We start from the raw sequence: 57393 nt of genomic DNA, 5'->3' as shown, positions 1-57393 counted from the left end.
GGTCGGCGAGATAACGTCCGTGCGGATGGTGACGCGAAAGCCGGTCCGCGGCCTTGCCGGTGCTCCCTATATCGTCGAGAACAATATCGATATCGAGAAAATCACGGAACCGCTCCGGATATTCGAAGGAACGGCGCGAGAAGCCGCCAAGGGATTTCCAGCCAACCTGAATGTCGCGGTGGCGCTGTCGCTGGCCGGAATTGGCCCAGACCGGACCCGGCTGGAAATCTGGGCCGATCCTGCCCTGACGCGCAATATGCATCGGGTTGAGGTGGAGTCGGATTCCGCGCGGTTCTCGATGTCGATCGAGAACATCCCTTCCGAAAATCCCAAGACCGGTCGTATCACCGCGCTCTCGGTGATTGCGTGGCTGCGCAAGCAGCGCGCCGCGCTTCGCGTCGGGACTTGAGCGTCGGCGCTGCAGCGTTTTCGAGCTTACCCCGTCATTCTTTTACGGCCTTCATTCTGCCGACGAGGAGATCTGCCACCAGGCGGCAGGATGGTGACATGTTACGGGTCGCCAATTGAACGAGGGTGACCTGCGTTGCTTCCAGGCGCGTGTCCCGCAGCGGAACGGCTACCAGCAATCCCGCTTCCAGCGACGGCATGGCGGTATCGCGGGGAAGAAAGGTGGCGAGATCGGTACGCGCGGCAAGCGTTTGCGCGAAGGTGAGTGAGTTCGTTTCGTTGCAGATTTCGAGCCGTATCTTGTTGTTGGCGCAGGCCCGGTCGATTTCCTGCCGGATGCCAAAGGACGGATCCGGCACCACCACGCGCAGACCCGCGAGATCCTTCACTGAGCAATGGTTTCTGCCCGCCAGCGGATGACGGGGCGAAACGATCAGGCACAGTGATTGCTGCATGCGCGCCAGCTCGATCAGGTCGCGCCGCGGCGAACGGCCGAACACCAGACCGAGATCGACGTCGTTGTGACCCACCATCTCGGCGACGGCGCGCGAGCCCAGGACCGTGATGGACACCGAAATGCCGGGATAATCGCCGGCCAGATCGACGACAAAATTCGACAGGAAATTTGCCAGCATGCCCTCGACGGTTGCGATTTTGACCTGACCGCGGCGCAAGGTGTCGAATTCCTGCACCCTGACCCGGATGCCGTCGAGCTGATTGCGGTTCTCGACGGCATAGCGATAGAGCAGGTGGCCTGCGTCAGTCAGGACCATGCCGCGGGCGCCCCGATCGAAAAGCTTGACCGACAATTCCTCTTCGATCGCCTGCACCTGCCGGCTGATGGCGCTGGGTGCGATCCGCAGTGAGGCTGCGGCCTGCTTGATCGAGCCGCTCTCGGTCACGGATCGAAAGTATCTGATGGCGGTCGATTCAATCATTTGGCCCCCGGGGTTCGGTCCTTGCCCAAGATCGCAGCAGGCATTGGCTAGCGTTCGAATTATTCGACCTGAAATCTCTAATTTCAATGCTTTTATTCGAATGTTCTATTTGCCATGCTTTACGGTGGTCGCACTGACGATTCAGAGGGATGCAGATGTTTGGTTCGATATTGGTCCGTTGCTCGGTGGTCCTGAGCACCGTCGTCATGGCGGTCGCGTCCTTGAGCGCCGCGACGTCTCAGGCCAGGGCGGAAGACGTCATTCGCTTCGGCGCCCCGCTGCCGTTGACGGGTCCCTTGGCGCCTGAAGGCATCAAGCAGCAGCAGGGATACGATCTCTGGGCGGAACAGGCCAACAAGGCCGGCGGCATTTCGGTGGGCGGCAAGAAATACAAGGTCGAGATCGTCTACGCCGACTATCAATCCAACACGCCGCGGGCGGTTCAGACCACCGAGCAGATGATCACGCAGGACAACGTCAACTTCCTGTTCGGCGCGTTCGGCTCCGGCGCCGCCAAGGCGGCGAGCACGGTATCGGAAAAATACAAGGTGCCGACGATCGCCGCGGCCGCCTCGTCATCCCAGGTCTACGATCAGGGATACAAATATCTCTTCGGCACGTTCACGCCGAACGATACACTCACCACGCCGTTGACGCAGATCATCAAGGCGAAGGCGCCCGACGTGAAGAAAGTCGCCATTCTGGCGCGCAACGATCTGTTTCCGCTGGCGATCGCGCAGGAAATGGAGAAATCAGCCAAGGCGAACGGGCTCGATGTCGTCTATTTCGAGAAATACGCGATCGGCACGCTCGACCACTCGGCGTCTCTGTCGCAGATCAAATCGCTGTCGCCGCAATGGATCTTCGTCACCGGCTACATCAACGATCTCTTGCTGGTCCGCAAGCAGATGGTCGATCAGCAGATGAAAGCGCCCGTGGTGACGATGATCGCGGGTCCCGCCTACCAGGATTTCATTGAATCCGCGGGCCAGACCGCCGAAAACATTACCAGCGCCTCATGGTGGCATCCCGCCGAGCAATACAACGGCAAGGATATCTTCGGCACCACCAGCAATTTCGTGAAGCTGTTCCGCGACAAATACAAGAGCGAGCCGGATTACGGCCAGGCATCGGCCGCGGTTTGCGGCGCGTTGTTTCAGTTGGCGATCGAGAAGGCCGGTTCACTCGATCGCGACAAGGTTCGCGACGCGCTTGCCAGCCTCGACGTCGTGACGTTCTGGGGCCCGGTCAAGTTCGGACCCAACGGCCAGATCAATTCGCTCGAGCCGCCGGTGTTCCAGATTCAGGGCGCCAAGCCCGTGGTGCTGTTCCCGGAAGCAATCAAGCAGGGCGACCTCAAGCTCGGCGTCAACTGACGCGATTGTTGCGGCCGGCGAGGATCTGACATGTGGGTAGCCCAGGTGCTCATCAACGCCCTGGTGCTGGGCTGCCTCTATGCCTGCATTGCGATCGGATTCTCGCTGGTATGGGGCGTCCTCAACGTCATCAACCTGATCCATGGGTCGTTCATCGTTCTTGGATCCTATCTCGCCTTGGCTCTTTATCAGTCGCTGTCGATCTCGCCATGGTATGCGCTGATCGTCGCCGCACCGCTGTTTTTCGTTTTCGGCTACCTGCTGCAGCGGCTGTTGCTCAACCGCGTCATCAACGCGCCGGTGCTGGTGACGCTGACGCTGACATTCGGGCTCGACCTGATCCTGAACAATGCGATGATCTATTTCTTCAAGGCGGATTACCGCAAGCTGACCCTGAATCCTCCGATGGGCTCGGTCTCGCTGTTTGACGTGGTGGTGCCGGTTGACCGCTTGATCGCCACTGCCGCCGCGTTGGCGCTGACGGGATTGCTTTATCTTGTATTGCGGCGCTCGCGGGTCGGGCGCGCCATCGTTGCGGTCAGGCTGGATCGCGATGCGGCCGTGCTGATGGGCGTCGATGTCAAATCGATCTACGCCATAGCGTTCGGTCTTGGTGCGGCGCTGGCGGGATGCGCAGGCGTGCTGATGGCGTTGATCTATCCGATTTCGCCGCTGACTTCCTCGACCTTTCTCGGCAAGGCCTTCGTCGTTTGTGTGCTCGGCGGTCTCGGCAGCGTATCGGGTGCGCTCGCCGGCGGCCTGTTGCTGGCGCTGGTCGAAGGCGTGGGAACGACGTTCCTCGGACCGGAGCATGCGACCACGCTTTCCTTTGTGCTGCTGATCATATTCCTGATTGTCAGGCCACAGGGGCTGCTCGGCCGAAAGGGTTTCGAATGAGCAGGGCCAATCTGGCGCTTCTGGTGTTGCTCTTCTGTCTGGCGTCATTGCCGCTGTTCGGCGGGGCCTATGCGCTGCGGCTCGGCACCATGGCCTGCATGTATTCCATCCTCGCTCTGTCGTGGAATGTCGTCGGTGGATTTGCCGGATATCCGTCGTTCGCAACGGCGGCGTTTTTCGGCTTCGGCGCCTACGCGACCGGCGTGCTGCTCAACATGGGCCTGCCATTGCTCCCGTCCATTTTGCTGACGTTCGTGGCTTCGTTCCTGCTGGCGGCCGTGCTTGGCGCCGTGCTGCTGCGCTTGCGCGGCCATTACTTCGCAATCGCGAGCCTGTCGCTGGTCGAGGTGTTGCGCGAACTCGTCAACAACGCCACCGATCTGACCGGCGGCGGCATGGGTTTGAACATCCCGCTGGCGTCCGGCTCCGGCATTCTGGCGGACGCCATGTTCTTCTTCTACGCGATGTGGGGATTATTGCTGGCAACCGCGCTGATGGTGATTGCGGTTTCGATGTCGAAGCTTGGCTTCGGGCTTTCCTGTATCCGGCAGAACGAGACCGCTTCCGGCATGGTCGGCCTCAATGCTACGCTCTACAAAAGCATCGCATTCGGATTGTCGGCCTGCTTCGTCGGCGCCGCCGGCGGCATCTATGCGGCGTGGGTGCACTACATCGATCCGTCCGACGTGTTCGACGTGCTCTATTCCGTCCAACCCATTGTGATGGCGTTGATGGGGGGGCTCGGCTCGCCGCTTGGCGTGGTCGGGGGCGCGTTCCTTTATCTTGGGTTGGAAGAGGTGGTCTGGCGCAATTACATCCAGATCCACAGCGGCGTGCTCGGCGTTCTCATCGTCCTGCTCCTGCTGTTCCTGCCGCACGGCCTGATCTCGTTGCGTCCGGGCATGTTCACGCGAAAGGCGAAGCATGTCTGAGGGCTCATCTGAGATTTTGCGCCTTGATGCCGTGTCCCGGCGCTTCAGCGGACTTCAGGCGCTGCGCGGCGTCACGCTTGGCATCAAGCAGGGTGAAGTGCTGGGATTGATCGGCCCGAATGGCGCCGGCAAGACCACGCTCGTCAACACGATTTGCGGCGTGACGCCGGCAAGCGGCGGCACCATTAGCTTTCTTGGAAAAGACATCACGCGTATCAGGACCTATCAGGCCGCGCGGCTCGGGCTGTCACGCACCTTCCAGATCGTGCAGCCGTTCGCCGAATTCTCCGCGCTCGACAATGTCGCCGCGGCGGCACTGTTCTCCCAGCCGGGCGAAAGCCTGAAGTCCGCGCGCGAGGAAGCCCGTGCCCATCTCGCGTTCGTTGGATTGGAGACGCAGGCGACCCAGCCTGCGGCAACGCTGACGCTGGCAATGCGCAAGCGGCTTGAATTGGCCAAAGCGCTGGCCATGAAACCGAAGCTGTTATTCCTCGACGAAGTCAACGCCGGCCTGAACAGCGCCGAGGTGGCGCGGGCGACCAGGCTCATTCATGAACTCGCCGCAGGCGGCATCACCATCGTCATGATCGAACATTTGATGAAGGTCGTGCTCAATGTTTGCACCCGCATTGCGGTGCTTCACAACGGACAATTGATCGCCGACGGGCTGCCGCGCGACGTCATCAAGAATCCGGCCGTGGTCGACGCCTATCTCGGGCAGCAATACGCGCAACGGAATGCGACCGGTGGCTGATTCCGCGATCATCGAACTACAGGGGCTATGCGCCGGCTACGGCGAGGTGCAGGTGCTGTGGGGCGTCGACATGAACGTGCGGCGCGGCGAGATCACCGCCCTGATAGGCTCGAACGGTGCGGGCAAGACCACGTTGATGCGCGTGCTATCCGGATTGATCCCGATGCAGGGCGGCACCTATTTTGCCGATGGCAGGGATGTTGCCGGAGACACGGCCGCCCAGCTTCTCGCGCACGGCATTGTCCATGTCCCGGAAGGCCGGCGGCTGTTCGGCGCCATGAGCATCGAAGACAATCTCTTGATGGGCGCCTATTCACGGAAGGTGAGCCGCGCCGAACTCGGCCGTAATCTCGATGCCGTCTATGGCACTTTCCCGAAATTGCGCGAGCGCCGCAACCAGGCGGCGGCGACACTCTCTGGCGGAGAACAGCAGATGTGCGCGATCGGCCGCGGCCTGATGAGCGCGCCGCGGCTCTTGATGATCGACGAGTTGTCACTCGGTCTTTCGCCGTTGCTGGTCGAGCAGTTGGTCGCGGCGCTGCGATCGCTGAATGCCGAGGGCATGTCGATCCTTCTGGTTGAACAGGATGTCACGACCGCGCTCGATATTTGTCATTCCGCCTACGTCATGGACATGGGCCGCATCGTGCGGACGGGCCAGGGTGCAGAATTGCTGGCCGATCCGATTATTCGCGATGCCTATCTTGGCGTGCTCGAGGATTGACCTCGGCAAATCCTACCCGCGCTTTCACACCATCAAGGAGATATTCATGATCGAGACCATCGAGGCGGCGAACGGCGGCTACCGGTTCATGCCAGGCGTAAGCCAGTATTCATGCGGCATCGGTGCGCTCCCGGGCTTCGCCATCGAGCGCGTGCGTTTTTCCAGGGTGGTTCCCTTGAAACAGGGCTTTGAGAGGATCGCAGAGATCATCAAGGCGGCCGGCCGGCCGCTGACGGCGTTCGGCGCCTGCGAATTGCGTTCGCCCGCGCCCTTCACCGAGGAAGGTTTTAAGGCCTTCAACCAAGTCTACATCAAGACGTTGATCGAATGGGGCCTGATGAAGGATGGCGTCAATCCGGTCGCGCGTAGCAATGTCTGTCCGAAGATCGATCCGCCTGCCGAGCCGGGCTTCCATGCCTTCTCGTTCACAACTGTTGCCCCCAATGCGCCGGCGTCGTTTGTCATCGCCGGCAGCGGTGAATCGGTCGAGGGTAAAGCCAATTATCGCGACCATACGGTTCGGCTTGGCGACACCAGCCCAGCAGGAATGCTGGAGAAGGCAAAATGGGTGCTGGACGAAATGGAGCGGCGCATGAGTGCGTTCTCCGGTGGCTGGGGCCAGACCACGGCGGCGCAGCTCTATACTGTCCGCGATGTCTTCCCGTTTCTGGAGAGTGAACTTGGCCGTCGCGGTGTGCTGCGCTCCGGTCTGACCTGGCACTTCAACCGGCCACCCGTGGTCGATCTGGAATACGAGATGGATTGCCGCAGGGTTCACATCGAACGCGTGGTCGAGGTTTGACGCAGCGTCTCTCTTGAAAAACGGGGCGCTCGGCGTCGGCACTGCCGCTGTCCGGCGGTTCGGCCGAACCGATGCTAGTCTCTGCATCGGGCGGAGACGGCAACGGCGCGCCGGGCCGGCGCCCGGATTGCGGCTCCGATTATGATTATTATGCCGCTTTCCTCGGTGATCCCGACGGTTACCGCCTGGAAGCCCATTTTCGCGTCGTTCCGAGAGAACGCGGCCACGCCAGTAATCGCGTAGTCGCCACAATCACGTAGTCGTAATTTGCTGGAGCCGCGCGCCGGCTGAAAATGCCACGCGCCTCGTTCGGCTATCCCAGGGGACAGCCGAATGGTGGAAACCCCAGGGGGTATCAAATGTCGCAAACGGTAGCGGAAGTCCTCGTCGATGTGCTCGAGCGGATCGGCGTCAAGCAGGTCTTTGGCCTGATCGGCGACTCGCTCAACCCGCTTGGGGACGCCGTCCGCAAAAGCAACATCGAATGGATAGGCGTGCGGCACGAGGAAGGCGCTGCTCTGGCGGCGTCGGGCCAGGCGAAGCTCACAGGCAGACTGGCTGTCTGCGCCGGCACGACCGGCCCAGGCAGCAATCATTTGGTGGCGGGGCTGTACGAGGCAAGCCGTGACCACGCGCCGGTACTGGCGCTTTCGGGCGAGATGCCACGGAAGATGAAGGGGATGGATTTCTTTCAGTCGACCGAGCCTGATCTGCTGTTTCGCGACCTGTCGCTCTACACACAGACCATTATTTCCGCCGCACAGGCGCCGGGCGTGATCCATCAGGCGATCGCCGCGGCCTACGCCGGACCGGGCGTTGCCCACCTGACCCTGCCGCAGGACGTATTGTCGGCAAAGGCGGAAGGCGCGATGTCCAGCGTCGCGACGCTTCGGCCGCGTGCTGAAGTCATTCCGAACGATGTTGATATCGACGACGCAGCCAAGCGCATCGACGCCGCATCCAGCGTCGTCATCATGTGTGGTGCGGGCTGCCGTGGCGTTGCAGATTTATTGCGTGCGCTATCGGACAGGTTGAAGGCCCCGCTCGTTCACACGGTGCGAGGCAAGGAGATCATGAACTACGAAGACCCGCGCTGGATGGGCGGGCTCGGCATGATCGGCACCAAGCCGGTGTATCATGCTGTGCAGCGCTGCGAACTGCTGGTGATGATCGGGACGGACTACCCGTACTCGAACTTTCTGCCGGCGCACGGCACGGTGATCCAGATCGACGAACGGCCGCTTGCGCTCGGCCGCCGCACGCCGACGGTTCTCGGTATCACGGGATCGGCGCGTCCAGCGATCGAAAGGCTTCTCGAAAAGACCAAAGCCAAGGCCGACACGAGATTCTTTAACAACGTAACCCACGAGCGCCATCAATGGGACGAGATGCTCGACAAGCAGGCTGATTTGACCCGCAGCCGCGACAAGCTTCACCCGCAGGCGGTGGCTCGGGCGGTCAGCGACCTCGCTGCGCCAGACGCGACCTTCGTATTCGATACCGGCCTTAATACACTGTGGTCGGGAAACTGGATTCGCCAGAACGGGACGCAGCGGATCATCGGCTCCTTCAACAACGCCGCTGTCGGCACCTCGCTTGGCCAGGCCAATGGCGTCCAGGCGCTCGATCGGACCAGGCAGGTGATTGCGCTGACCGGTGACGGTGGTTTCAACATGCTGATGGGCGAGTTCATGACAGCGGTGCATCACAAGCTGCCGATCAAGGTCGTGATCTTCAACAACTCGGCGCTCGGGCTGATTACGCTGGAAGCAGAGAGCGTCGGCATCCTGCCGTTCCGCAGCGCCATCGAGTTTCCCAATCCGGACTTCGCGGCGCTTGCCCGTGCCTGTGGTGCCCATGGCTTCACCGTCAAGCAGCCGGGCGTGCTGACCGCTGCATTGCGTGAAGCGTTCGCGTGCGACGGACCTGCGATCGTGGATTGCGTGGTCGCTCCGGACGAGATGCCGAACATGCCTCATATCGAGCTTGAACAGGTAGGCAACTATGCCTTGGCCAAGATCAAGGAAGCGGTTCACGCGGTAACAGGCGGGTAATCGGAGCAGATTGCGGCGATAGCGACCGCGGCCCTATCGAGTGCCGAGAATTCGCTACACGAAAGAGATCGCCTCGGCGGCTTCGAGAATCTGCCGGAGTTCCAACAGCGCATTTTCGAGGATGTCGTCTGTCGCGGGATGACCGAGGCAGAGGCGAGTTCCGAGCGTCCCGCGATCGACCTGTTGCAAGGCACCCGGTGGGGCGATCGTGATTCCGGCCTGGGCCGCTTGCGTCACCAAGGCGATCAGCGTGCGTCCGGCGGGAATCGGAAGCCAGCGGTGAAATCCCGGTGTATCCGACATCGGTGTAAGCCAGGTGCCGAGCACGCGATCGGCAATCGCATTGCGTCGCGCCGCGGCAGCGCGTTTCGCATGGACTTGCCGCAGCAGATCGCCACTGTGAATCAGGCGGGCGACGACTTCCGCCATGATCGGCGAGGCCATCCATCCCGTTGCCCGCACCGCATTGATGGAACGGTCGCGAAATTGCTCCGGCACGATCATCGCCGCGATTCGCAAACCAGGCGCAAGGCACTTGGCGAAGCTCGTGACGTAAAAGCTGCGGTCGGGAATCAGCGTCGAGATCGGGGTGGGCGGTGAGGCGAACAAGAACGCATAGACGTCGTCTTCGAGAAAATAGGCGCGATGCTTTTGAACGACGTCGGCGATTTGCTGGCGACGTTCCAGCATCATCACCGTGCCCGTCGGCGTTTGCAGGCTGGGGGTCGCGAACAGCACGCGTGCGCCGGTTTCGGTAAATGCGCGGTCGAGCGCCTCGGGCAGCAATCCCTGCGCGTCGCCATCGACACCGTGGAGCCGGTATTCATTTTGCGCCGACAGCGCCACCATTCCGGAATAGGTGAAGCGTTCCGTCAGTACCGTCTCTTTCGGTGCCGCCACCATATTGAGCGCGATCGACAGCGCGTGCTGTCCACCATGGGTGATGAAGAGGTTCGCGGTCTCCGCCTTCATGCCGAATGCGGCAAGCCATCCTGCCATGATCTCGCGATGCGAGGGCAGGCCCTGGTGCGGCAGATAGCCGAGCAAGGGGCTTAGTGCGCCATCCACCAGGATTTCCGACAGCACCGATGCGATCAACTCGGCCTCGCCGGTCGAGGGAGGGACGTTGAGCGCGAGGTTGATCGTTGTCTGTGCGGTCGCTTTTGTATTCGCAGGCAGCCGGCGACGCTGAACGAATGTGCCGCGGCCGACCTCGCCCGAAATCAGGCCGCGTGCTTCGGCTTCCGCGTAGGCCCGTGAAACCGTCCCGACGCTGAGACCAAGCTGGTTTGCCATATCGCGTTGGGGCAGCAGACGGGTGCCAGGCTTCAGGATGCCGGTTTGAACGTCATTTTCGAGCGCCTGGACAAACGCAAGGTATCGAGGCCCGTCCATATCGGACAGAACGGGCAGCCAATCGCCTGAAGTAGAAGTAGAAGTTTGAGACACAATTGCCCCTCTGCACTAGGTCATATCGATTAGTGCAATCACATGATTGATGCAATACACGGCGGTAATGAGTGCACCTTATCCGCCGGACTATCGGATTTCGGATGAGGATATAGCAATTTTCATCGAATTGCGTGTCGAAAAAGCCAAATTGTTGCAGTGCATTCCAACAAATATGCCAAATTGAACTATTGTAAGTTTGACATTTGCCATCCCTTGGCTTTTATCGTCGCCGCAAGGGAGTGAACAGTGATCTACGAAATCCGAGTGTATGAAGCCTCCGATGGCCAAGCCGACGCCATGAAGGCGCGTTTCAAGAACGAGGTCGTCAAACGATTTCCGGGGCACGGCATCGAACTGCTGGGCGTGTTCGAATCGGCGACCGAAGCTTCGCGGCTGACCTATCTGACGCGATTCAAATCCGAAGATGATCGCACCAAGGCGTGGGCGGCTTTCGGCGCCGATCCGGAATGGCGCGCCATCAAGGCCGCCACCGAAGTGAACGGTCCGCTTCTCAAAAATCAGACGGTCTCGGTACTGTCGCCGGCGGTGGCCGGTTTGCTGCTGGCTTGAGCTGCCGATCGCGCCGGAAGGACGAACATGAAACCAGCGCCGTTTGAATATCTCCGGCCCGACTCGCTGGCTGAGACCTGCGCGATACTGGCTGCTGACGAAGACGCGCGCATCATCGCCGGCGGCCAGACGCTTATCCCGATGCTGGCGATGCGGCTCGCCCGCCCGACAAAGCTCGTCGACATCCTGCGTCTGAAAGAATTGCGGGGCATCCGCTTCGAAGATGATGCGATCGTGATTGGCGCCGTCACCCGCCAGGTCGAGGTCGAGCGAAACGAACTTGTTCATCGCAAGCTGCCATTGCTGATGAAAGCGCTGCCGTGGGTCGGTCATCCGCCGACCCGCAACCGCGGCACGGTCGGCGGTTCGATCGCCAATGCCGATCCTTCCGCCGAAATTCCGCTGATCGCGGTCACGCTCAGTGCCGAGATCGAAATCGCAAATCCGTCCGATCGAACCAGGATGCCGGCCGACGAATTCTTCATCGGGCCGATGCTGACGTCGGTGATGCCAGGTGATTGCGTCTGCGCGGTGCGCTTTCCGGTCTGGTCGCATCCGCAAGTCGGCACGGGATTCCATGAAGTCAGTGCGCGCCAGTCGGATTTTGCGTTCGTTGCTGCGGCCGCGCAGGTGGCGCTGGACGAATCCGGCCGTTGTCTCGATGCGGCGCTGGGCCTCGGTGGTGTCGGTGATCGCGCAATACGGATCGATGTTTCGCCGCTGATCGGCGAGAACATCGCGCACGTTTCGATCTCGGACATCGTTCGGGCTGCCACGGCCGATCTCGAAACAAGCTCCGATCTGCATGCGAGCGCAGCCTATCGCCAGCGCGTCGCCGCTGTACTTGGAACGCGGGCGCTTGAAGACGCTATCGCTGACGCACGTGCGGGCGGCGCTCAATCTGCCGAAGCGGTGATCCAATGAAAGTCAGCCTCAAGGTCAACGGCCGGCAACGTGAGGTCGATGTGGAGCCGCGCAAAACGCTGCTCGACACGTTGCGTGAGGATCTTCTGCTGGTCGGCAGCCACGCCGGTTGCGAGCACGGCGTTTGCGGCGCTTGCACCGTGCTGATCGACGGCGAGCCGTCGCGGGCGTGTCTGATGTTTGCGGTTCAGGCCGACGGCTACGACATCACGACCATCGAGGGGCTGGCGCCGGCACCGGGAGAACTGAGCGTCGTTCAGGACGCGTTCTGCGAGACCCATGGTCTGCAATGCGGCTATTGCACGCCGGGCATGATTCTCACGGCACAGGCGCTGCTCAATCACAACGACACGCCGTCGCGCGAAGATATCGTGGAGGCGATCTCAGGTAATATTTGCCGCTGCACCGGCTATGGACAGATCGTCGAAGCCGTCGAGTTCGCTGCCGATCGTTTGCGCAAGGCAAATGCGCCGCGCAGTGCCGGGGGGGCGCATCCCAACGAGGCGGTGGTCGATCCTGCGGCAAAATCCGATGCGCCGCGGGAGGGCATTCTCGAAGCGGCCCAAGCCGATACACCGCATGGAGGCCGCTCGTGAGCTCGCCGACGCTGCCCCTCAAATTTGTTTCTTCAAATCGCCGCGTTCGTGAGGACCGCCGCTTCGTCGCCGGTCAGGGCCATTACGTCGCCGATATCGCGCTGGAGGGCCTTCTGCACGTCGCGCTGGTGCCCTCGCAATATCCGGCGGCGCGCATTGTATCGATCAACGCGACCGAGGCGATGAAAATGCCCGGCGTGCATTATGCGCTGACAGGCGAGGAGCTCGTCAAGGCGACCGAACCGCTGATGAACGGATTGGATACGCCGAATGTGCGGCGCTTTCCGCTCGCCGTCGGGCAGGTGCGCTATGCCGGCGAATGGGTGGTGGCGGTGGTCGCCGAAACCCGTGCCCAGGCCGAAGATGCCGCGGAAAAAGTGCGGGTCGAATATGAGCCGCTGCCTTACGTGATCGATTCGGAAGAGGCGTTCGATCCGTCCAGCCCGCCCGTTCACGCGGCGCATGGAAGCAATGTGCTCTTGGATAAAACTTTTGTCTGGGGCGAGGTCGACAAGCATTTTGCCGAGAGCCCGCGTCATCTCTCGTTTCGGGTGGTCTGGGGCCGCAGTTCGACGGTGCCGATCGAAACCTTCGGCGTCGCGGCCAAATGGGATCCGTGGCGCGAAATGCTCGATGTCTGGGCCTCGATCCAGATGCCGAAATATCCCGATCAGATCGCCCGCTCGCTTCGCATCCCCGCTAACAATGTCAGGGTTCATCAGGACGTCGATGTCGGCGGCAGCTATGGCGTCAAGCGCGGCATCAAACAGACGGTAATCGCCTCGCATCTGGCGCGGGTGCTCGGACGTCCGGTTCGCCTGATCGAAGACCGCCTCGACAACATGCGGGCCGGCGACGCCCATGGGCCGGACCGGATTTTCGACGTCGATATCGCCTTCAATGACGATGGCATCGTTAAGTCGATGAAGATGCGCGCGCTCGACAATGTCGGCGCCTATGCGGGACGATCGCCGTTCCAGCTCGGCAAGCCGATCGGGGCGATCGTCGGGCCCTACAAGATTCAGAGCGTGCAATATCGCGCGGTCTCGGTCACCTCGAACAAGGCGGCGCAAGAGGCGGTGCGCGGTTTCGGACAGGCGCCGACCAACTATGCGATCGAAACCGCGATCGACAAGGTTGCTGCCGCTGTTGGGCTCGACCGGATCGAGGTCCGGCGTCGCAATTTCATCCGCAGCGACGAGTTTCCCTATCTCATCCCAAGCGGCACGCATTACGACAGCGGCGACTATCATACCGTGGTCGCCAAGGTGCTGGCGCATGCCGATTACGAGGGGCTGAAGCGCGAGCGCGATGCGCTGCGAGCGGCCGGACAATGCGCCGGGATCGGGGTTGCCGCATGTCTCGAGCCAAGCGGCGGCAATTCGTCCTTTGAACCGTTGCTGAACGAAAAGAATACGACCACCACCTGGATGGATTCTTGCCGCATCAATGTCGACGGCATGGGGTTTATCACCGCGACGATCCATACGACGTCGGCAGGGCAGGGCCATGAGACCCTGGCGGCGACCGTGATTGGCGAAGTCCTGGAGATTGATCCGGATTTGATCCGGATCGTGCGTCCGGATTCGCTCAACTGCCTGCCGTCGAACACGCCGGTTGGAAGCCGCATGGCGATCATGCTGGGCGGGGCAGCGTTCCATGCCGCGCACAAGCTCAAGGCCAAGATCGTGCGTCTTGCCGCGCACCAATTCGGATGCGTCGAAAAGGACGTCGTCTATGAGGGCGGCACAGTATCCAATGCGGCCTCGAAGAAGAAGCTGGCCTGGGCCGAGCACGTCAATATCGCGCATCGCAATTTCCATTTGCTGCCCGAGGGCATGGAGCCCGGCCTTGAAGTCACGCATGTGATGCAGGTGCCGACCGGCACCAAGCTGCCGGAAAACGGCCGGGTGCAGATGTACCCCTGCCATTCCTTTGAATTCCATCTGGTGCTGATCGCGTTCGATCCGCAGATCGGCAAGCCCACCATTCGTCGCTATGTGATCGGTCACGACTGCGGAACGGTCATCAACCCGCATATCGTCAAGGGGATGACGCTGGGCGGAATCGCGCATGGCATCGGCGCCGCGCTGCTCGAAGAATTCGTCTACGACAGCGAAGGCCAGATGCTGACGCAGAGCTTCATGGATTATCTGCTGCCGTCTTCACACGAGGTGCCGAAGGTCGAAATCGTGCATCACTGCACGCCGTCGCCGTTCACGGTCTTCGGTCAGAAGGGGTCCGGCGAAAGCGGCTATCTGGGATCGCCGGCAGCGATCTCCGGCGCCATCAATGATGCGGTCGCCTCGCTCGGAATTTCGTTCTCCAAGCTCCCCATCCGGATTGCGGCCATCAGCGATGCCATCGCAGCCGCGCAAGATTCGAAACCAAAGGTCCTGAAATGATCATCGATTGTCACGCTCATCTCGTTCCGCCGGCGCTGCTGGATGCCATTCGCGCCGACAAGGCCAGTTTCCCCTCCATCAAGCTGATCGAGGAAGGCGGCAGCCTCGGTTTTGCGTTTGCCGGCAACAAGCCGACCCGGCCGGTGTCGAAGCCGCTCAGCGACATCGCCGCGCGGCTGCAATGGCTCGACACCAACAAGATCGAGCGTCAGGTCGTCGGTGGCTGGCTCGACATGTTCGGCTATGAGGTTCCGGCTGAAGAGGGCGTTCGCTGGTCTCGCCTGATCAATACGCATCTGGCGAAGACGGCAAAGGAGCAGCCGCGATTCGTTCCGTTGGCGACCGTTCCGTTGCAGGACGGTGCGCTTGCCGCTGAAGTGCTGAAGGAAGCCCATACGCAAGGTTTCAAGGGCGCGATGATCGGCACTCAGCCGAAGGGCAAGGGCGGCGTGCTCGACGATCCCAGCCTGTTGCCGTTCTGGCAGGCGGCGAACGAGCTTGGCTCGATCATCTTTATCCATCCGGTATTCGAGAGCGGCGACGATCGCGTCCACGACTACGGAATGGCCAATGCGGTCGGGCGCATTACCGATACGCTGATCGCGATGTCGCGGCTGATTTACGCCGGCCATGTCACGCGCTTCAGCAACATCAAGATCGTTGCCGGCATCGGCGGTGCGGCATTGCCCTATGTGGTCGGCCGTTTGCGCCGGAACTACTCGCTCGACAAGGACAAGCTCGGTGATCCCGACGCCGCCCTGGCTGCGATGTACTACGACACCATCGTTCAGGACACCCGCGCGCTGCGATACCTCGCCGACGTGGTCGGCGCCGACCGCATCATGATGGGTTCGGACATGCCATTCCCGATCGGTGATCTCGCGCCGCTGAAGATCGTGCAGGAAACCTCGTTCACGGACAGCGAACGGGCGAGCATCAACGGCGGTCTTGTGCAAAAATTGTTCGGATTGTGAGGCAGGATCGTGAAGCTCGATATCGGTGGAAATGAAGCGATCCCGGCCTCGGTTGACGCGCTGTGGGTTGCGCTGAACGACCCCAAAGTGCTGATGCGCTGCGTTCCCGGCTGTAAGAGCATGACAGAGATCGGGTCTGATGCCTACAAGGTCGATATGCAGCTCCGCGTCGCCGCGGTAGGAGGTTCGTTCGAGGGCGAGATATCGCTGTCGGACAAGGATGCGCCCAAGACGTGCAGCATCAAAGTATCAGGCGCGGGAACGCTGGGTCACGGCAACGGCATCGCCCGTTTTGAAATCGAGCCAGATGGCGAGAACGGTTCTCGCCTGATCTACAAGGGTAACGGCGAAATCGGCGGCCTGGTGGCAGGCGTCGGGCAACGCATCCTCTCCAGCGTTTCGAAGCATCTGATCGGGCGTTTCTTCGTAGCCTTGAAAAAGGAATTCGAGGCGCCGATCAGCGGAGCCGCGGGATGAAATGACGCATCGCGTTGCTGAGCGCGGCGAGGAATAAGACAGGAGCCGCGCCTGAGGCGCGGCGCCTCGAAAGGCTGGGAGGGGAAGTGCAATGAAGCGAGTTAGCGTAGGTCTTGGTCTGCTGTTGCTGGCCGCGATGGGATCTTCATCGTCCGCTGAGGAATTGCAAAAACTCTCCATTGTCGTATTTGGAGCGCCGTCCCTCGGAGCCTTTTTGCCGCCGGTTATCAAGGCTCAAAAGCTCGATGAAAAGAACGGATTGTCGATTTCGTTCGAGGAGCGCACGCCGGACGCTTACACGGCGCAGTTCAATTCGGGAGAGTTCCAGATCGGCGGCAGCGCCTCGCTGCTGACGGTCGGTCTTGCCGATATCAGAGGCGTCAAAGTCACCTATCTTTTCAATTTGTTCGATTTCTGGGGCACCGTGGTCACCTCGCACCCCGAGATCAAATCGATCAAGGATCTGGAAGGCAAAGACCTCGCGGCAGCAAAGGGCACGACCAACTATGTGATGTTCGACTGGTTTGCCCGGCAATTGGGCGCGGATACCAGTAAATTCTCGGTCGTGAACACGGCCACTCCTGGCCTTGTCGGCTATGCGATCGCCGACCGCGCCACGGCGGTACAGCTTTGGGAGCCGGCCTACACGACGCTGCATGCCAAGAAGCCCGATATCAGGATGCTCGACCTCAAGATCGAGGAAAACTGGAAGAAGGCGACCGGCAGCAGCAACATCCCTTATCTCGGAGTTGCGGCCCATACCGACTGGGCGGAGAAGAACAAAAGCCTGATCCCGAAGCTCTATGCCGCTTACAAGGAAGCCGGCGAGTGGACGGTCGCTCACCCCGATGACGCGGCCAAACTGATCTCGCCAAAGGGAAGCGATGATGACCGCAAGGCGATCTCGGAACTGATCCGCGCCAACGACCGGCTCGGAATGAATATCCGAACGGCCGCCGAAGTCAGCAAGGAGATCAAATCGGTCTATGACGCCGGCAAGTCGATCGCCTTCCTGCCGTCGGATCCTTCGGCGTCGACGATTTACGACGGACCGATGAAATGACGATGCCGCAGGCCCAATCTTCATCGTCCTCGTCTGGGACGGCAAGCCGGAGCGCGGCCGTTGGCCGACGCGTGTTCTCCTATATTTTGCCGTTCGTCGTCGTGGCCGGGATCTGGCAGATTGCGTCGCTGTTTTTTCCACCATTTCTGTTTCCGTCACTGGTCGACGTCTTCAAGCGCTGTATCGGGATTTTCTCCGATTGGAGCGAATTCAGCGACGTGCTGGCGACCGTCGGCCGTATCCTGGCGGGCCTGGCCGGAGCCTTTATCGTCGGCGCCGCGCTCGCGGTCATGATGGCGCGCTCGCGCGCGGCGAATGAATTTCTCTCCCCGATCCTGACGCTGTTTCAGGGCATTCCGGCGCTGTCCTGGGTGGTGTTTGCGATCATCTGGTTTCACGGCATCGAGCCGCGGATCTTCTTCATTATGGTGATGACGACGCTGCCGGCGTTCACCTTTCAGGTGCTGAGCGCGCTGCAGGCCATGTCGCGCGATCTCATGGAGATGGTGATGAGCTTCCGCCCGACGCGCGCCAAGCTGTTCCGCACCATGATCATTCCCGCGATCCTGCCGGACATTCTCACGGCGTGGAAAGTCAATCTGGGAAATGCGTCGCGCGTCGTCGTCGTGGCGGAACTGGTCGGTGCGACCGGCGGGGTGGGATATGAATTGCTGCAGCAACAACAGGTGTTCGATATGGCCGGCGCGCTGGCCTGGACGCTGCAACTCGTCTTCTTCGTGCTGATCGCGCAGGGTGTGCTCACATTGATCGAGAACATCGCCTTCCGCTATCGTGCTGTATCGGAGCGAACGCTGTGACTTCCTCCGAACCGATTATCAGCCTGAAGCAGGTCTCGAAGAGTTTTGGCAAAGCCGGCGCGGCATCGTCCTATGTCGCCGTCGATGGGCTCGATCTACAGATCGGGCAGGGGCAGATGCTTGCCCTTCTCGGCAAGACCGGTTGCGGAAAATCGACCATCTTCAATATGATCGCGGGATTGACGGAGCCGACGTCAGGCATCGTGACGGTCGACGGCCGCAATCCATTCCGCGAATTCGACTCGTTCCGCGGCAGGATCGCCATCGTGTTTCAGAACGATCGGCTACTGCCGTGGCGCACGGCGATCCAGAATGTCGAACTCGGCCTCGAAATGCTCGATATTCCCGCGGAGAAGCGCCGGGCGACGGCGATGCAATGGCTGACCACGCTGGGATTGCGCGGGCATGAAAACGATTATCCGCATGCGCTGTCCGGAGGCATGCGGCAGCGTGTGTCGATCGCACGCGCTTTTGCAACCGACGCCAATATCCTTTTATGCGACGAGCCGTTTTCCGCGCTGGACGAGATGACGGGCCGTGCCCTGCGGGCTGAATTCGCCCGGCTGGTCAAGCAAAACGGCAAGACTGCCGTTTTCATCACCCATTCGATCAACGAGGCACTGGAGATCGGCGATCGGATCGTGGTGCTCAAGCGGCCGGCGAATATCGCGGTCGATCTGCCGCTGACGGCGGCAACGACGGATGTGGAAAAGGAAAAGATCCGCGGTCAAATCCAGGGCGTGCTGGCGGCATAGGTCGAGTGTTGGCTGCAAGCATGGCGTACCCGCGCGTGAAGCCGGTGGAGAGCGTGATGCGAAGATTGTTCGTTGCCGGTCTGGCCGCCCTGGGTGTGCTCGTCGCAGGGCAGGCCTCTGCCGAGGAATGGCCGACGCGGACCTTGACCATGATCAATCCGTTCGCCGCCGGCGGGCCCAACGATGTGCCGGCGCGCCTGTTCGCGCAACGGATGGGCGAGATATTGGGCCAGTCGGTGATCGTCGAGAATGTCGGCGGCGCCGGCGGCATGAACGGCGCCGAACGCGTGGCCAAGGCCCAGCCCGATGGCTACACGTTTTTGCTCGGGACGGTCGGTACGCAGGCACAAAACCAGACGCTCTACAAGAAGCCCGTCTACGACTCTACCAAGGATTTCGTCAGCGTGGGCCTGTTCCTGGAAGCGCCGCTGGTGCTGGTCGTGCGCAAGGACCTTCCAGCCAACTCGATGAAGGAATTCGTGGCCTACGCCAAGGCGAACGAGGCCAAGATGCAATTTGCATCGGCGGGCACCGGCTCGGCCATCCATCTCGGCTGCGCGCTGATGAATTCGGTGACGGGGCTGGATGTCACCCATGTGCCGTACCGCGGCGCCAACCCCGCGATGCAAGACCTTGTCAGCGGACGGGTGGACTACCTCTGCGATATCGTCACGACCGCCAAGCCGCAGATCGATGCCGGCACGGTGAAAGCCATCGCCGTCCTCAACGATACGCGCTCATCGGCCTTGCCTGATGTTCCGACGGCGATGGAGCAGGGGTTCGATATCAGGGCCTATACCTGGAATGCCTTCTTCCTTCCGAAGGGCACGCCGGAGGCGATTGTCGAGAAGCTCAATCACGCCATGGTCGAGGCAATGAAGACCCCGGCCATCCACGAGCGGCTCGATGCGGTAGGCCTCAAAATCGTCTCGGAAGATCGCGCCACGCCGGCCTACCTGGACAGCTTCGTGCAAAGCGAGATCGCGAAATGGGCCGACTTGATCAAGGCGAGCGGGATCAGCGTTGACTAACGGTTGGGAGACTTTGGCTGCGCCTTTGTCTCAGCCGTTGCGGAAGGTGTAACTATAACCGTTGAGGGCCGGGGCGCCGCCCAGATGGGCGTAGAGCACCTTCGAGCCCCTCGGAAAAAATCCTTTTTGGACGAGATCGATCATCCCCTGCATCGATTTTCCCTCGTAGACCGGGTCGGTCATCATTCCCTCGAGCTGGGCGGACAGGCGGATCGCCTGAACGGTCTCCTTGGACGGCACACCGTAGGCCGGATAGGCGTAGTCCTCCAGCAAGATGATGTCGTCGGCTGTAACGGCCTTGCCGCCGACCAGGGCTGACGTCTTCTGGGCAATGTCGAGCACCTGCGCCTTGGTCTGCGCCGGCGTATAGGAGGCATCGATCCCGATGACCTGGCGTTCGCGTCCATCAGCACCGAACCCAACCACCATGCCGGCATGGGTAGAACCGGTTACAGTGCACACGATGATGAAGTCGAATTTCATCCCCATCTGCTTTTCCTGCATCCGTACCTCCTCGGCGAAGCCCACATAGCCAAGGCCGCCGAATTTATGCACGGAAGCGCCCGCAGGAATGGCGTAGGGCTTGCCGCCCTTGGCCTTGACGTCTTCCAGCGCCGCGACCCAGCTGTCGCGGATACCGATGTCGAAGCTTTCATCCACGAGCTGGATATCCGCCCCCATGATGCGGGAAAGCATGATATTTCCGACCCGATCGTAGACCGCATCCTCGTGCGGTACCCAGCTCTCCTGGATCAGGCGACATTTCATCCCGAGTTTTGCCGCGACCGCCGCAACCATGCGCGTGTGATTGGACTGCACGCCGCCAATGGAGACCAGCGTGTCGGCGTTGCTGGCAATCGCATCGGGCACGATGTATTCGAGCTTGCGCAGCTTGTTGCCTCCAAAGGCAAGTCCGGAGTTGCAGTCTTCACGTTTAGCGAAAATCTCGACATCACGGCCCAAATACTTGGTCAACCGGGATAATTTCTCGATCGGGGTCGGGCCAAAGGTCAGCGGGTAGCGTTCAAACTTCGATAGCATCGCGGCAGCTTTCCGTGCGTGGTGACATCAATTACCCGGCCCGCCAGCAGCGTAATGACCGGTTATGGAATGTCCACCCTTAGGAAGAGACTGACGCGCTGGCCGAAATTGGCGCAACGAAAAAACTGGCGCCAACCGCGCCTATTTAAGCGTCACAGCCACAGGATTTGCTTGCGGTATTCGAGGTCGGTCAGCAGCGGAGCGGCAGGGCCCTGATGAAACACGGCGCCGCGTTCCAGCGCGAACACACGGTCGGCCAGCGCCAGCACCAGATCGAGATTATGCTCGACGATCACAATGGAAACGTGCCGTCGCAACTGGTCGAATACCCTGAACAGCTCGAGCACCACGGCCGGCGCGAGACCCTCGAACGGTTCGTCCAGCAGCAGCAGTTTTACGTTGCCGGACATGGCGCGCGCCACGGCCACCATTTGCTGCTCGCCACCGGACAGGTAATCCGCGGCGACATTCATGCGTTCTTTCAGGCGAGGAAAATATTCGAAGATTTTCTCCTCACTCCACACCACGCCATGGCTGCCGTCGGTGTTGCGCGCCAGCCGGCCGAGCGAGAGGTTTTCCCGCACCGTCATGCCGGCAAACAGGCCTCGCCCCTGCGGCACATAGCCGATTCCTCGCCGCGCGATGTCGGGCGCCGGCAGCCTGGCGATGTCACTGCCGGCATACTCGATTTTGCCGGACGCCAGCGGAACGAGTCCCGCCAGCGTTTTCAACAATGTCGATTTGCCGGCGCCGTTACGGCCGAGCAGGGCGACGATTTCGCCTTCGCGCACATCCAATGTTGCGTCATGAAGGATATGGCTTTTACCGTAGAAGGTGTTGACGCCTTCGAAACGCAGCAGTCGTGCGGCGTCCTGTTGAGCATCATCGGTGCGGTGGTGCACGACCTCGGGAATGCCGGTGCCGGTATAAATCTCCTGCACGCGCCGGTCCGCGCGCACCGCGTCGGGCGTATCCGTCATCAAGACTTCGCCCTGATTCATCACGGTGACCTGATGCGAAAAGCCAAGCACGCGATCGATGTCATGCTCGACGATCAGCACCGGAATGTTTGCGGCGATGTTCTTGACCAGGTTAGAGACCCGTTCGCGTTCCGCTGCCGCAAGGCCCGCCAGCGGCTCATCGAGCAGCAGCACCTGGGGTTTCGAACCCAGCGCAATTCCCAGATCCACCAGGCGCTGGCCGCCGTAGGATAGCTCGCCGCCCTCGATTTCCTCGATTCCCTCCAGGCCGAGGAATTTCACCAGCTCTGCCGTTTCGGCGTGAATGTCGCTATAGCTGTCGATATCGCGCCAAAGGTTGAAGCGCATGGCATGCCGCGCCTGCAGCGAAAGACGCAGATTTTCGTAGATCGAAAGACCGCGAAACAGATTGGTGATCTGGAATGAGCGCGCGAGCCCGCTGTGGCAGATGAGGTTTGAGGGCACGCCTTGAATCTCGCGGCCGTTGAGACGAATGGTGCCGGTGTCTGCCGGATACAGTCCTGATATCAGGTTGAACAGCGTGGTCTTCCCGGCGCCGTTCGGGCCAATCAAGGCGTGAATCTCGCCGGCCCTGATTTGAAGGCCTGCATTGGATACCGCACGAATGCCGCCGAAGCTTTTCGAAACGCCGTCGACCTCCAGCACTTTCCCCGTGCGGCTCCGAGGCATCAGGAAATCCGGCAGCGGCAGCCCTTCATAGATCCTGCGCTTGCTCATCGCCGCGCTCTCTTCCGGCGCCGGCCGCCATCGTCGGCTGATCGTATCCCAAATCCCGATCAGGCCGCCGGGCGAATACAGCACGAAGGCGATAAAGATCAGCCCGAACCACAGCAGCCAGTTCGGCGTCCAGATCGAAAATAATTCCCGGAACAGAATAAAGCACAGCGCGCCGAGCGCCGGTCCCAGCATATTGCGCATGCCGCCGATGACGACGATCGCCAACAGCTCGCCGGAAAATGCGACCGAAACCGCTTCCGCGGAAACGAGGTAATTCTGGAACGCAACCAACCCGCCGGCGAAGCCTGTTACCACCGCCGAGATCACGAAGACGCCGAGCTTGTAGCGCTCGACCGGGTAACCCTGGAAGGTGGCGCGCAGCTGGTTCTCACGGATCGCCATCAGGACATGGCCGAACGGCGAACGCACCAGCCGAAGCAGCGCATAAAGCGCTCCGAGAGAGAGCAGTGCGACGACGATGTAATAATTGAGGGCGTTGTCGAGGCTGAACGGTCCGATGCTGCCGCGCTTCAAGCCGCCCAACCCGTCTTCGCCGCCCGTCACATTGCTCCAGCGGAACGCGGTCGTGTAGGTGAGCGCCACAAGCGCCAGCGTCAACAGCGAGAAATAAACGCCCCGACGCCGCAAGATCACGACGCCTACGATCGCCGAGAGCACCGCGACCACAATGGTCGACAACAGCAATGGCAGCCAGATTTCGCCGCCGAACCAGTGCAACTGGATCAGGCCCGCGGCATAGGCGCCAATTCCGAACCAGGTGCCGTGGCCGAACGAGACCAGCCCAGTATAGCCGACGCAGAGATTGAGTGCCATGGCGGCGACCGCGAGCGCCACTACCATGGTTCCGGTGTTCAGCGAGAGGCCGAGCGCCTGCAAGGCAAAAGGCAGCACGATCAGTGCGAGGCCCGCCAACAATAGGGGCTGATATTTTTCGGCGCGCGACGTGGTCATTCGAACTTCTCGATGCGCTCGCCAAGCAACCCGCGCGGGCGCACCAGCAGCACCACAAACATCAATACGTAGATCGATGCTTCGCCGGCGGCCGGCGCGAAATGAATGGTGATACCGCGCACGACACCCACCAGCAACGCGGCGATCACGACGCCCCAGAAGCTGCCGAGGCCGCCGATCACCACCACGACAAAGGCGACGGTAATGATCTCGGCTCCCATGGCCGGATGCACGATCGTGATCGGAGCAAAGAACGCGCCGCCAAGCGCCGCCATGCCGACGCCCAGCATCACGATCACGGTCATATAGGGTTGCAACCGGATGCCGAGGGCGGCAACCATGTCGGGCCGCTGGATGCCGGCGCGCACGACGCGGCCGAACGCGGTCTTGTGCAGCAAAAGCCAGATCCCGATCAGGACCGCCGCGACCACCGCAAGGATGAGCAGACGGTACCGCGAAAACAGGAAATCGCCGACGATGACCGAACCGCGAAACACCGGCGGTATCGAGGCCGACAAAGGGGCCGAGCCCCAGACGATGCGGATCACCTGCTCGGTGACCATCGCGAGACCGAAGGTGACCAGCAGGCTCAGGATCGGATCCGCCGTGTAGAAACAGCGCAACAAATATCGTTCAAACAGAATGCCGAGCATGGCGACAGCGACCGGCGACAGCACCACCGCCGGGCCAAAGCCGAGATATTTTGTGATTTCGACGGACAGATAAGCGCCGAGTGCGTAAAACGCGCCGTGCGCCAGGTTCACCACGCCGCCGACGCTAAAGATCAGCGACAGTCCGAGTGCGATCAAGAGATAATAGCCTCCGAGCACGAGGCCATTCACCACCTGTTCCAGCAAGAACTCGAACTGCATTCGCTATCCCGGAGGCATTGATGGCGGCATCGGCGGCAACTGGGCTGGTGGCTTTACTGCCGCGCGCGCCCCGAGCCGATGGCCGCGGCGACCGGTGTGGGCGGCTACATCGAGCAGGGGTTCTGCTCTTTCGTCAGCGCAATGGATTCAAGCGACTCGTTCGGTCCGGGAATCGCCGCGCCGAGTTCGAGCGTGTCCCACTGATCCTTGGCCTGACCCTTGGGTTTGACCGTGAAAGGGTAGGCCTCCTGCATCAGCTGGTGATCCCAGTTCCTGAAATAACCCTTGCGCGCCTTCAGGATATCGAACTGCGTTTCCTTCTCGAAATAAGCGATCAGCTTTTCCGTGTCGGTCGATTTGGTCTTGTTCATGGCCTGCGCCATCATCTTCAGCGAGATGTATTCGATCCAGGCATGGTTCTCGGGCGGCTTGCCGTTCTTCTTGATGAAGTTGGCCACGAACGTCTTGGAAGCCGGGACATCCGAGGTGTGATACCAGACCGTCGGCCAGGTGCCGCTGAGGTTACCGTCGCCGGCGGCCCAGGCGTCGGCGGTGTTGAGATTGAAGCCGACGATCGGGTAGGGCAGGCCGAATTCGGCGTATTGCTTGATCAGATTGGTGACCTGGTTGCCGGCGAGGTTGGAGCAGACCACGTCCGGTTTCGACTGGCGGATCTTCAGGAGATAGGGGCTGAAGTCGGTAACATCGGTCGCGACCAGTTCGTCGCCGATCAGCTTGCCGCCATTGGCATCGAAGAACGACTTGGCGGCGCGGGCGAGATCATGGCCGAAGATGTAGTCGGCGGTCAGCGTGTAGAACTTTTTGTCCTTCATCATGTTGTCGCGCACCAGCGCCTTGCCGACGGCGTTGACCATCACCGTGCTCGGGATATCGACGTGGAAAGTGTATCTGTTGCAGTTCTTGCCGCGCAGCGCATCCGAGCGCGCGCCGATTTGCATGAACAGCCGCTTGTTGCGGTCGGCCACCTGCATGATGGTCAGCGCCGAGGCTGAATTGATTTCGCCCATCAGCACCGCGACGCCGTCCTGATCCAGCATGCGCTGCGCCTTGCTCGCGGCGGTGGCGGGATTGACGGAATCTTCCGACGTGACGTCGATCTGCCGGCCCATGACGCCGCCGGACTGGTTGATCTCTTCCTCCGCCATGCGAATGCCGAGCTGGGCGTAGGCGCCGAGCGCGCCAAGAAAGCCGGTCAGCGGCGTCAGGTGACCGATTTTGACCTTTTCGGTCTGGCCGCTGACGATCGACGGAAATCCGATGGCTGAAGCACCGGCAAACGCAGCGCCTGCCTTCAATAGCGTTCGTCGGCTGTAGCGGGTCATCGTTGGTCTCCTCCCAAGGGCCGGCAGCGATGTCCCCCTTCAATTCCGTTCATGCGAGAATGTGAGAGACGTTTTTCTATTGTTGGATAATCTTTCAGGAGGCGGTGGCGGCTGTCAACGCCAAATGCACCGTGCCTCAAGAGGATTTCGTCATACCTTTGGCGCCAAACTCGACGGACAGGCGATTTGCCGCGGCGCGTACGATCTTGGCGTGGCCTTGCAGCGCCTGGTTGGACAGGCGCCAGATCGGGCCGGAGATGCCAAGCGCTCCGATGACTTGCCCGGTGAAATCCATCACCGGTACTGCGATGCAACGGACTTCCGGATTGAACTCGCCATCGTCGAACGCAATGCCGCTGCGTTTGATTTCGGCAATTTCCCGCAACAGGACCGGGACGTCGGTGATCGATTTCGTGGTCGACGGCTTCATCTCGACGCGCTCCAGAAAGCGTTGCAATTGATCGGGTCGAAGCGAAGCGAGGATGATCTTGCCGAGCGCGGTGCAGTGCGCCGGCCGCACCACACCGACGCGGTCGGTGAGCTGAAATGCGCCGGGGCCGCTGGTGCGGGCGATGACGACGACGGCATCGCCCATGCGAACCGCAAAATGGCCGCTTTCGCTGGTTTTTCGCGACAAATCTTCCAGTACCGGCGTGGCGACATTGACCATTTCGATTTCGTCGAGCGCGCCTGCGGCCAGTGCAAACAGCGGCCGGCCGACGCGGTAGCGCTTGGAATCCTTTTCCTGGCGCAGATAGCCCAGCGACACCATCGTCTTGGCGAGATGGAACGTGGTGGAATTGTGCAAGCCCACCAGCTTGCTCAATTCCGCGAGCCCAATCCCTTCGCGGTGCCGCGCGACCTCTTCAAGGATCGCGAAAGCGCGGCCAAGCGACTGGACCCCGACCCGCTGCCGGTCGTCGGCATCGTCATCGATATCGCCCTGCGGGGGTTGGACCAGTTTCGCGATCGCCGCCTTGCGCAGGCTGGCCGGCTTCTCACTGCTCTTTTGTTTGGTACGGGTTCTCACAGGTCAAACCTCCACGCGATGGCGCCGAACTGTATCAGCCCGTCCAAACGATTGAACAGCACCACGACCGCGTCGCCAATCGCGATTTCCGAGGATACCACGATATCAATTGACGTACAGCATTATGAGAAATAGGGTCGCCCACCTTATAAGACGGCGGAATTTAAGCCGCCGCCAGGCTGGCAGGGAGAGTGATCAGATGTCGCGCAACATGCTCAACGGCGCCCAGGTCATCGTCGATTATCTGATCCAGGAAAAAGTGCCTCAGGTGTTCGGCCTGTGCGGTCACGGCAACATCCAGTTCATCGACGCGCTGTACGAGCGTTCCGACGACATCAAGACCATCTCGGTGCACCACGAAAGCGTCGCCGGCTTCATGGCGGACGTCTACTATCGCGTCTCGGGACGGCCGACCGCGACCTTTACGTCGTGCGGGCCCGGTTCGGCGAACCTGCCGATCTCGCTCGGTAACGCCTATCTCGACTCGGTACCGTTCATGGCGGTGACCGGCAACGTGCCAACCAGTCAGTTCAATCGCGGCGCGTTCCAGGAATTGTATCGGCACTATCAGGCCGACTTTCCCTCGACGGTGCGCTCCTATTGCAAAAAGGTGTTCCAGCCGACGCGCGGCGAGATGGTGCCGCTCGCAGTCCGGCAAGCCTGGAAAACCATGACGACGGGCCGTCCGGGCCCGGTGGTGTTGGATGTTCCCTTTGACGTGTTTGTGGAATCGGCCGCCGAGGAAGCGCCGAACGCCAAAAGCTGGAATGGTAACATCTCCAGCCGCTGCGGTGCCGATCCGGAAGGGATCGTCAAGGCGGTAGATATGCTGCTCGGAGCCGAGCGGCCGGTGATGATCGTAGGCCAGGGCGTGCGTTACGGCGGTGCGGCGGAAGAACTGCTCAAATTGGCCGAACGTCTGCAAATTCCGGTCGCAGCGTCCGCGAGCGGGCTTGGCGCGATCGATTGTAATCATCCGCTCGCGCTCGGTCTCGTCGCGCGCGCCGGCCATTATCAGGCCAATCACGCGACACGGCAGGCCGACGTGCTGCTGGCGATGGGGATGCGTTTCGACGATCGTACCTCGAGTTCGTGGATCCCGGGTTATTCCTTCACCATTCCGCCGACGAAACTTATTCACGTCGATATCGATCCCGAAGAAATCGGCCGTAATTATCCGGTGGCGCTCGGCCTGATGGCTGATGTGCGTACCTTCCTGCGTCAAATTCATGCCGAGCTTGATCGGCGCGCCGACCTCACCAAACGCGCCGATGCCCGCAAAAAGTGGCTGGCGCAGATCGACACCTATCGCAAGGAATGGGACAAATTCGTCGCTCCCGGATTTTCCGCCGACACCACGCCGATCAATCCGCAGCGCGCCGCGCTGGAGATCGACAAGGCGCTGCCTGAGGACGCGATTCTCGTCAGCGACATTGGCGTGCATCACAATTGGCTGTTGAGCTTTTGCAAGCCGAAGCGGCCGGACTCGTTGATCGGCTCGATGGGCTTTGGCCCGATGGGCTTTGGGGTTGCCGGTGTGATGGGGGCGAAGTTCGCGGCGCCCGACCGGCCGTGCGTCTCGGTGTGCGGCGACGGCGCGTTCTTCATGCATGCCAATGTGCTGGGAACGGCGGTGGAATATAATCTGCCCGTGGTCTGGGTGGTCTGGAACAACTACGCCTATGCCTCGATCCGCGGTTTGCAACGCGGTTATCTCGGTGGCCGGGAGCTTGCGACCGACTTCCATCATCCCGGCACCGGCGAACGCTACAATCCGGATTTCGCCGCGATGGCGCGTTCCTGTGGTGTGGAAGGCGTGCGGGTTGACCGCGCCGGCGATCTCGGCGAGGCCATTCGGAGGGGGATCGCCGCCAACAAACCGTATCTGATCGACGTCGATATTGCCGCCGATATCAATCCGAGCGGCGCCGGAGTTTGGGAGCTGCCGGGACTTGGGCAAAGCAAGGCGGGGATCGGCGTGCGCTATGAGCCGACGTGATCGTGTCGGTCAGGTCATCCGCAAAAGGTTTGAAATCAGGAGGACAGCACCATGCTCGCAGGCAAGAAGGTCGTGGTCATCGGCGGCTCTTCCGGTATCGGTCTCTCGACAGCCGAACTGGCAAAACGCGAAGGCGCTGAGGTTTTTATTGCCTCCCGGAACGCAGACTGCCTGAGCGCGGTTGCCGGCAAGTTGGGTGTCAAGGCGATCCCTGCTGACGTCACCAGCGATGAGAGCATCGCCAGCCTTTTTCGCAGTTGCGGTCCAGTCGATCATGTCGTGGTGACTGCTGCGCAGCTCCGCACCGGTCCGTTCAAGACCGTGGCGATGGAGGATGTTCGCGCCACGATGGAAAGCAAGTTTTGGGGCGCCTGGCGCGTGGCGCGATCGGCGGAAATCCGTGCCGGCGGTTCGCTCACGCTGGTCTCCGGTTATCTGAGCATCCGTCCGCGGCCGAACTCCGCGATCGTGGGCGCCGCCAACGGCGCGCTTGAGTCGCTCGCCCGCAGCCTCGCGCTCGAGCTTGCGCCGGTGCGAGTCAACGCGGTTTCGCCTGGAATCATCGACACCCCGATCCGCGCCGCGATGCCGGAACAGGCGCGCCGCGATATGCTCGCCAAGACCGCCGCTGCTTTGCCGGTCGGCCGCGTCGGCACCGGTGAAGATATCGCGCGGCAGATCCTTGCTTTCATGACCATCGGCTTTGCGACGGGATCGATCGTCTATCTCGATGGGGGAGCCCTCATTACCTGATATTCGGAGCCTGGCTGTGGTCCTGCATGAATCCTGATCTTCAAAAACTGGTTATCGTCGGGCACGGAGCGGCCGGCCTTGCTGCGGCGGTTGCGGCGGCCGAGCAGGCGCGCAGTCTCGGCTCGCGCGCCGACATTACCTTGCTTGAAAAATCGCGCGAAGACGAAGCGGGCGGAAACACCCGCTGGAGTCCGTCCTACATGCGGATGGCCGCACCCGATCGGCTCGCGCCGGAGTTTGAAGAAGATATGCGCCGGGCATCCGGCGTATTGGCCGATCGAGGTTATTTTCGAACGCTTGCGAATAATGCCGCGGTGACGATCGGATGGCTACAAGCCCATGGCGTCGAATTTGATACGCCGGTCTATTATCTCAGTGCCGGGCCGCCGCGTATCCAGCCCATTGGAGGCGGCCGAGCCATCGTCGAAAAGCTTTCCGATGCGGCGAGAAAGGCAGGGGTGAAGTTTCTCTACGAATCTCCGGTCAATCGGCTAGTGGCCAAAAGCGATGGCGTCGGTGGCGTGGAGGTCGGATCCAGCGACGGCGCCAACACAACGCTCGAGGCCGATGCCGTCGTTCTCGCCTCCGGTGGATTTCAGGGCAATGTCACAATGATGCGCAAGCATTTCGGGCCGGCGGCCGAAACCCTCAAACTCATCTCGCCCGGCACGCGCTTCGACACCGGCGATGGGATACGCATGGCCATGGAGCTGGGTGCGGCTGTTTCGGGCGACTGGAACGGCATGCACATCGAGCCCATCGATCCGCGCAGCCGTCAATCCGCACCGGTCATGCTGGTCTACCCTTACGGTATCGTGGTCGATCAGGATGGACGACGTTTCTTCGACGAAGGCGGTGGGCTCGTGCACGAGACCTGGGAAGCATTCGCCCGAGACATTCACTTCGCGCGGTCGAGGCACATCGCATACGCGATCCTGGATAGCCGCCTCTACGATATTTCCGGCTTCGAGCGCGCGATCAGGTCGGACATGCCGCCCTACCAAGCCGAGACGATCGAAGCTCTGGCGGCGCTGATCGATATTCCCGCTCGCAATCTGACGGACACGATCGAGACGTTCAATGCCGCGGCGACCGGCGATGCTGCCCGCTTCGACGCCACGCGTTGCGACGGGCTGGCCGCGGACAGCGGGCTCGATCCGCCGAAATCGAACTGGGCGCGCGCGATTACAAGGCCGCCCTTTCTTGCTTATCCTGTGGTCGGCGCCATCGCCTATACGTTCGGCGGACTCGCCACCAATGTGAAGGCCGAAGTTCTGAGCGAGCGCGGACCAATTCCCGGTCTCTACGCGGCAGGGGAAACCACCGGGCACTTTTATCAGACGGCGCCGAACGCGGTCTCGGTACTGCGGTCGCTTGTTTTCGGAAGGATCGCAGGAAGACAGGCTATCGATTTCCTGCAGAGCCGGATCAGACAGGCGCGAATGTAAGGAGAGAAAAAATGGCTTCAGAAAACAGCGGCGCCTTCATTCGCAACATTGCCGAAGTGCCCTGGCGTGAATTTCCCAATCATTTTGGCGGCGCACTGTCGAAACCGCTGGTGATGCCGGAGACGGCGGGCTCGCGACATCTGGATTACCGGATTTCGATGTATCAGCCGATGGCGCATGTCGCGCGTCACGAGCACCAGGTTCAGGAGCAAATCTATCACGTGCTCGAGGGTGAAGGACTGATGGAGATCGCGGGCAAGAGCCATGTGGTGCGCAAGCACGACTTTATTTTCTTGCCGCCCGGGGTTGAGCATGCGATTTCGAATTCGGGTCTGGTCGATCTGGTGTTCCTCGTGATTACCTCGCCGGTGACGGACGACGAGAAACCTGTCTGATCGTTAGCTGGCAGCCCCGGTCGCTTCTTCGAAGCGATCGGCAAGGGCGCCAGCCTGTAGTTGCGATATCGCTTGACCATCCGATGGTTGAGAAAAAACCGTCCGGGCCGGGCTAGATCTTCGGAAGGTTTTTCCCTCTTCCGGGCCGGCAAGCATAGCAACATTGCTATTTCAAGGATGGGCTTGCCGTGGAATGCGAGCCAGCCAACATCAAATGGTGCTACCGGATCCCTCGGAGATTGCCATGGGCCTTCAACAGTCAAAAATCGAATCGCTGCCATTCGTAACAGCGGAACTCAATTATCTCGCGCCAACAGCGGGCAAGCCGCGGACCTACGCTTTCGATCCGCCGCCGGGCGAACCCAAAACGACGGCGCTACCCGAGTCCCACGCGGTTCCGATTTTCGATGCGCGCCTGATCGCCGGAAGCCTTTCGCTGGACCGCGAGGGTTTTGCGCTGGTCCGGCATCCGACCGCGGTCAGGAACTTCCACGACGAGAAAGAGATCAAGAACATCTACTATCCCGCGGCGGAAGCATTCATCAAGGCAACGCTGAAGGCGGATCGCGTCTTTATCTTTGACCACACCGTCCGCAAGCGGGTGGAAGGCTCGGCGGACGTTCGCGGCGCCGGCCCACGACAACCGGCAACGCGCGTTCATGTCGATCAGACGGATATATCGGGTCGAAACCGCGTTCGCGAACATCTGCCTGACGAGGCGGACGAACTTCTGAAAGGACGCGTGCAGGTTATCAATCTGTGGCGGCCAATACGAGGTCCATTACGCGACGCGCCTTTGGCGATGTGCGATGGTCAAACGGTTGAACCCGGCGATCTCATTGCGTCCGACCTGATCTATCCTAATCGGAGTGGCGAAACCTATTCGGTCAAATTCAACCCGAATCATCGCTGGTTCTACATTCCTGAAATGACCGTCGACGAAGCGCTGCTGCTGAAGTGCTACGATTCCGCAACCGATGGCCGGACCCGTTTTGGACCGCACACGGCTTTCATCGATCCGACGACTCCAGCCGACGCGCTACCCCGCGAGAGCATCGAGCTCCGGGTGCTGGTATTCCACAAGCAGTGATGCAGATTGAGGATTCAATTCATCAGGGCGCTCGGCCATGATCGGGCCGGGCGATCGCGGGCATGAAGCGAAGCAACGGTGTGTCAGTCGCGCATGCGTGCAATCGTTCCAGCGACGATCTGCATCACCACGCCAACCACCCATCCCAGCATGATCAGGATGGTCCAATAGATCTCGGGATCTGTACGGAGCACAATCACCCCGACCGACATAAAAGCCGTCAACGCCGCGAGAAATGTGCCCGCGGCACTCAGGAACTCCGCAGAGTCAATGTTTCCGGCCGAGCCCTGCTCGGAAGACTCCTCATGCGGATGAAATGGCAGCGGGGGCGTATCAATCCCCAGGTAAAACCCGATGGCGCCGCCGGCCATCATCAGGAGTATGAAGGCCTGAGACGTCAGCGCCGCGATACTCGATCCTACGTGAGCGCCTACAAACAGCCCGCTTGCCGCGCCGGCCATGGCAAGCCCAATGCGTTCCAGAAAGTGAGCGAATTTCCTGACACGGGATCGCATGGTCGCAACCACAGATCGTTAAGGCACCAAGCTAGAGCATTTTGCCAGTGCGCGAAAGACATACTGGCGCACAGTGCTTCAAGGGGTCACACCCCGTATCGGTTTTCGGTTCGTGTGCTTCGCGTTCGGCAAGTATTGATGCCCGCGGAGAATTCAACTCCGCAGCGCCGCGAGCAACTCGTCGGGGCGTTCGGCCATGATCATGTGGCCGGCGCCAGCCAGGACCACGGTGCGTGAGTTGGCAACGGCTGCTGCCAGGGTTTTTCCCGCTTTCGCGGGTGTCATCATGTCGCGTTCGCCGAGGATGAAGGTGGTCGGCACCGCGATCTGCGCGGCCGCGGAAAGCGCGTTTTGATAGGAATTGCAGGCCGAGAGATCGCTGAACAATACGCCGGGCCGACAATGCTGCAGGACGGATTGTGCCCCACCGTGCATCCACAATCCCGGCGCAAGGCTTCCGCCCAATTCAGCTTTGAAGCCCAGTCCCCAGATCGACACCATGTCGATGGCGGCGTGGTCGTTGGCCTCGGCCGCCTTGAGCAGGTCGGGGCCGACCGTCATGGTGGCAGCGGTGCCGATCAGGCTGAGCGCGGATACTTTTGCCGGATGCCGCGCCGCCGTCTCAAGCGCGATCAGCGAGCCCATGGAATGCCCGACCAGATGCGCCTTGTCCGCTCCGGCTGAATCGAGCAGCGCGGCGGTCCAGTCGGCCATTTCAGCGATGCTGCCGAGACCGGGCCCCGGCGAGCGGCCATGCCCCGGCAGATCCGGCGCCAGCACGGAGAAGCCGTGATGCGCGAACCACCGGCTGTGCAGCGCCCAGGCGGAATGATCGAAGCCTGCGCCGTGCAACAGAACCACTGCCGGCAAGGCGCGATCAAACTCGCGGCCGCCGGTCGCGACGAATGCCTCATGGCCGTTGACGGACAATTTCATGATTTATGCCTTCTGGGATGCGCGGAGCGCCTGTCCGAGATCGTCGATGATATCCTGAGCCGCTTCGATACCGACCGATAGCCGGACCAGCTCCTCGCCGATACCCGCGTCCTGAAGCTGCGCGGCATCCATCTGCTGATGCGTGGTGCTGGCGGGGTGAATGACCAGGGTTTTGGCGTCGCCGACATTGGCCAGATGGCTGATCATCCGAAGCGTCTCGATGAATTTGCGGCCAGCCGCTCGGCCGCCCTTGATGCCAAAACTGACGATGGAGCCAGCGCCCCGCGGCAGCAGCCGTTTGGCCAATTCGTGATCCGGATGACTTTCAAGAGAGGGATGAAGAACCCAATCAACGGCTTTGTTAGTCTTGAGGAAATCGAGCACCAGCAGCGTGTTCTGCATATGCCGGTCCATGCGGACGCCCAAGGTCTCGATACCCTGCAAGAGTTGAAACGCATTGGTCGGCGACAGACATGCGCCGAAGTCGCGAAGTCCCTCGGTTCGCGCGCGCATGATGAAGGCGGCCTGACCGAACTGCTCGTCAAAGATGATGCCATGGTAGCCGGCATAGGGCTCGGTCAGGACAGGGAATTTGCCGGAGGCGTGCCAGTCGAAACGGCCGCCATCGACGATGACGCCGCCGATCGCGATGCCATGGCCGCCGAGCCATTTGGTAGCCGAGTTCATGACAATATCGGCGCCAAGCTCGATCGGGCGGCTCAAATAGGGCGTGGCGAATGTGTTGTCGATCAGAAGCGGAATCTTTGCCGCATGCGCGATGTCCGCGACCTCAGGAATATCCAGCACTTCCAGGCCGGGATTGCCGATGGTTTCCCCGATCACGAGACGGGTGTTTGATGTGATGGCCGAGCGGAAGGCGTCGAGGTCGCGCGGCTTGACGAAGGTCGTGGTTATTCCGAAGCGGGGCAGGGTGTGCGCGAGCAGGTTGATGGTGCCGCCGTAAAGCGACGACGAAGCAACGATATGGTTGCCGGCATTGAGAAGTGTGGCGATGGCGAGATGCATCGCGGCCATTCCGCTTGCGGTACAGATCGCGCCGACCCCGCCCTCGAGCGCGGCCAGCCGCTCCTCAAGCACGGCGGTCGTGGGGTTGGAAATGCGCGTGTAGATGTGCCCGGCCCGCTCCAGATTGAACAGCGCCGCGGCGTGCTCGGAATCCTGAAAGACATAGGAAGTTGTTTGATAGATCGGCACCGCACGTGCACCGGTGACGGGATCGGGATGCTGGCCTGCATGCAGGCTCAAGGTCTCAAAAGCGGGAGGCTTTGGTGCGGGCATTCTGGACTCGCAAAATCAAACTGAAAGATCATGAAACGTCTGCGTTTTGCCACAAAACCGCGAGCGGCGTTAGTCACTAACCGCGGCTTTTTGCGGCGCCGGGCGGACGCTTATAAGCGATCCCGGGTCAAATTGAGCCGCATGCTGAAAACCGCTCCCCGCGGGTCGCCGTTGGTGACGGCGATCGACCCGTTATGGGCATCAACGATCCGGCGCACGATGGCAAGGCCAAGTCCCGCGCCGCCGGAGCGCCGGCGATCCTTCCGCCAAAACCGTTGAAAAATCAGTTCGCGTTCGGCGGGCGGCACGCCGGGCCCTTCGTCGCTCACGAGCACGCTGCCGTCTCTGCCGACATTGACTTCCACCGTTGTCCCGGGAGGCGTGTGATGGAGGGCATTCTCGACAAGGTTTCGAATGGCGCGACGAATCATTTCCGCATTGCCTCTTACCCATACCGGCTCGGCGGCGGCCATCAGCGCCACGCTTCGATTTTGCCGGAGAGCGAGCGGCGCCATGGCTTGAACGACTTCGCTGCCAACCGAAGCCAAGTCAGTCTGTTCGGATTGGGTGACGACGACAGCGTCGAGCTCGGCCACTTCAAGCAGCTGATTGATGATCCGACTCATGGAATCGATGTCGTCGTGCAGTTTTTGCCTGAGCTTCGTATCGGTGATGGTCTCGAGGCGCGCACGCAGGATGGCAAGCGGCGTCCGCAGCTCATGGGCCGCGTCGGCGGTGAATTCCCGCTGCACGCGAAATCCGCGCTCGAGCCGGTCGAGCGCCTGATTGACCGCCTCGACCAGCGGGCGAATTTCGCTCGGGATATTCGCCGTTGGAATACGGACGTCGGTACGCATCGGTCCGATATTCCGGGCATCCTGCGAAGCCTGGATCAGAGGCCTGACGGCGCGGCGGAAAATGATGATATCGGCGGTCAAGAGCAGAAGAAGAATCGGAAACGTAATCCACCCGACGCGCTTGAAGAAGTTGGCGACGATGTCGTCGGTCAGCACGTCGCGGTGAGAGAGGTCCTCGCCGACCTGGATGACGACCGGATGGCCGCCGATGTTCTCGGGAACACTGGCCCCGGAAATGACCTTGTCTCCGTGCTCCACCTCGCGGATCTCGGACGAGGAAGCGGCACTGTCTAACGGAAAGACCGGCGCGACGTTTCCTCCGGAAGAAAACAAAACCTTCCCGTCCGGCTCGAGTACAGCGTAAAAATATCGGCCATAGGCTTCGGAAAATTGAGCCTTTAATGCCGGCGTAAGATCCAAAGCCATCTGTCCGCCGGGCGAGATTGAGAGAACGCGCGCAATGGTATTTGCCTGCTCCTCCGCGGCCCGCTGATGCAGGCGGCCGGTTTCCCGGTTGAGCAGCCAGAATAGCACGAGCGGCATGAACACCGCGGTAAGCGCAATGGCGATGATGTGCAGGAAAACGATTCGTGAGGCAGTCGATCTAAACCTGCGCACTGCCTGTTTCCTCGGCGATCATATAGCCCACGCCCCGGATCGTATGAATCTGCAATCGCGCACGGCACTCCGTGAGATGTTTGCGCAGGCGCGATACATAGACTTCGACGGCGTTGGAGGCGATATCGCTGGACATCCCGAATATCTGATCTTCGACGGCCTTCTTGGTCACGACACGGCCTTGTCTGCGCATCAGCAACTCGAGCACGGCGGATTCGCGGGCGGAAAAAAATTCGGGCCGGCTGTCGACGAAAATCTGGCGGCTTTCGGTATCAAACACCAGATTGGCAATCGACAGCGAGCGGCCGAGCAGCTCACCAGGCCTGCGCATCAGCGCCTGCAGCCGCGCAACCAGCTCCTCGAGTGCAAAGGGCTTGACGAGATAATCGTCTGCGCCCGCGCGTAGCCCCTGAACCCGGTCATCGACACTGCCGCGCGCGGTGAGGACGAGAACCGGGAGCGGATCCCGGTCCCGGCGCAATTCCTTCAGCACAGTCATCCCGTCTTCATCGGGCAGCCCAAGATCGAGGATCAGGGCGGAATAGCGGATGCTGCCGAGCGCTAGGCGCGCGTCCGCCGCCGTTTCGACGACGTCGGCGGCAAATCCCTGCGCTGCAAGGCCGGCGGTCAAGAGCCGGGCAAGTTCCGCGTTGTCTTCGACGAGAAGAAGTCTCATGAGGCCACCGGTCAATTTTGCAGTGTTTTCAGCGCTTGATCCCGTGGTTAGTCAATGCGGACTGGAGAAGAAATTCCGCGCTGTAAGGTTGGTGTAAGCAAACGCCGGCGTGGGGTGTCTGTGCCGCTGCTCAAGCCCGCTCGAACCGGGTTATCCGGAGGCCCCGGCAAGCTCCAAAGCTTGCGGCCGCGTAAGTTCGGTGTAAGCCGTCTTGGCTAGAAAGCGCCTGTGATGGAATGGCGTCCCGATCTCGGTCGTCTCCCGTTTTAGCATCTTTCAATTTTCCCGGGTTACGAGAGACTAAGCGTGGCGCCATTGATGAGGCAGGTCTGGGTGACGGATATCCCTCGACCGTCCGGAGGCGATATCATCGTTGTGAAATTGCCAGAGGGTGGTGCATCCTCGCGCTGGCTTGCGCAACGCGTCGTCAATGCGATCCGGGCAAAGATTTCACTCGCGGAACTCGACCGGGACGTTGTGGTCGTGAATGGCGGTTCGGGCGATCCGCCGCTCGTGTTCGGTACGGATCCGGCCGCGGAGCGTTATCTGGCCGCTCTCTTGACGGAAATCGACGACTATCCGTGGCGAGCGATGCAACTAGCCTGGTGAGCGGCCTTCACGAGACGCGGCCATGGGCGGTCTTGATCCTCGAAAGTAACCCCTACCAGATGACGATCGTGGTGATTACGGCCAAGGGCAAAATGGCAAGCCCGAGATAGAACCATGTTCTGTAAGCGCCTTGGTCTTTGGGCGCGATAAAGAGATGCGTCGCAAGCCAGAAGCAGACGGAAAGTCCGAGCGCCAGCCGGATAAGATCGCCGGGTGTTTCATAGATCGACCAGAAGCGCTCGCTCTGGGGGCTCGCGACGCGCGCGGTCATGACAATCAAAATAATAATAAACAGCGCGCGCAGGATTTTTCCCGCCACGCGCATCCGGCCCGAGGGCAAAGGGCTCGGCGTATCTTCGGGGGCGGAATGTCGGTGTTCGATTCCCGAGGTCATGGACAGAGGCTACGCCCAACGTCAATTCACGGGCGCAATAAATATGCATATGCCTGACAATATGTCACTTGACTTGACTATGAAGACTCAACGTCCGGCCCATCGATTACAACGAGAATCAAATTTAGTTCCGCCGGGTGATCGCTGTAAGCTCGGCGTAAGCATCGGATGGTAGTCCGAAGTACTAGCGCAACTATGATCTCGTCGTGATTTCGAGAGCTCATCAACTTGCGAGCTGACGTTGCGCTCAGGGGTTTACTCGTCATGACTGCCTCGGTTCTCCTCCCGAAAGGGAGGCCCTCGAAAATCGTTCTCATGGTTACGCTCTGCACCGTAGCCGGTGCGGTTCTGTTTGGCGCGAGATCGCTGCTGGGTTCGACAACGAGCTCTGCTGTCGAAGAACCACGAAACAGAACCCGCTCATCGGCTCAAGGCAGCGATGCCGAAGCAATGCAATCTGTCGAACTGACCGAAAAGCAACTGGGCGCGCTGAAAACAGCACCGGCGGAACTTCGCAGCTTCGAGACGCTCAAGACCGCGGTCGGCACGATCGACTTCAACCAAAACATGACCGTGCAGGTCTTCTCGCAATATTCGGGAAAAATAGTGCACGCCTTCTCCAATCTCGGCGACACCGTCAAGAAGGGAGATATCCTGTTCACGGTCGACAGTCCGGACCTGTTGCAGGCGGAATCGACCCTGCTTGCGAGCAGCGGCATGCTTCAATTGCAGACGCGGACGCTTGCGCGCGCCACTCAATTGCTCAAGGCCGGCGGCAGCGCCCAGAAGGACGTCGATCAGGCAACGTCGGATCAGCAGACCGCGGAAGGCAATTTCAAGGCGGCAAAAGACGCCGTTCGTATCTTTGGCAAGACCGATGCAGAGATCGACCAGATTCTGGCGCAGCGAAAGGTCGATTCGACGCTTTACGTTCCGAGTCCCATCAGCGGTACGGTGATCGCGCGCAACGCGGCCGAGGGTTTTCTGACCCAGCCCGGTTCCGCGCCGCCGCCCTATTCGGTGGCCGACCTGTCCACCATGTGGATGATCGCCAACGTGATCGAGACCGATGCGCCGTCTTATCGTGTCGGCCAGGCGGTCCAGGTTCGTGTCCCGGCTTACCCGGACAAGGTGTTCGAGGGACACGTCACCACGGTCGGCTCGATGATCGATCCGAATACCCATCGTCAGCTGGTCCGCTCCGAGATCGCCGATCCTGACCACCTGTTGCGTGCGGGAATGTTCGCAAGCTTTCTCATTCGTCTGACGGATCCGGTCCAATCCGCTGCGGTACCGGTCGATTCCGTGGTGCGTGAAGGCGACGGCACCATGACGATCTGGGTGACGACCGATCGGCACCGGTTCACCAAGCGAACCGTCACCATCGGAATCCAGCAGCAGAATGGCTGGAGCCAGGTGCTTGCGGGACTGCAGGCAAACGAGCTGGTCGTGACCGACGGCGCGGTTTTCCTCAGCAACAAGCTGTTGCTGGGCGTCGACGGTTGACGGGCTCAGAGTGCAGGCGTGATAAAATCCGTTCTTGAGTTTGCGCTGACGCGAAGTGCGATCATTGTCCTGGGCATTGCAGTGTTCTGCGCCGCGGGGATTTTCGCGTTTACGCGGCTGAACATCGAAGCCTACCCCAATCCGGCTCCGGTTATCCTCGAGATCACGGCACAGGCGGCCGGGCTTTCCGCCGAGGAAATGGAGAAATACTACACCGTGCCGATGGAGGTCGGACTTTATCCGACGCCCGGCGTCGCCAACATTCGCTCGACGTCGTTTTACGGACTGTCTTTCGTCCGGGTGACCTTCAAATACGGCATCGATTATTACTTCGCGCTGACGCAGGCATCGATCAGCCTGCAGCAGAACGTCACCCTGCCGGGCAATCTGGTGCCGACGATTCAACAGTCAAGCCTGGTCGGCGAGATCTACCGCTACCAGGTGACGGGTCCGCCCCATTTCGGCCTGACCAATCTCCGCACCCTGCAGGACTATGTCATCACGCGGCGCCTGCTCACCATCCCCGGCGTCGTGCAGATCAACAGTTGGGGCGGGACGACAAAACAGTTCAGCGTCGATGCCAATACGCAAAAGCTCGAAGCCTACAACATCACCGTGCCCCAGCTGATCACCGCGCTTGGAAACGCAAATATCAATGTCGGCGGCCGCGAGATCACGATCGGCCAGCAGTCGGTCAACATTCGCGGCATCGGATTGATCGACAGCGGCGGCGCCGATGACGTGACGCAGGGTTACCACGTTTCCGACATCGAAAATATCGTGCTGACCCAGTCCGGCGGCCTTCCCATTCAGATCAAGGACGTCGCCAAGGTTTCGATCGGATACGTGCCGCGGCTCGGAATCGCCGGCCGCGACAGCGAGGACGATGTAGCGACCGCCATCGTGGTGATGGGACGAACGCAGCACACCAACGACATCATTCCGCTGGTCGAAGCCGAGGTACAAAAACTGAACACCGACGGCAGCCTCCCGGCGGGTGTCAAGATCGTTCCCTATTACGATCGCAGCTCGCTGGTCGGCGTTACCACGCATACGGTGCTGCACAATCTGGTGTTCGGCTGCCTGCTCGTGTTCCTGATCCAGTGGATTTTCCTCGGCGATCTCCGGAGCGCCATCATCGTCGGGGTCAATATCCCGTTCGCACTGTTCTTCGCCATCATCATCCTCGTGTTGCGGGGAGAAGATGCCAACCTGCTTTCGCTGGGCGCGGTGGATTTCGGCATCATCGTCGATTCCGCCGTGATCATGATGGAGAACATCTACCGGAATTTCCAATCGGCGCCCGAACTCCGTCAATCGCTTCTTGAACGGCTCACGAAGGGGTATTGGGGACCGGATCCCACCACGCGCGTGGCGGCCGACGATGCCACCGGCCATCCCTGGCCGCAGCGGCTTCGATTGATTTTCCTCAGCGCCCTCCAGGTCGATAAGGCCGTTTTCTTTACCGCGGCGATTACGGTCACAGCCTTCGTTCCGCTGTTTACGATGCAGGGCGTTGAAGGGCAGATTTTCGGGCCGATGGCGCGAACCTATGGCTACGCGCTCGCCGGCGCGCTGATTGCCACCTTCACGGTGACGCCGGTTCTTGCCGCGCTGGTGCTGCCGAAAGAGATCGAGGAAACCGAAACGATCATCGTGCGCAAGCTGCGGGCATTGTACACGCCCGTGCTGAAATGGGCGCTGGCACGGGTAAAGTTCGCGGTCATCATCGGCGGCGTTTTCCTTGTGATCAGTGTCGTTGCTGCTTCCCGTCTCGGAAGCGAATTCCTGCCGGCGCTGGAGGAGGGTAATTTCTGGATCAGGGCTTCCATGCCGCCGACGATTTCGCTGGATGCGGGCACGGTTGCGACCGCGAAGATGCGTGAAATCCTGTTGCGCCATCCCGAAGTCATCACCGTCGTCTCCCAGCACGGGCGCCCCGACAACGGCAGCGACGCTTCGCCGTTTTCCAATGTCGAATTATTTGCGCCCTTGAAGCCCTTCGATGAGTGGCCAGCCAATGTCACCAAGGAATCCCTGACCGCGGAACTGCAAAAGGAGTTCAACGACGAGTTGCCGGGGATTGGTTTCAATTTCTCGCAGTACATTCAAGACAATGTCGAGGAGGCGCTGTCAGGAGTGAAGGGCGCCAACTCCGTCAAGATCGTCGGGCCTAATCTGCAAACCCTGGAAAAGCTCGCGGATCAGGTCTTGGTCGAGATGAGCCAGGTGCAGGGCGTGACCGATCTCGGCATTTTCAGATTGCTCGGCCAGCCCAATCTCAACATCCGGGTCGACCGGGAGAAGGCAGCGCGCTACGGCCTCAACACCGGTGACGTCAACAGCGTTGTTCAAGCCGCGCTCGGCGGCACGACAGCGACGACGGTCCTCGAAGGCGATCGGCAATTCAGCGTGGCGGTGCGCCTCGATCCGAAATTCCGTGAGAGCATCGATGCTGTCCGCACGGTCCAGGTCGCCTATCAAACTCCCTCGGGGACCAATGCCTATATCCCCTTGAGCGAGCTGGCGGACATTTCGCTCGACACCGGCGCCTCCTTTATCTACCGCGAGCGCAGCCAGCGCTATATTCCCGTCAAATTCAGCGTTCGCGGCCGCGACCTCGGCAGCACCGTTGCCGAGGCGCAGGAACGTATCGCAAAAAACGTGAAACTGCCGAATGGGTACCAGATCCTCTGGGCGGGCGAATTTGAAGACCTTCAGAATGCCAAGCAGCGGCTGCTCATTGTCGTTCCCATCACCCTGCTGTTGATCCTTGTCCTGCTCTACGGGTTGTTCAATTCGCTGCGCGACAGTCTGCTGGCCGTTGCCGGAATCCCGTTCGCGATCGGCGGCGGTCTGATCGCACTGTATCTTGCGGGCCTCGATTTCAGCGTGTCCGCCGCCATCGGTTTCATCTCGTTGTTCGGCGTTGCGGTGATGGACGGAATACTCAACATCACCTATTTCCGTGAGCTTCGCGCGTCCGGTCTCGATGTCGGCGAGGCGGTTTTCCGCGGTGCCGAGCAGCGAATGCGGCCGATGCTGATGACGGCATTGTCCGCCGGCGTCGGCCTGTTTCCCGCCGCGATCTCACACGGCATCGGCAGCCAGGTGCAACGGCCTTTGGCGACGGTCGTTGTCGGTGGCATGTTCATTGGGCCGGTGCTGCTGCTTCTCGTGGCGCCTGCGCTGCGCAAGATATTTCTCTCGCGGGAGGCCGAACCGGTCACGATCGATAAAGAGGCCAGCGCGGCGGCCGCTCATGATGCGAGCGCGCCATGAAGCAAGCGGCCGGCAGAATAAGGAGAGCGCGGACCCGGTATCTTGTTCCAGCCGCGCTACAAGTGGCAATCGCATTGTCGGCGGCGAGCTGTGCCGTGGGACCGAATTTCGTCCGGCCCGCCGCGCCTGACGTTGCTGGCTACGTGCCGGGAAAACTCCAGTCGCCGACCTCGGAGCGAAGTGGCCCTCGGGTGGCCGCTCAGCATTTCGTCACCGGCGAAGACATTTCAGCCAGGTGGTGGGCGGCATTCAAGTCCAAGCCGCTCAACGATCTCATAAAAGACTCGGTCGACCACAATCCAAATCTGCAGGCTGCCGAGGCAGCAATCAAGGTGGCTCAATTCAATGCGCAGGCGCAGCGCGGCTTGTTCTATCCCCAGCTCACGGGTAATTCGACATCAGCGGATTATCTGATTTCCAATCCGGGCCAGGTGCCCCCCATTCCGACGCCGGGGCCACAGTCCCAATACACGCTGGTGACCAACCAGCTGACCGTGACTTTCGTGCCGGATATCTGGGGCGCCAACCTGCGAGCCGTCCAGAATCTGGATGCGGTGACCGAGCAGCAATTGTTTCAGCTCGAAGCCGCCTATCTCAGCCTCACAAGCAACGTCGTGACCGCGGCGATCCAGGAGGCGTCGCTGCGCGGCCAACTCGAGGCGACCAAGCGCATCATTGCGATAGAACGCAACCTTCTCGGTATTCTGAAGCGCCAGTTCGATGCCGGTCAGGTGGCACAGGCCGATGTCCTCGCACAGGATGCGGCGCTCGCCCAGGCCGAGCAGTTGCTGCCGCCGCTCGAGAAACAACTTGCACAACAGCGCGATTTGCTGACGGCGCTTGCCGGACGGTTATCGGCCGACGAAATTGCACAAAAGTTCGAGCTCGCTTATCTCAAATTGCCCGCCAATCTCCCGGTCAGCCTGCCGAGCACGCTCGTGAACCAGCGGCCCGATGTCAGGGCGGCAGAAGCCAATATGCATTCGGCGAGTGCTCAGGTCGGGGTGGCTATCGCCGCGAGACTTCCGAATATCGAGCTATCGGCCAATGGCGGATCTACGGCCTACAATATTGCGCAGAGTTTTGCGCCCGGTACCGGATTTTACACGCTGGTCGCGAGTACAACCGCCCCGATCTTCGATGGCTTCACGCTCTATAACAAACAGAAAGCGGCTGAGGCCGCGCTCGAACAGGCTGAGGCACAATATCGCTCAACCGTCATCGCCGCGTTCCAGAATGTCGCCGATGCACTGCGCGCGGTACAAACCGATGCCAGAGCGGCGCAGGCTTCAGTGCGGGCGGAAGTGACCGCCAAGGCAAGCCTTGATATTGTCCAGAAGCAGCTCGACGCCGGTCAGGTCAACCAGCTCGCCGTGTTGAACGCGCAACAGACCTATCTGACGGCGTCATTGTCGCGCGTGCAGGCCGAAGCCAATCGTCTCGCCGATACGGCCGCATTGTTCATGGCATTGGGCGGAGGCTGGCCGGCTTCATGCTCAACCCCCGTATGGCGGCAATGCGCGATGGGAGAGGAGCCGGTTGTGGCTTCAAGCGACCAACATCAACCGCAATAAGCGCATATCGGACAAGCCGTGGCGAAGGCAAGGCGTACCGACGTTACTGTATGATCCACCTGGATTGGTTTTGTTCTTTTCGCCGCCCTTGACCTGCGAGGCCAAGAAGGGGATCGCGGCCCTCCAGCTTCAGCAGCTCATCTTTTGCTTCGAGCCCAGCGGCAAAGCCGGTCAGCTTGCCGCTGGTGCCGAGGACGCGATGGCACGGCGCAATGATCGCGATCGGATTCCTGCCGTTCGCCGCGCCGACCGCCCGCGATGCATCGGGCCTGCCGATCTGTTTGGCGATTTCGCCATAGCTGCGCGTTTCGCCGAACGGAATCGTGAGCAACGCTGCCCAGACACTTTTCTGGAAATCAGTCCCTTTGAAATCCAGGGGTACGGTGAATTTCTTCAGTTTGCCGTTGAAGTAGGCCTTCAGCTGCCTCTCGGTCTCCTTCAGGAACCCGTTGTCCGGATCCGGCTCCAGCGGGCTGAGACGGACGCGCCGAGGATCGTCGTTCTCCCACAGGACCGCGGCCAAGCCCTTGTCGCTGGCAATCAGTTTGAGCCTGCCGAGCGGCGAGTCGATCATCTTGTAGAAATAAGTCATCTGGTATTTTCCTTTGGTTCATCCCGCCCGTCGGCGGCTATTCCCAAGGCTTGGCTTCGGATTTCCCTCGGTCTGGCGCGGGCGTTGCCGTTTCGAAAAGTCGAACAGGGAAGGCGTGTCGTTCACATAGGCGTTCTCGATCGCGAGCATGCGCAACTTCGTCGATCGGCCGCCGGGAGCTGAAAATCCGCCCGGCTTGCCGCCGGCGGCGAGCACGCGGTGGCAGGGCACAACGATCGCAAAGGGGTTATGCCCCAAGGCCTGACCGACATCCCGCGCCAATTCGAGGCCGCCAAGGCGTTTCGCAATATCCCCATAGGTGAGGGTTGATCCGGGCGGGATGCTGCGGGCAATCTCATAAACGCGGCGGTCGAAATCCGGCACCCGCGCCATATCAAGGTCGATACCGGAGAGGTCAACGGCTTCGCCGTTCATCAGGGACGTGATGGCATCGATGGCAAGGCGTATATGAGGCGGTGGCGCAGCCTCTTCGAGATCGCCGCACTTGTTGCGCAGATGCGCGCGCATTTTATCGTCGCTGGCAAAGGGAAGACGCACCGCCAGCACGCCGATATCGTTCCATGCGATGCCGCATCGCCCGATCGCGGTGTCGAACAGGGCATATTTTTGCGTTGCACTCTGTGACATGGCATTTCGACCTTCTGACAATTGCCGATTGCTTGCCGTGTAATCTGGACATCGCGACGACGTTTCGCCACCCGAAAACCGATCAGTAACGGTTCGTACGGCGCAGATGGACGGCCAGACACACTTTCAGGATTTTCGAACGCTCCGGCGCTTCGGCGGGGCTTTGGCTTTCAAGGCCTGGATGTATTCGGCCAGCACGACCGCATGGTTCACCTTGGCGTCGTGTGCGGCGTACAGCAACGTCGCTTTGCCGGGTTTCGCCAGCTTCCGAAATTCCGGAAGAGAAGGATTTGACTTCAGTTCGAGGCGGTACCGGCGCCTGAACTCGTCGAACCGGTCCTCGCGATGATCGAACCATTTGCGAAGCTCGGGGGAGGGCGCAATGTCCTTGCACCAATAGTCGAGCGCTGCCGCTTCCTTCGTGAGTCCGCGCGGCCAGAGACGGTCCACCAATATTCTGACGCCGTCCTCCGGAGAAGGGCGTTCATAGACGCGCTTGATGTGAAGCGTTGGCATGAGGGTGCCTCCTGATGAGCCGGCAAATCAAGGTTTCTTGTCCGCGTTCTTCCGGATAAATTTCGGTCCAGCCACGCCGCTTCTACGTCACCGGCCATTATGCGTTTTGGTCCAGGCATCGATCGCCGGCAACGCGCGGGTCTTGAGATCGTCCGCGATCGCAATCGTTTCCAGCGCACGCGCGACCATGACGCGGCCGCCGGAGGTTGCCTGCGCCGGGGCAAAGTGCGCAAGCTCGATGGCATGGGTTTCGTCGCTGAAGTTGGTCATGACCTCGGGGATGAAGGCGTCACGGAACGAAGGTCCCTGCCGCGCGGTGAGCGCATCCAGATTCTGCTGCACGAAATCCCAGGCCAGATCGGGTTGCTCGCCGGACGAGGCGACCGCGCTGATAATGCCGTTGATGATTGTACTCGGCAGCTCATCGGTCAGGGTCAGCGCCAGCGTGGCGCGAGCAAGGGTCGCATCGCGCGCGCTGGCGGCGGCATAATAGTAGCGCAGCCGCTCGCTGGTCACGGTGCTTTTGCGCGCCAGCGAAATCAGCGTGTCATAGCTGGCGCGATCGGCGCTGATGCCGACGACTTGCGCGACCGTATCGCGCAATGCGCTTGGCAGGGATTGCGGGTTTTGCACGAAGCCGGCGAAGCGCCGTTTCGCTTCGGCAATAATTTCGACGTCGCCGAATTCGCCGAGCGCCCGGATCAGGCTGCTGCGCAGCAGGGCCTCGTCGTCATTGTCGGGCCCGGTCGCATCCCAGCCGAGCCGGTCGAACACCGGACGCAACCTCGCGCGTGCGTAAGCTTGCAGCGCCGGTCGTGCGCTGCGATCGCGGGCGAGACGATCGAGCCTGCTCAAGGTGCCGATCACCTGGTCCCATACCGTGCGGTGATCGTCGGCGCTGATCCCTTCGGTCAGCGTGAGATAAGACGCCAGTTCAGTACGGCCGGCTTGCACCAGCGCCCATTGATCGGCGAGGAAATTGACACGATCTTCCGGCGTCATCGTTGTCAGCGACTTCGCCAGCGCCTCCCGGCTCCTTGGGCCGTACTCGACCCGGTAATAACCGACGTCGCCGAGATTGACCTTCACCGGATCGCCGCAGGAACCCGCCGCGATTTCGGCGCTCCCATCAAGCAGGATTTCCGCCGGCTGCGTCGCGCGCAACGGCCCGACTGCGATCGGGATTTGCCAATGCCGCGGTGAAAGCACCTTTGCATCGTCATTTGCGGAGGTGGATCGAGCGGGGGCGATCATGAAGCGGTCCTGCCGCAGCGACATGCGTTGTTCGGTGCCGTTGCAGGTGGTCTCGGCGATAATCAGCGGCACGCCGTCCTGCTCGGTGAAGGACGCGGCGATGCCGGTCACGGGCTTGCCTGCCGCGCTTTCCAGCGCCTGCCAGAGATCGGCGGTGGTGGAGTTGCCATAGGCGTGCGCGGCCATGTAGTTGCGGATGCCGGCGCGGAAGGCCTGATCGCCGAGATAGCTTTCCAGCATCCGTATCAGCGCCTGGCCCTTATTGTAGGTGATGCCGTCGAAGGCGGTCGTGGCCTCGCTCTGGTCGGCGATCGGCTGCTGGATTGGGTGCGAGGTGCGTCGTGCATCGAGCGCCATGGCGTATTGTTTCTGGCCGTAGCCGTTGAGCCAGGTTCGCCATTGCGGATAGAAATGTGCGGCTGCCTTCTCCTGCATCCAGCTGGCAAAACCCTCGTTGAGCCAAAGGTTGTCCCACCAGCCCATGGTGACGAGATCGCCAAACCATTGATGCGCCATTTCGTGCGCCAGCACGCTGAAGATACTGCGCCGCGCAGTGTTTGCATTCGTTGCGGGGTCGAACAATAGCCGGCTCTCAAAGAAGGTGATGCCGCCCCAGTTCTCCATGGCGCCGCCGAATCCGCCGGGCACCGCGATCAGGTCCAGTTTGGGGAGTGGATATTTCACGCCAAAATAATCGTTATAATAGTCCAGCAATTTGACCGCGTTATCGAGCGCGAAGCGTCCCTTTTCGGCTTTGCCCGCGGTCGTGACGACGCCGATCGTTACGCCATCCGCCTGCGCCGTGATCCGTTCGAGTTCGCCGGCCGAGAGCACGAACAGGTAGCTCGACATTTTCGGCGTCAATGCGAAAGTAACCTGCTTCAGGTCGGAGTTGACCGCTTCCTCATGCGCGACCGGCATGTTGCTGACGGCCAGGAACGAGCGCGGCACCGTGACCGTCAGGGCGAACGTCGCCTTGAAAGCCGGTTCGTCCCAGCACGGGAAGATTCGTCTGGCGTCGGCCGGCTCGAGCTGGCTTGAGATCATCCGCCTGATGCCCTGGTCGGTCGGGTAATCGACAAAGAAGAGGCCCCGGCCGAAGCTGTTGATCCGCGCCGTGAAGGCGATGCGCAGCCGGTGTGTGCCGGTCGTGATCGGCTGCGTGAAGGTGAGCGTGGCGCTTTCGGCGGCGGCATCGAGCGTGATGTCCGCGCGCTGCGTATCGCCATCGATGGTGGCGGCACCAAGCGTCATGTTGACCGCATTGAGGGTCAGCCGCGCGGTCGGCTCGCGGGCTTCGATGTCCACAACCTCGACACCCGCGAGCGAGAGCTTCTCAAGATCGGGTGTGAGTTCGATCGCGTAGTGGACGGGAATAACCGTCTTCGGCAGTTTACCCGGCGTGGTATCGAAGGAATAATTTCGTTCGGCCGCAACACTGCCTGATACCGGGAGCATCAGCACAAGCGTTGCGGCCAGCGCCGCGGCAAGGTTACGTCGCGTGAATGCCATCATTGCTTCACGAGCGGGCAGGCGGGGTCGGGGGGACCGAAAGCCTGGTCGCCAGGGATATGAGCCAGGATTTGATAATAGTCCCACGGATATTTGGACTCTTCAGGTTTTTTCACCTGCACCAGCACGAGGTCGTGAACCATCAGGCCGTCCTCGCGAAGCTTGCCGTTGCGTGAGAAGAAATCCTCGATCGGTTTTTCGCGCATCTTCGCCGCCACCTTGAGCGGCTCGTCGGTGCCCGAGTCCTTGATCGCATTGAGATAGCTCATGACCGACGAATAGACGCCGGCCTGCCACATGGTCGGCATCCGGTTCATCTTGGCAAAATAACGCTTCGACCATTCGCGCGTCTTGTCGTCCATGTCCCAGTAGAACGATGTGGTCAGCAACAGTCCCTGCGCCGCCTGCAGACCCAGCGAATGGATGTCGGTGATCAGCGCGAGCAGGCCGGCCATCTGCTGGCCGCCCTTCAAGACGCCGAATTCACCGGCGGTCTTGATCTCGTTCATGTTGTTCGGCGGTCCACCGGCGATGCCGATGATCTTGGCCTTGGAAGCCTGGGCCTGAAGAATGAATGACGACAGATCGGGGGTCGCAAACGGTGGCTTCACCGAGCCGATCACCTTGCCGCCATTCTTGACAATGACGCTCGAGGCGTCGCGTTCCAGCGAGTGGCCGAACGCATAATCGTCGGTGATGAAGAACCAGCTGTCGCCGCCGCGTTTCACCACTTCCTGCGCGGTGCCGACCGCGAGCGCGCGGGTATCGAACACCCATTGCATGGTGTAGGGCGAACAGAATTTGCCGTGGAAGTCAGCCGCCCCCGTCGAGTGCGTGATGAACATCCGCTTCTTTTCGTTGGCAATGCCCTGCACCGCCAGCCCCACCGCGGACACCGGCACGTCCACGATCAAATCGACCTGCTCAGTGTCGTACCAGCGCCGGGCAATACCGGCCCCGATATCCGGCTTGTCCTGATGATCGCCGACAATCACCGAAATCGGCTTGCCCAATACCTTACCGCCGAAATCGTCGACGGCCATTTGCGCTGCCGTGACCGAACCCTGTCCGGTCGGCGTGGAGGCGGGCCCGTTCATGTCGGTGAGTACACCGATCTTGACCACGTCGTCCGATATCTGGGCAAAGGCCGCAGGCGACCACAGCAGGCCAGCCGCAGTGACGCCAAATATGGCCAGTTTTCTCGCGAACATTATTTATCCCTCCCGATTTTATGCGTGTCGGCGCTTATTTGTTTTATTGAGCCCTCACGCCTTGCTGTGCTTTTTTCACCCACCCGGCCGCCCACGTCAACGATGCTCGCGTTGCGCGATCATCGGTATTTTAAGTCCAGGCGTCACTTGGCGAGATTTTTACGCAAAATCTCGGTCAAGCGATCGGGATTGGTCTGCGGCGGCATGAAGCCGAGGTACTGGCCGTCGCGGCCCATCAGGTAGACGACGCCGGCGTGGTCGATCGAATAGTCTCCGCCGCGCTCGTCCTGCACTTTGACGTAAAACGCCTTGTAGGCGTTGGCGACGCGGCGGATCTCCTCGGGAGAGCCGGTTAGTCCGACGAAACTGCGATGGAAGGCGGAGAGATATTCCGCCAGTATTTTGGTATCTCGCTCCGGATCGATCGTGATAAAAACAGGTTGTATGCCTTCGGCGGCCGGCCCCAGGGCGTCCAGGGCCTGCGTGATAGCCATCAGATCGGTGGGGCAGACGTCGGGGCAAGACGTATAGCCGAAATACACGATCATCAGTTTGCCGCGAAAATCGCTGTCGCTGCGTGGCTTGCCGTTCTGGTCGGTCAGCGTGAACGGGCCGCCGACTGTCCCACGGCCGTACATCAGGTCATCCATCATCTCGGCGGCCGACGGCTGTTCGGCTGCCCTGGCCGAGCCCCCACCAAACAGCAGGCTACAGCCGAACAAGAACGCGGCGACAAACAGCGCACACGCCCTTGCACCGGTCATGGCCTCGCTCCGGATCAGATACCGAAGGTGATGCGGCTGCCGGTGGTTGTGGTCAGGACTTTGCCCGGCATTTGCTGCTGGGCTTCCCTGGTGAAGTTCAGGCCGCTGCAGTGCATGGGAATGAGGACGTCGGGGTTCAACTTGCCGATCTCGCTCACGACCTGGGTGAGGTAATCCGCCGGAGCAGGCCCGAGGTGGAAGCCGCCCATGATGGCGTGGATCTTCTCGACGCCAGACACTTCCATCGCCTGGCGCACGGAATTGACGATACCGACATGGCCGCAGGAACTGATGACGATGAGACCCTTGTCCTTCAGGTTGAAGCACGTCGCGTGCTCGTGGATGTGCTCATCGGGCACGATCTTGCCTTCCATTTCGGCCGGCAGATAGTGGCTCGCGTTGCATCCGGCGCCGTCCTTTTGCTTGAACTCTACCAGGGTATTCGGCAGCACCTTTTCGATGCTGTTGCGTTTGATCTTGCCTGTCGTGAACGCCTGACCGCCGATCACGACCGGTGTTTCGCACAGCACGAGCTTGACATCGTGCTTGGCGATATCGCGGCGGTCGAGCATGCCGAAGTCGCTCAATTCGCCGAGCGCGTTCTTCCCGGCATAGCGCTGGCAGAAATTATCCTCTCCGCCCGCATACATCGTAATATCGGCGGGCAGATCCCTGCGGTGCTTGTCGAGGAATCCGAACAGGCCGCCCCAATGATCGAAATGGCCATGGCTCAGGATGAGGGTGTCGATTTTTGACGCGTCGACCTTCAGCAAGTCCATGTTGCCGTTGATCGCCTCGGGCGTCCAACCATAGTCCAGCAGGAAGGTACGCTTTTGGTCGCCGCGCTGCGGCTCCAGCAACAACGATAATCCCCATTCGCTATGCAGCGGGCGCAGCGAATCCGCGGAACGGCCGGGCTCGGTAGTCACGCCGTTCGCGGTCTGCGGCCGGAAGAAGATGTCGCTGGCGCTATCGACCAGAACGCGGACGCTGAGCTTGTCGATGGTCGGCACCTCGATGGGGCCAGCTTTGGCCATCTCGACGCAGGAAAAGCCGCCGGCTGCAGCCGCCAGCGCAAAGCTTGCAGACACCTTCAATGCGTCACGTCGATTGAAGTTGGTCATGGGATCCTCCGGGCAAAGCCGCGGTGCAAAGCAGTTGATAACAATACCCGCGGATTACGAATGCAGATCGCGGTCCGTGTCAACGAAAACCCTATCTCTTGGCTCCAGCGCAAGCTGCTCTGATGGTGCCGTTGGCGCACCTGCGGCAGTCGTTTTTTTTCGACGTATGTCAATAACCGTCACCGGATCATGTGTTGCGGGAACATGACAGTGTTCAAACTATAGGCATCCAGCAAAGCGATGCGTGATTTCCGGATAAACATTTCTTGAGGTGTGACGCAGTTCACAGCCGCACCGGATGGCTCAGGTCATTGTCCCGCGCATTGCAACAGCGAACTGCGGAGTTTTTTCCGATGATACATGCCTCATATCGAGCGGACGGAGCTGCTTTTCTCGCCTCCGCCTTTCGCGATCAACAGGCCAAGCGAAGGAGTATTTTTGCTTTATTCGTCGCAGCGCTGCAGCACTCGCGTCGCCTTCAGGCGCGACGTATTCTCCGGCAAAATCAACATCTGATCGCCAGCCATCAGAGCGATGCTCACGATTTGAATTCGGGAATCGGAGGTCGGAAAAGTGCTGGCGAATGAAAAAATATCTCGGGTCAAATTGTCTCAGCCGCTGTCCGTACCGAGCGAGAACATGCTGATCGCGGCCATCATCATTTCATTTTTAATTCTTCATGTCCTTGCAGGCACGATCCTGCAACAGGCTCCGGTGGCGGGAGCGACGATGTCGCAGCCGCAAGAGGCGGGGCCGTCTTTGTACGACTAGCATCATTTATCGGAAGATATTTTTTATCGGAAGATATTGCTCATGATCGGCATCGGGTCGTTTCTCCTGCTCAGCGTAGCTGTGTTCTTCGGCGCCTTTGTTTCGAGTCTCGCGGGCTTCGCCTTTTCGGCGGTGGCTGGTGCTATTCTGCTGCATGTTCTGCAACCGCTGGAAGCCATTCCATTGATGATGGCGTGCAGCATCGGCGTTCAGGCCGCAAATCTGTGGGCTTTGCGGAAGAACATTCGCTGGAAGGAAAGCTCGATTCTGATATTTGGCGGACTGCTGGGTATTCCCGTTGCGGTGTGGTTGCTGGACAATACCGATGCTCACACGTTCCGGGAGGGATTCGGTCTGGCTGTCGCCACTTACGCCGGATACATGCTGTCCAGGCCAAGCCTCGCCGACCAGCAACAGATGAAGCGAAGCGGCAATGCGCTCGTCGGCTTTGGTGGCGGCCTCATTGGAGGCTTAACTGCGATGCCGGGTGCGCTTCCGACCATCTGGTGCGACATGCACGGCGTGTCGAAGAACCAGCAGCGTGGTCTGGTTCAGCCCTTCATTGCCGTGATGCAGATATCCGCGCTTGCCCTGATGCTGTTTCGGCACGATCTGTCGCGCACGGTCTTGGTCAACTTCGCCCTCAGTGTCCCGGCGCTCTTGGCCGGATCGGCACTCGGCATCATCGCGTTCCGCAACGTCAACGAGATGACGTTCCGGCGCATCATCCTGGCCATCCTCCTGGTCTCGGGTATTTTGCTGGTCTTCTGACCGGGCCGCTGCCGGCGGGAATCATGTCGCGCAGAGCGGCGCTTTGTCGTGTAGTCCCGCAGGCCGTTGCGCGGTGTCCGTTCGCGGCCCTTCCGGATATCATCTTCCGAATGGTGAGCACCGCAAGGACGCCGCAAAAAGATCGATCCTTCGATTTTCATCCCTGACATGCGTACAAGAAAGGTACAGATTGCGGAGAATCGGGCAATAGAAGCCGACATAAAGGCGGGGGAGGAATTCGATGGCGCATCTGGGCTCTCATTCGCCAGACGGAAAACCTCTGACGTCCGCGGCCACCCGGCATCCCCGCCACATTACGCGCCGAAGCTTGCTGGCAAGCGCGGCTCTCCTCATCACAACCGGCGGCGCCAGTGCCCGCGTGGTGACCAAGGTTTTGCCGTGGGATCCCAACGAGGCCTATCCTGTGGTGCCGGTAAAGCCCGGCGGCTATCTCTTTTTTACATCCGAGGAAGCTGCCATCGTCGATGCCGTTGTCGATCGCCTGATTCCAACTGACGATCTCGGGCCAGGTGCGAAGGATGCGGGCGTCACGACCTTTATCGACCGCCAGTTGACGGGGCCCTATGGTGGGCATGACTGGCTCTACATGCAGGGACCATTTTCCGCATCGCCGTTGCCGACCCAGGGTTTGCAGTCACCGCTGGTCCCGCGACAACAATACCGTCTGGGGCTCGCGGCGCTGGAGGCCTATTGCAAGACAAGCTTCGGCGGTCGCGGCTTCGTTCAGCTCACTGTTGATGAGCAGGAAAGGCTGCTGACCGCCATGGAAAAGGGCGAGGTGGTACTGCCGAATTTCAGCAGCAAGATGCTGTTCTCGGCAATCCACAGCAATACGCTGGAAGGCTTCTTCGCCGATCCCATTTATGGCGGCAATCGCGACATGGCGGGATGGAAGCTGATCGGTTTCCCCGGCGTTCGCTACGATTATCGCGACGTCATGGAGAAGCCTAATCAGACTTACCAGTTGCCTCCGGTCGCCATGCAAGGCCGCCCAGCGTGGGGAGAGCACTGATGGCGCGCCGTCTGCCACGCAAGGATGTCGTGATCGTCGGCCTCGGCTGGACCGGATCGATCCTGGCCTATGAACTCTCGCGCACGGGTTTGGAAGTCGTCGCGATCGAGCGCGGCCCGTGGCGCGATACCGCAACCGACTTCAATATCGGCACGGCGCCGGACGAATTGCGTTATGCCGTGCGCCACGACGTTTTCCTGCGCCCAAAGCAGGAAACGCTCACGATGCGAAACAATCCTTCGCAGACGGCGTTGCCGATCCGCAAATGGGGCAGCTTCCTGCCGGGCAATGGCGTCGGCGGCGCGGGAGTGCACTGGAACGGTCAGACCTGGCGTTTTCTGCCCAACGACTTTCGCATTCGCAGCCACATGATCGAGCGCTACGGCGAAGCAATTTTTCCGGAAGGAAACCACATTCAGGACTGGCCGGTCAGCTATGATGAGCTCGAACCCTATTACGACAAGTTCGAGTATCTTGCGGGCATCTCCGGCAAGGCCGGCAACATCAAGGGCCAGATCCAGCCGGGGGGCAATCCTTTCGAAGGCGCGCGCGACAGGGATTATCCGACGCCGCCGATGAAACAAGGCTACGCCCAGGAATTATTCACCAAGGCGGCAAGCGGTCTCGGCCTGCATCCCTTTCCCCGTCCATCCGCCAATATTTCTGCCGCTTATACCAATCCGTATGGATGCAGCATGGCGCCCTGCACCTATTGCGGCTTCTGTGAGCGTTTCGGCTGTGCCAATTATTCCAAGGCGTCGCCGCAAACCTGCGTATTGCCGGCGCTCGTTCGCCAGCCGACTTTCGAGGCGCGGACCGACAGCGAAGTCATGAAGGTCAACCTGTCCGCCGACGGCAAGACCGCCACCGGCGTCACCTATGTCGATCTCAACGGCCAGGAATGGGAGCAGCCGGCAGATCTTGTGCTGGTCTGCGCCTACGGGCTCTTCAACGTACGCCTGCTGCTGCTGTCGGGAATCGGCAAGCCCTACGATCCCGCGCAGGACGAGGGCGTCGTCGGACGCAATTACGCCTACCAGACCGGCTCCGGTTCAACGGCATTTTTCGAGGACGCCAAGTTCAATCCGTTCGCGGCGGCAGGTTCGCTCGGCGTCGCGGCGGACGACTATAACAGCGACAATTTCGATCACGCCCCGCATGGCTTCGTCGGCGGGGCTTCCATCACCTCTGCCCATACCAACGGGCGGCCCATTCTCTATCACCCGACGCCGCGCGGCACGCCGACATGGGGCAGCAAATGGAAAAAGGCGGTCAGCGAAACCTATCAGCGTGTCACCAGCGTCGGCGCGCAAGGCAGCGTCATGAGTTATCGCAACAACTATCTCGACCTCGATCCGACCTATAAGGATCCGCTCGGCCGGCCCTTGATGCGCATGACGTTCGACTATCAGGACAACGAACGCAAGATGGCGAACTGGATGGCCGATCGCTGCGATGAAATCGCCAAGGCGATGGGGGCCAAGCAAACCCAGTTAAATCGACTGGTCGGCCCGTGGTCGGTGGTTCCGTATCAGACCACGCACAACACCGGTGGCGCCGTTTTTGGCAACGATCCGAAGACCAGCGTGCTCAACCGCTATCTTCAGTCCTGGGATGTGTCGAACGTGTTCGTCATGGGCGCTTCGGCGTTTCCGCAAAACGCAGGCTACAATCCGACCGGCACCGTCGGCGCGCTGACCTATTGGTCGCTCGAAGCGATCCAGCGCTATCTCAGATCTCCCGGCCCGCTGGTGCAGCTATGAAATCACCGGCTGGCACCACATCCGGCGTTGCCCGGCTGGCAAACAGATGGCGATACGCGATCTTGCTGGTCGCTGTGATTGCCGCAGATCGCGCGATGGCGGACCCGGACAATTACGTCAGCGTCATGCGCGGCAAGGCATTGGCCACGGCCGGTGATTGCATCGCCTGTCACACCGCGCCTGGCGGGCAGCCATTCGCCGGCGGCCTTGCGCTGGCGACGCCGTTCGGCGCGATCGTGACGCCGAATATTACGCCTGATGATGCAACGGGCATCGGCCACTGGTCCAGGAACGATTTTGCGCGTGCAATCCATCAAGGGCGAAGGCCCGATGGCGGCTATCTCTATCCGGCGTTTCCTTATCCCTATTATACGAAGGTGACACGTCAGGACACTGACGCGATCTACGATTATCTGCGGACGCTTACGCCGGTCTCGAACATCGTCAACCGCAATACGCTGCCGTTTCCGTTCAGCATTCGCACTGCGATGATGGGGTGGAATGCGCTGTTCTTCAAGCCGGGCCGCTTCGTGCCCGATCCCCAACGTTCTGAAGAG

The 57393-nt window shown here is 60.7% G+C and carries 52 protein-coding genes (2 of these 52 cut by a window edge); 32 read left to right on the top strand and 20 right to left on the bottom strand.

All coding sequences use genetic code 11. From position 1 onward, the window contains the following. Nucleotides 1-409 carry the 3' end of an aspartate dehydrogenase gene (locus BLV09_RS14315; protein ID WP_146687788.1) on the top strand. Its footprint begins 419 nt before the window's first position, so the window shows 409 of its 828 coding nt (coding positions 420-828); its start codon lies off the left edge, out of view; the stop codon is at nucleotides 407-409. 34 nt (nucleotides 410-443) lie between these two features. On the opposite strand, the gene BLV09_RS14310 is transcribed toward BLV09_RS14315, so the two are convergent. Continuing rightward, complete coding sequence (locus BLV09_RS14310) at nucleotides 444-1346, bottom strand: LysR family transcriptional regulator (protein ID WP_100386693.1); 903 nt, start codon at nucleotides 1344-1346, stop codon at nucleotides 444-446. 155 nt (nucleotides 1347-1501) lie between these two features. On the opposite strand from BLV09_RS14310, the gene BLV09_RS14305 reads away from it, so the two are divergent. The 7 genes from BLV09_RS14305 to BLV09_RS14270 all read left to right on the top strand — a co-directional run bounded on the left by BLV09_RS14305 (nucleotide 1502) and on the right by BLV09_RS14270 (nucleotide 8885). Beyond that, entirely contained in the window at nucleotides 1502-2722 is a 1221-nt protein-coding gene (locus BLV09_RS14305) for an amino acid ABC transporter substrate-binding protein (RefSeq protein ID WP_146691116.1), read from the top strand. Between the two features lie 30 nt (nucleotides 2723-2752). Next, the gene (locus BLV09_RS14300; RefSeq protein ID WP_100380445.1) at nucleotides 2753-3619 is read left to right on the top strand and encodes a branched-chain amino acid ABC transporter permease; all 867 of its coding nucleotides are present in this window, start codon (nucleotides 2753-2755) and stop codon (nucleotides 3617-3619) included. After that, nucleotides 3616-4551 (top strand): branched-chain amino acid ABC transporter permease, encoded by a 936-nt coding sequence (locus tag BLV09_RS14295; RefSeq protein ID WP_146687787.1) that lies wholly within the window; start codon nucleotides 3616-3618, stop codon nucleotides 4549-4551. The genes BLV09_RS14300 and BLV09_RS14295 overlap by 4 nt, the downstream gene beginning before the upstream one ends. Further along, nucleotides 4544-5305: an ABC transporter ATP-binding protein gene (locus BLV09_RS14290; RefSeq protein WP_146687786.1), complete on the top strand. Its 762-nt coding sequence runs from the start codon at nucleotides 4544-4546 to the stop codon at nucleotides 5303-5305. The genes BLV09_RS14295 and BLV09_RS14290 overlap by 8 nt, the downstream gene beginning before the upstream one ends. Then, the gene (locus tag BLV09_RS14285; RefSeq protein WP_174556541.1) at nucleotides 5298-6029 is read left to right on the top strand and encodes an ABC transporter ATP-binding protein; all 732 of its coding nucleotides are present in this window, start codon (nucleotides 5298-5300) and stop codon (nucleotides 6027-6029) included. The genes BLV09_RS14290 and BLV09_RS14285 overlap by 8 nt, the downstream gene beginning before the upstream one ends. Before the next feature lie 46 nt (nucleotides 6030-6075). After that, nucleotides 6076-6831: a 2-amino-5-chloromuconate deaminase CnbZ gene (gene cnbZ / locus BLV09_RS14280; RefSeq protein ID WP_146687784.1), complete on the top strand. Its 756-nt coding sequence runs from the start codon at nucleotides 6076-6078 to the stop codon at nucleotides 6829-6831. A 359-nt stretch (nucleotides 6832-7190) separates the two neighbouring features. Further along, entirely contained in the window at nucleotides 7191-8885 is a 1695-nt protein-coding gene (locus BLV09_RS14270; protein WP_146687783.1) for a thiamine pyrophosphate-dependent enzyme, read from the top strand. Nucleotides 8886-8939: 54 nt separating this feature from the next. Here the strand turns inward: BLV09_RS14270 and BLV09_RS14265 are convergent, their stop codons facing one another. After that, a complete protein-coding gene (locus BLV09_RS14265) occupies nucleotides 8940-10280 on the bottom strand; it encodes a PLP-dependent aminotransferase family protein (RefSeq protein ID WP_146687782.1) in 1341 nt (446 codons plus the stop codon). A 303-nt stretch (nucleotides 10281-10583) separates the two neighbouring features. Between BLV09_RS14265 and BLV09_RS14260 the strand changes: the two genes are divergently transcribed. The 10 genes from BLV09_RS14260 to BLV09_RS14215 all read left to right on the top strand — a co-directional run bounded on the left by BLV09_RS14260 (nucleotide 10584) and on the right by BLV09_RS14215 (nucleotide 19950). Then, the gene (locus BLV09_RS14260) at nucleotides 10584-10907 is read left to right on the top strand and encodes an NIPSNAP family protein (protein ID WP_146687781.1); all 324 of its coding nucleotides are present in this window, start codon (nucleotides 10584-10586) and stop codon (nucleotides 10905-10907) included. Nucleotides 10908-10934: 27 nt separating this feature from the next. Then, nucleotides 10935-11831, top strand: coding sequence for an FAD binding domain-containing protein (locus BLV09_RS14255; RefSeq protein WP_146687780.1), 897 nt, complete (start codon nucleotides 10935-10937; stop codon nucleotides 11829-11831). Further along, entirely contained in the window at nucleotides 11828-12427 is a 600-nt protein-coding gene (locus BLV09_RS14250; RefSeq protein WP_146687779.1) for a (2Fe-2S)-binding protein, read from the top strand. The genes BLV09_RS14255 and BLV09_RS14250 overlap by 4 nt, the downstream gene beginning before the upstream one ends. Further along, nucleotides 12424-14832, top strand: coding sequence for a xanthine dehydrogenase family protein molybdopterin-binding subunit (locus BLV09_RS14245; RefSeq protein ID WP_146687778.1), 2409 nt, complete (start codon nucleotides 12424-12426; stop codon nucleotides 14830-14832). The genes BLV09_RS14250 and BLV09_RS14245 overlap by 4 nt, the downstream gene beginning before the upstream one ends. After that, the gene (locus tag BLV09_RS14240) at nucleotides 14829-15806 is read left to right on the top strand and encodes an amidohydrolase family protein (protein WP_146687777.1); all 978 of its coding nucleotides are present in this window, start codon (nucleotides 14829-14831) and stop codon (nucleotides 15804-15806) included. The genes BLV09_RS14245 and BLV09_RS14240 overlap by 4 nt, the downstream gene beginning before the upstream one ends. 9 nt (nucleotides 15807-15815) lie before the next feature. Beyond that, the gene (locus BLV09_RS14235) at nucleotides 15816-16283 is read left to right on the top strand and encodes an SRPBCC family protein (RefSeq protein WP_167558724.1); all 468 of its coding nucleotides are present in this window, start codon (nucleotides 15816-15818) and stop codon (nucleotides 16281-16283) included. 91 nt (nucleotides 16284-16374) lie between these two features. Next, complete coding sequence (locus BLV09_RS14230) at nucleotides 16375-17346, top strand: ABC transporter substrate-binding protein (protein ID WP_146687775.1); 972 nt, start codon at nucleotides 16375-16377, stop codon at nucleotides 17344-17346. A gap of 71 nt (nucleotides 17347-17417) precedes the next feature. Beyond that, nucleotides 17418-18164 carry an ABC transporter permease gene (locus BLV09_RS14225; RefSeq protein WP_167558723.1) on the top strand — a complete coding sequence of 249 codons (747 nt, stop codon included), beginning with the start codon at nucleotides 17418-17420 and terminating at the stop codon, nucleotides 18162-18164. Continuing rightward, nucleotides 18161-18919, top strand: a complete 759-nt coding sequence (locus BLV09_RS14220; protein ID WP_100380459.1) for an ABC transporter ATP-binding protein — start codon at nucleotides 18161-18163, stop codon at nucleotides 18917-18919. The genes BLV09_RS14225 and BLV09_RS14220 overlap by 4 nt, the downstream gene beginning before the upstream one ends. 56 nt (nucleotides 18920-18975) lie before the next feature. Continuing rightward, nucleotides 18976-19950 carry a Bug family tripartite tricarboxylate transporter substrate binding protein gene (locus tag BLV09_RS14215; RefSeq protein WP_167558722.1) on the top strand — a complete coding sequence of 325 codons (975 nt, stop codon included), beginning with the start codon at nucleotides 18976-18978 and terminating at the stop codon, nucleotides 19948-19950. Nucleotides 19951-19980: 30 nt separating this feature from the next. Here the strand turns inward: BLV09_RS14215 and BLV09_RS14210 are convergent, their stop codons facing one another. The 5 genes from BLV09_RS14210 to BLV09_RS14190 form a co-directional block, all read right to left on the bottom strand. Further along, nucleotides 19981-20991, bottom strand: coding sequence for a 1-aminocyclopropane-1-carboxylate deaminase (locus BLV09_RS14210; protein ID WP_146687772.1), 1011 nt, complete (start codon nucleotides 20989-20991; stop codon nucleotides 19981-19983). Nucleotides 20992-21143: 152 nt separating this feature from the next. Next, the gene (locus BLV09_RS14205; RefSeq protein ID WP_146687771.1) at nucleotides 21144-23681 is read right to left on the bottom strand and encodes a branched-chain amino acid ABC transporter ATP-binding protein/permease; all 2538 of its coding nucleotides are present in this window, start codon (nucleotides 23679-23681) and stop codon (nucleotides 21144-21146) included. Continuing rightward, on the bottom strand, nucleotides 23678-24553 hold the full coding sequence (locus BLV09_RS14200) for a branched-chain amino acid ABC transporter permease (RefSeq protein WP_146687770.1): 876 nt from the start codon (nucleotides 24551-24553) through the stop codon (nucleotides 23678-23680). Before BLV09_RS14200 ends, BLV09_RS14205 begins: the two co-directional genes overlap by 4 nt. Nucleotides 24554-24657: 104 nt before the next feature. Next, nucleotides 24658-25896, bottom strand: a complete 1239-nt coding sequence (locus BLV09_RS14195; protein WP_146687769.1) for an ABC transporter substrate-binding protein — start codon at nucleotides 25894-25896, stop codon at nucleotides 24658-24660. A gap of 136 nt (nucleotides 25897-26032) precedes the next feature. After that, nucleotides 26033-26926: an IclR family transcriptional regulator gene (locus BLV09_RS14190; RefSeq protein WP_146687768.1), complete on the bottom strand. Its 894-nt coding sequence runs from the start codon at nucleotides 26924-26926 to the stop codon at nucleotides 26033-26035. 199 nt (nucleotides 26927-27125) lie between these two features. Here BLV09_RS14190 and BLV09_RS14185 point away from each other — a divergent pair, with 199 nt between their 5' ends. The 5 genes from BLV09_RS14185 (at nucleotide 27126) to BLV09_RS14165 (ending at nucleotide 32611) form a co-directional block, all read left to right on the top strand. Beyond that, nucleotides 27126-28925, top strand: coding sequence for a thiamine pyrophosphate-binding protein (locus tag BLV09_RS14185; protein ID WP_146687767.1), 1800 nt, complete (start codon nucleotides 27126-27128; stop codon nucleotides 28923-28925). 51 nt (nucleotides 28926-28976) lie between these two features. Beyond that, the gene (locus BLV09_RS14180; protein WP_146687766.1) at nucleotides 28977-29678 is read left to right on the top strand and encodes an SDR family oxidoreductase; all 702 of its coding nucleotides are present in this window, start codon (nucleotides 28977-28979) and stop codon (nucleotides 29676-29678) included. Between the two features lie 26 nt (nucleotides 29679-29704). Beyond that, entirely contained in the window at nucleotides 29705-31126 is a 1422-nt protein-coding gene (locus tag BLV09_RS14175; protein WP_146687765.1) for an FAD-binding protein, read from the top strand. Nucleotides 31127-31137: 11 nt separating this feature from the next. Then, nucleotides 31138-31521, top strand: a complete 384-nt coding sequence (locus tag BLV09_RS14170) for a cupin domain-containing protein (RefSeq protein ID WP_146687764.1) — start codon at nucleotides 31138-31140, stop codon at nucleotides 31519-31521. A 244-nt stretch (nucleotides 31522-31765) separates the two neighbouring features. Further along, nucleotides 31766-32611, top strand: a complete 846-nt coding sequence (locus tag BLV09_RS14165) for a CmcJ/NvfI family oxidoreductase (protein WP_146687763.1) — start codon at nucleotides 31766-31768, stop codon at nucleotides 32609-32611. Nucleotides 32612-32694: 83 nt separating this feature from the next. On the opposite strand, the gene BLV09_RS14160 is transcribed toward BLV09_RS14165, so the two are convergent. From BLV09_RS14160 to BLV09_RS14140, 5 genes are all read right to left on the bottom strand, one after another. Next, nucleotides 32695-33126, bottom strand: a complete 432-nt coding sequence (locus BLV09_RS14160; RefSeq protein WP_146687762.1) for a hypothetical protein — start codon at nucleotides 33124-33126, stop codon at nucleotides 32695-32697. A 153-nt stretch (nucleotides 33127-33279) separates the two neighbouring features. Continuing rightward, nucleotides 33280-34062, bottom strand: a complete 783-nt coding sequence (locus BLV09_RS14155; RefSeq protein WP_146687761.1) for an alpha/beta fold hydrolase — start codon at nucleotides 34060-34062, stop codon at nucleotides 33280-33282. A 3-nt stretch (nucleotides 34063-34065) separates the two neighbouring features. Beyond that, on the bottom strand, nucleotides 34066-35361 hold the full coding sequence (locus BLV09_RS14150) for an O-acetylhomoserine aminocarboxypropyltransferase (protein WP_146687760.1): 1296 nt from the start codon (nucleotides 35359-35361) through the stop codon (nucleotides 34066-34068). Between the two features lie 110 nt (nucleotides 35362-35471). Further along, the gene (locus tag BLV09_RS14145; protein ID WP_146687759.1) at nucleotides 35472-36836 is read right to left on the bottom strand and encodes a sensor histidine kinase; all 1365 of its coding nucleotides are present in this window, start codon (nucleotides 36834-36836) and stop codon (nucleotides 35472-35474) included. Next, nucleotides 36823-37512: a response regulator gene (locus BLV09_RS14140; protein ID WP_100380474.1), complete on the bottom strand. Its 690-nt coding sequence runs from the start codon at nucleotides 37510-37512 to the stop codon at nucleotides 36823-36825. Before BLV09_RS14140 ends, BLV09_RS14145 begins: the two co-directional genes overlap by 14 nt. A 318-nt stretch (nucleotides 37513-37830) precedes the next feature. Between BLV09_RS14140 and BLV09_RS14135 the strand changes: the two genes are divergently transcribed. Then, nucleotides 37831-38121 carry a hypothetical protein gene (locus BLV09_RS14135; protein WP_146687758.1) on the top strand — a complete coding sequence of 97 codons (291 nt, stop codon included), beginning with the start codon at nucleotides 37831-37833 and terminating at the stop codon, nucleotides 38119-38121. Between the two features lie 52 nt (nucleotides 38122-38173). Here the strand turns inward: BLV09_RS14135 and BLV09_RS14130 are convergent, their stop codons facing one another. Further along, complete coding sequence (locus BLV09_RS14130; protein WP_100380475.1) at nucleotides 38174-38446, bottom strand: hypothetical protein; 273 nt, start codon at nucleotides 38444-38446, stop codon at nucleotides 38174-38176. 519 nt (nucleotides 38447-38965) lie between these two features. On the opposite strand from BLV09_RS14130, the gene BLV09_RS14125 reads away from it, so the two are divergent. Genes BLV09_RS14125 through BLV09_RS14115 form a run of 3 tightly spaced genes read left to right on the top strand, consistent with a single transcriptional unit; the run spans nucleotide 38966 to nucleotide 44877 of the window. Then, nucleotides 38966-40021: an efflux RND transporter periplasmic adaptor subunit gene (locus tag BLV09_RS14125; protein ID WP_244549082.1), complete on the top strand. Its 1056-nt coding sequence runs from the start codon at nucleotides 38966-38968 to the stop codon at nucleotides 40019-40021. 18 nt (nucleotides 40022-40039) lie between these two features. Further along, nucleotides 40040-43303, top strand: coding sequence for an efflux RND transporter permease subunit (locus BLV09_RS14120; RefSeq protein WP_146687756.1), 3264 nt, complete (start codon nucleotides 40040-40042; stop codon nucleotides 43301-43303). Further along, nucleotides 43300-44877, top strand: a complete 1578-nt coding sequence (locus tag BLV09_RS14115) for an efflux transporter outer membrane subunit (RefSeq protein ID WP_146687755.1) — start codon at nucleotides 43300-43302, stop codon at nucleotides 44875-44877. Before BLV09_RS14120 ends, BLV09_RS14115 begins: the two co-directional genes overlap by 4 nt. A gap of 43 nt (nucleotides 44878-44920) precedes the next feature. Here BLV09_RS14115 and BLV09_RS14110 read toward each other — a convergent pair whose 3' ends face one another. From BLV09_RS14110 to BLV09_RS14080, 7 genes are all read right to left on the bottom strand, one after another. Next, a complete protein-coding gene (locus tag BLV09_RS14110; RefSeq protein ID WP_197685045.1) occupies nucleotides 44921-45451 on the bottom strand; it encodes a methylated-DNA--[protein]-cysteine S-methyltransferase in 531 nt (176 codons plus the stop codon). Nucleotides 45452-45487: 36 nt separating this feature from the next. Next, nucleotides 45488-46117 (bottom strand): methylated-DNA--[protein]-cysteine S-methyltransferase, encoded by a 630-nt coding sequence (locus BLV09_RS14105; protein ID WP_146687753.1) that lies wholly within the window; start codon nucleotides 46115-46117, stop codon nucleotides 45488-45490. A gap of 126 nt (nucleotides 46118-46243) precedes the next feature. After that, on the bottom strand, nucleotides 46244-46633 hold the full coding sequence (locus BLV09_RS14100) for a DUF488 domain-containing protein (RefSeq protein ID WP_100380481.1): 390 nt from the start codon (nucleotides 46631-46633) through the stop codon (nucleotides 46244-46246). An 87-nt stretch (nucleotides 46634-46720) separates the two neighbouring features. Beyond that, nucleotides 46721-49399, bottom strand: coding sequence for a M1 family metallopeptidase (locus BLV09_RS14095; protein WP_244549081.1), 2679 nt, complete (start codon nucleotides 49397-49399; stop codon nucleotides 46721-46723). Further along, nucleotides 49399-50610: an ABC transporter substrate-binding protein gene (locus BLV09_RS14090; RefSeq protein WP_100380483.1), complete on the bottom strand. Its 1212-nt coding sequence runs from the start codon at nucleotides 50608-50610 to the stop codon at nucleotides 49399-49401. The genes BLV09_RS14095 and BLV09_RS14090 overlap by 1 nt, the downstream gene beginning before the upstream one ends. A gap of 143 nt (nucleotides 50611-50753) precedes the next feature. After that, a complete protein-coding gene (locus BLV09_RS14085; protein WP_146687751.1) occupies nucleotides 50754-51374 on the bottom strand; it encodes an SCO family protein in 621 nt (206 codons plus the stop codon). Nucleotides 51375-51388: 14 nt separating this feature from the next. Beyond that, nucleotides 51389-52498: an MBL fold metallo-hydrolase gene (locus tag BLV09_RS14080; protein ID WP_100380485.1), complete on the bottom strand. Its 1110-nt coding sequence runs from the start codon at nucleotides 52496-52498 to the stop codon at nucleotides 51389-51391. Nucleotides 52499-53071: 573 nt separating this feature from the next. Between BLV09_RS14080 and BLV09_RS14075 the strand changes: the two genes are divergently transcribed. From BLV09_RS14075 to BLV09_RS14055, 5 genes are all read left to right on the top strand, one after another. Then, entirely contained in the window at nucleotides 53072-53269 is a 198-nt protein-coding gene (locus BLV09_RS14075) for a hypothetical protein (RefSeq protein WP_146687750.1), read from the top strand. Between the two features lie 42 nt (nucleotides 53270-53311). After that, nucleotides 53312-54040: a sulfite exporter TauE/SafE family protein gene (locus BLV09_RS14070; protein ID WP_146687749.1), complete on the top strand. Its 729-nt coding sequence runs from the start codon at nucleotides 53312-53314 to the stop codon at nucleotides 54038-54040. A gap of 241 nt (nucleotides 54041-54281) precedes the next feature. Further along, nucleotides 54282-55073 carry a gluconate 2-dehydrogenase subunit 3 family protein gene (locus BLV09_RS14065; protein ID WP_146687748.1) on the top strand — a complete coding sequence of 264 codons (792 nt, stop codon included), beginning with the start codon at nucleotides 54282-54284 and terminating at the stop codon, nucleotides 55071-55073. Further along, entirely contained in the window at nucleotides 55073-56836 is a 1764-nt protein-coding gene (locus BLV09_RS14060; protein WP_146687747.1) for a GMC family oxidoreductase, read from the top strand. The genes BLV09_RS14065 and BLV09_RS14060 overlap by 1 nt, the downstream gene beginning before the upstream one ends. Beyond that, nucleotides 56833-57393, top strand: the 5' portion of a protein-coding gene (locus BLV09_RS14055) for a cytochrome c (RefSeq protein ID WP_146687746.1). It continues 726 nt past the right edge of the window; only the first 561 of its 1287 coding nucleotides appear in the window; its start codon is at nucleotides 56833-56835; the stop codon falls past the right edge of the window. The genes BLV09_RS14060 and BLV09_RS14055 overlap by 4 nt, the downstream gene beginning before the upstream one ends.

The sequence above is a fragment of the Bradyrhizobium canariense genome (assembly GCF_900105125.1).
In the GTDB taxonomy this organism is placed as follows: domain Bacteria; phylum Pseudomonadota; class Alphaproteobacteria; order Rhizobiales; family Xanthobacteraceae; genus Bradyrhizobium; species Bradyrhizobium canariense_A.
Note: the sequence above shows the minus strand (reverse complement) of the source record. Positions and strands in the feature narration are given on the sequence as shown.

What these genes read in the sequence shown, in the direction of transcription:
- BLV09_RS14140 (WP_100380474.1), bottom strand. Translation starts at nt 37,512, where the DNA reads ATGAGACTTCTTCTCGTCGAAGACAACGCGGAACTTGCCCGGCTCTTG.
- BLV09_RS14295 (WP_146687787.1), top strand. Translation starts at nt 3,616, where the DNA reads ATGAGCAGGGCCAATCTGGCGCTTCTGGTGTTGCTCTTCTGTCTGGCG.
- BLV09_RS14150 (WP_146687760.1), bottom strand. Translation starts at nt 35,361, where the DNA reads ATGCCCGCACCAAAGCCTCCCGCTTTTGAGACCTTGAGCCTGCATGCA.
- BLV09_RS14255 (WP_146687780.1), top strand. Translation starts at nt 10,935, where the DNA reads ATGAAACCAGCGCCGTTTGAATATCTCCGGCCCGACTCGCTGGCTGAG.
- BLV09_RS14070 (WP_146687749.1), top strand. Translation starts at nt 53,312, where the DNA reads ATGATCGGCATCGGGTCGTTTCTCCTGCTCAGCGTAGCTGTGTTCTTC.
- BLV09_RS14085 (WP_146687751.1), bottom strand. Translation starts at nt 51,374, where the DNA reads ATGACCGGTGCAAGGGCGTGTGCGCTGTTTGTCGCCGCGTTCTTGTTC.
- BLV09_RS14200 (WP_146687770.1), bottom strand. Translation starts at nt 24,553, where the DNA reads ATGCAGTTCGAGTTCTTGCTGGAACAGGTGGTGAATGGCCTCGTGCTC.
- BLV09_RS14080 (WP_100380485.1), bottom strand. Translation starts at nt 52,498, where the DNA reads ATGACCAACTTCAATCGACGTGACGCATTGAAGGTGTCTGCAAGCTTT.
- cnbZ (WP_146687784.1), top strand. Translation starts at nt 6,076, where the DNA reads ATGATCGAGACCATCGAGGCGGCGAACGGCGGCTACCGGTTCATGCCA.
- BLV09_RS14240 (WP_146687777.1), top strand. Translation starts at nt 14,829, where the DNA reads ATGATCATCGATTGTCACGCTCATCTCGTTCCGCCGGCGCTGCTGGAT.
- BLV09_RS14090 (WP_100380483.1), bottom strand. Translation starts at nt 50,610, where the DNA reads ATGTTCGCGAGAAAACTGGCCATATTTGGCGTCACTGCGGCTGGCCTG.
- BLV09_RS14310 (WP_100386693.1), bottom strand. Translation starts at nt 1,346, where the DNA reads ATGATTGAATCGACCGCCATCAGATACTTTCGATCCGTGACCGAGAGC.
- BLV09_RS14185 (WP_146687767.1), top strand. Translation starts at nt 27,126, where the DNA reads ATGTCGCGCAACATGCTCAACGGCGCCCAGGTCATCGTCGATTATCTG.
- BLV09_RS14060 (WP_146687747.1), top strand. Translation starts at nt 55,073, where the DNA reads ATGGCGCGCCGTCTGCCACGCAAGGATGTCGTGATCGTCGGCCTCGGC.
- BLV09_RS14130 (WP_100380475.1), bottom strand. Translation starts at nt 38,446, where the DNA reads ATGCGCGTGGCGGGAAAAATCCTGCGCGCGCTGTTTATTATTATTTTG.
- BLV09_RS14170 (WP_146687764.1), top strand. Translation starts at nt 31,138, where the DNA reads ATGGCTTCAGAAAACAGCGGCGCCTTCATTCGCAACATTGCCGAAGTG.
- BLV09_RS14175 (WP_146687765.1), top strand. Translation starts at nt 29,705, where the DNA reads ATGAATCCTGATCTTCAAAAACTGGTTATCGTCGGGCACGGAGCGGCC.
- BLV09_RS14115 (WP_146687755.1), top strand. Translation starts at nt 43,300, where the DNA reads ATGAAGCAAGCGGCCGGCAGAATAAGGAGAGCGCGGACCCGGTATCTT.
- BLV09_RS14250 (WP_146687779.1), top strand. Translation starts at nt 11,828, where the DNA reads ATGAAAGTCAGCCTCAAGGTCAACGGCCGGCAACGTGAGGTCGATGTG.
- BLV09_RS14205 (WP_146687771.1), bottom strand. Translation starts at nt 23,681, where the DNA reads ATGACCACGTCGCGCGCCGAAAAATATCAGCCCCTATTGTTGGCGGGC.
- BLV09_RS14215 (WP_167558722.1), top strand. Translation starts at nt 18,976, where the DNA reads ATGCGAAGATTGTTCGTTGCCGGTCTGGCCGCCCTGGGTGTGCTCGTC.
- BLV09_RS14265 (WP_146687782.1), bottom strand. Translation starts at nt 10,280, where the DNA reads ATGGACGGGCCTCGATACCTTGCGTTTGTCCAGGCGCTCGAAAATGAC.
- BLV09_RS14105 (WP_146687753.1), bottom strand. Translation starts at nt 46,117, where the DNA reads ATGTCACAGAGTGCAACGCAAAAATATGCCCTGTTCGACACCGCGATC.
- BLV09_RS14100 (WP_100380481.1), bottom strand. Translation starts at nt 46,633, where the DNA reads ATGCCAACGCTTCACATCAAGCGCGTCTATGAACGCCCTTCTCCGGAG.
- BLV09_RS14305 (WP_146691116.1), top strand. Translation starts at nt 1,502, where the DNA reads ATGTTTGGTTCGATATTGGTCCGTTGCTCGGTGGTCCTGAGCACCGTC.
- BLV09_RS14155 (WP_146687761.1), bottom strand. Translation starts at nt 34,062, where the DNA reads ATGAAATTGTCCGTCAACGGCCATGAGGCATTCGTCGCGACCGGCGGC.
- BLV09_RS14195 (WP_146687769.1), bottom strand. Translation starts at nt 25,896, where the DNA reads ATGACCCGCTACAGCCGACGAACGCTATTGAAGGCAGGCGCTGCGTTT.
- BLV09_RS14065 (WP_146687748.1), top strand. Translation starts at nt 54,282, where the DNA reads ATGGCGCATCTGGGCTCTCATTCGCCAGACGGAAAACCTCTGACGTCC.
- BLV09_RS14095 (WP_244549081.1), bottom strand. Translation starts at nt 49,399, where the DNA reads ATGGCATTCACGCGACGTAACCTTGCCGCGGCGCTGGCCGCAACGCTT.
- BLV09_RS14125 (WP_244549082.1), top strand. Translation starts at nt 38,966, where the DNA reads ATGCAATCTGTCGAACTGACCGAAAAGCAACTGGGCGCGCTGAAAACA.
- BLV09_RS14160 (WP_146687762.1), bottom strand. Translation starts at nt 33,126, where the DNA reads ATGCGATCCCGTGTCAGGAAATTCGCTCACTTTCTGGAACGCATTGGG.
- BLV09_RS14180 (WP_146687766.1), top strand. Translation starts at nt 28,977, where the DNA reads ATGCTCGCAGGCAAGAAGGTCGTGGTCATCGGCGGCTCTTCCGGTATC.
- BLV09_RS14300 (WP_100380445.1), top strand. Translation starts at nt 2,753, where the DNA reads ATGTGGGTAGCCCAGGTGCTCATCAACGCCCTGGTGCTGGGCTGCCTC.
- BLV09_RS14270 (WP_146687783.1), top strand. Translation starts at nt 7,191, where the DNA reads ATGTCGCAAACGGTAGCGGAAGTCCTCGTCGATGTGCTCGAGCGGATC.
- BLV09_RS14135 (WP_146687758.1), top strand. Translation starts at nt 37,831, where the DNA reads ATGAGGCAGGTCTGGGTGACGGATATCCCTCGACCGTCCGGAGGCGAT.
- BLV09_RS14110 (WP_197685045.1), bottom strand. Translation starts at nt 45,451, where the DNA reads ATGATCGACTCGCCGCTCGGCAGGCTCAAACTGATTGCCAGCGACAAG.
- BLV09_RS14210 (WP_146687772.1), bottom strand. Translation starts at nt 20,991, where the DNA reads ATGCTATCGAAGTTTGAACGCTACCCGCTGACCTTTGGCCCGACCCCG.
- BLV09_RS14290 (WP_146687786.1), top strand. Translation starts at nt 4,544, where the DNA reads ATGTCTGAGGGCTCATCTGAGATTTTGCGCCTTGATGCCGTGTCCCGG.
- BLV09_RS14230 (WP_146687775.1), top strand. Translation starts at nt 16,375, where the DNA reads ATGAAGCGAGTTAGCGTAGGTCTTGGTCTGCTGTTGCTGGCCGCGATG.
- BLV09_RS14165 (WP_146687763.1), top strand. Translation starts at nt 31,766, where the DNA reads ATGGGCCTTCAACAGTCAAAAATCGAATCGCTGCCATTCGTAACAGCG.